The sequence below is a fragment of the Coleofasciculus sp. D1-CHI-01 genome (genome assembly GCF_040218875.1).
Classification (GTDB): domain Bacteria; phylum Cyanobacteriota; class Cyanobacteriia; order Cyanobacteriales; family Coleofasciculaceae; genus Coleofasciculus.
In genome coordinates, this window is the sequence record NZ_JAVJQP010000047.1 from 1 (window position 1) to 48749 (window position 48749).

Here is a 48749-nt window from a genome sequence, read left to right on the forward strand (position 1 = left end):
AGAAACAGCCATTGCTATTACTTTCCTCGTCATGAATCTGTCTGCCCTGCTACGGCAGGTTTTTTGTCTTTTTTTATGTATATTCCATAATCAAGTCTTTTTCGGAGTCAATTTATTATTAAACCTTATCATTGACCGAATTGTTGACAATAAATGCTCATTGTTACTGTCGTCTTATATAACTACTTAATCGATCAGTTGTGTTTCTCCGACTTATTCAGCAGACCCAAATTATTGACAGCGATCGCAGATTCCATGTACCGTCACCTCATAGCTTTCAGCTTGCATACCCGAAGGTAGGCGGTTCAAGTCAACGCTTTCAAAGGCATCCCAAGGAATATCTTTAATCGCACCGCAACAGCGACAACGAAAATGATGGTGGCGATCAACATTCGCATCGTAACGACAGACACCTTCCTCTAATAAAACTTCCCGCACCAGTCCCACTTCCCGCAGGGCTTGTAGCGCACTGTATACAGTCGCTTGAGAAGACGTTGGCGCTTGGTGATTGAGATCGCTGAGGATTTGATCTGCCGTCGGGTGATCAAAACGAGTCAGCAAATTGGCATAGACAGAAAATCGCTGTGGGGTAACCCTCAACCCCTTGGATTTCAAGACTTTAATCAGGTTTTCTGCTTGCTGCTGCATGGTATTCACCGTTTTCATAAGCAGTTCTTTAATTATAACACTCTTTTTTAGGAGTTATACTTGTCTAGCAGTTAAACTGAAAAATAAGTAATTATTACTATTGACTCATTCTTAAATCAGAATTATTCTGAGTTATAGTAAGATATAGCTAAAGCAAACAAAAATCTAGTTGTCTGTAAAACGAGGTAAATAAATATGGCTGTTATTGATCGTGTACCCGACGCTGTGTTCAAGACTCGCGTGCGTGATGAGTCTGTAGGGGGTTCAAATCCCTACCGTTGGCAAGATCGGACAACGCAGGAAATCTTTGGTGGCAAAAAAGTTGTTGTATTTTCCTTACCGGGTGCGTTTACACCCACCTGTTCGTCCAACCACCTGCCTCGCTATGAAGAACTCTATGATGAGTTCAAGGCGCAGGGTATCGATGAAATCATTTGCCTGTCGGTGAATGATGCGTTTGTTATGTTCCAGTGGGGTAAGCAGCAAGGGGCAAAGAATGTGTTCTTGCTCCCCGATGGTAATGGCGAGTTTACCCGCAAGATGGGAATGCTAGTCGATAAGTCCAACCTCGGTTTCGGAATGCGTTCCTGGCGCTATTCGATGCTGGTGAACGACGGCAAGATTGAAAAATTCTTTGCAGAACCGGGTTATAGCGACAACTGCCCAGATGACCCCTTTGAAGTTTCTGATGCGGATACGATGCTAGCTTCCCTGAAGGGACAAGAACCCGCAGGTGTCTCTGAGCCGCGTCTGGCGTTTGTTGGTTAATTTAACGACCATCACTATTCTATTTGTGGGGACACGACATGTCGTGTCCCTACCGTTTGTGTGTGATGGTGTTTGGTGTCTTCTCACTTTGCCAACCGACACCTGATTCGACTACCTGAATAACTCAAAGACTTGTCGGCAGAACTGTTTAAGCTTGTCACTCACCTCCGGCGCAGGCTGATAATTACCGACACATTGCCAGTTTTCAACCGTCGAAAGTCGCCACGCTTCTCCTTGATGATTAAATCCTGCCGCATCTAAACCGATCAAGCGATGAGACTGTTCTAAGGGATCTTGGTAAAACCGAATTTGTAGTAAGATGCTGCGGCTTTGTAACTTTCTACTCCACCCAGGAAAGTGAAAACCGATATCGATTGAGTCAGGATCAACTAGATTGCGAGTATCGGGGTCATTTTGCCAAGGTTTCAAGTCCGCCTTGGCATCGGGAAACTGGGACTTAAACAAGTTGACTATGGCGGCTATCTTGGTGGTTACCTCTAAACCCTTGGCTTGTTCCGCAGCATTCATGATTAAATCTCCTATGGTTAACGCTTATTTACAAGATTGCTTCATTATTTATTACAATTAGCGAGTCTGTTGGCTATCTGTTTAGCAGACAGGGGATATGTTGTGATTTGTTGACAATTCCCGGAGATCGGAAATTACCAGGAAAACTTGCTCAAACGTCTACAGGGCGGTAAGCTCAAAGCACGGTCAAGGTGTAGGAAAAAAAGCGTGTCCATTCAGGAAAACTCAATTCAGGTCGGGTCACTACAGTGGTTTTATCGGGAAGCCACTCCGGTTAATCCCAGCACACAACTCCCTGTTCTGCTACTTCATGGTTTGCCATCCCAGAGTTACTCATGGTCAGCGCTGATGCCCGATTTAGCCGAAAAAGGATTCCGTGCGATCGCGCCGGACTGGATTGGTGCGGGTTTCTCAGCTAAACCAGACCGTCGTAAGTTTGCCTATACGCCAGATGCTTTTATTAAAGCCTTAGCAGAATTTATCCAACATCTGCAAATCGAGCAATTTTATCTGGTTGTCCAAGGGTTTCTGGGTTCAGTGGGACTCCAATACGCTTTGCGTTACCCCGATCAGGTTGAACGGTTAGCCATTCTCAACACCCCTGTCTCATCAGCGAGTCAGTTACCGTGGAAGATCAAGCAATTGGGCTTACCCTTGGTCGGTGATATGTTGACCCAAGATCCCTTGTTGGTCGATCGCACCTTAGAAGGTGGTAGTGGCTATCGCGTGTCTGATAAAGATTTAGACGTATATCGCCGTCCCTTTCTCAGCAGTTCTGATGCAGGGCGAAGTTTACTGATGACGGTTAAAAACCTGCAACTTAAATCATCTATGGCAGAAATCGAAGCCGGGTTTCGCAACTGGAATCAACCCACATTGATTCTTTGGGGGATAAAAGATCCGTGGCTTCCCTTGGTTCAAGTTCAAGAATTTGCCAAAATGATTAAGAATGTCGAATTGGTAGAACTAGAAGAAGCCGGACATTATCCCCAAGATCATTGGTCTGAGAAGGTGAGTAATAATCTGCTGCTGTTTCTACGCCGTCAAGCGTTGTAAAGAGAGGAGTTGGGGTTGTAGAGACGTTCCGGTGGAACGTCTGGAAGCTGGGGGAGAAAAAATTAAATTAGAGTTTTCTACAAGTAGTAAGCTGTTCGGCATTCAAACCTTAATGTCAAACCCAAACGTGCATCAAAACAATAAACGGCATTCATCTGATGTCCTACTGATCCTCATCTGATGTCCTACTGATCCTGGCGACTGCTATATAACCTCCGTAAATCTACTGAAATGAATCAATTGGGGTCAAGTTGATATCCGTAAAATCCCCCTGGAATGGCTAAAAAATAAACAGCTAGGATACAAGAACGAAATAGCTGGGCATCCGCCAGAACCTTATGGCTAAGATTTTAGTAATTGAAGACGAATTATCCGTTCGAGACAATATTCTAGAGTTGCTCGAAGCCAACAATTTTCAGGTCACTGAGTCAGACAATGGATTAGCAGGTATCCAACTCGCGACCCAACAATTACCCGATTTAATTGTTTGTGATGTGATGATGCCAGAATTAGATGGCTACGAGGTGTTAACCGCCTTGCGCTCTAATCCAGCCACACAGACGATTCCCTTCATCTTCCTCACCGCTAAAGCCAGCCGAGATGACTGGCGACAAGGAATGGAACTTGGTTCCGATGACTATCTGACCAAACCATTTACCGCTAAAGAACTTCTTAGCGCGATCGCGTGTCACCAGTATGGTTGAAAAAAATCGACTGGTCTTGGCAATTAGTAATCAAGGGACAGGAATGACGGCAGAACAAATTGTCCAAGTGGGAGGCTATATACAGTTTGAGCGCAAACTCTATGATCAGCAAGGTTCCGGATTGGGGTTAACAATTGCTAAACGCCTTACTCAATTGCATGGGGGTGAATTCGTCATTGAAAGCGTTCAGGATAAGCAAACTATTGTTACTGTTTCATTACCCGTTTCGAGATAATTGATGCTGTAATTGAATGGAACGCAAACAATATAGCATTACCCTCTGCAATAGTGGAATTATTCAGCCAGACATGGAATATTTAGGTTGGTTTACTGGTATAAACCCAACCCAAATATTCACCATTTTAGCAGCGACGTCAAGTTACTCCAAACCTGAATCAATTGTCTCTAAGAATGACTAGCTGTGGGGTTAGCTACATACTTAAAGTCGGGTGCAGAATTCCACGGCTTATCACCTTGTTGAGGGTTGCCGTCTGACTCTGTTGATAAGTTATAGTACAGATCAACAGTGCTATCAGGTGAATATTTAAAGGATAAATACGTTTTTCAAGAACGCGGTTCAATTCATGTTAAAGGTAAGGGAGAAATGACGACATACTTTCTCAAAGAGCGTAAACAGAATGAATCAGATAAATAGGTTTGGTCTAAGAATGAAAACCAACTGTAGGAGCGGGTTTAGCCATTTAATTTGGATACCTACGGATAACCTTTCAACAAAACCCGCCCTTCATCAAGGTTAAAAATGTCTAATAAATAACCAATAACATAAGACATAAGGCGAATGACCAAATTAATCAGCCATCAATAACCAAAACCCGGTATACGTCATTCCCGAATCATCCGGTTGCACGAACAAAAAATGCAATCCCTGACTCTTTTGCTTGCGCTGTTCATACAACCTCGCCGCCGCCGCTACTTCTTCATCTTCAAAGGTTGCCATTACCCAGCGTTCCACTAATCCGGCTTCTAAAATTAACCCATCCGGCGCACCGGGAATATAATTAAGCGCTACAGGTTGCACCTCTTGCAGCCAACGCGCTAATGGCATCGACTGACGCCCCCCATCAATCACGACTCCGGGAACAGCTATTGTTGAGGCTAAACCTAATTGGAGAGGTAAGAGTTCATTTGGCATCTGTAAAATTGGAATCGGGCGTTGGGCAAACCCTTCCTCAATATCCCCTGCGGGAATCCTAGCAAATCGCCAGCGATCGCCCCAGAGATTTTCGGGTAAGGGTACAGGTGGTGGTTTGTCCAAGCTAAGGGGGTTGTACGCTTCCCCGGTGTAATTCTGGAGCTGTGGATACTCTAACGTTCTTTCCTGTAATCGTTGCTTGAGGGCGGGAGTGCGTCGTGTCGCTTCTACCTTTATCCTCAATTGTTGTCCTACCTCCTGGAACAAATTAAACGACTGGGGGCGAAAGATGTGAATCGCATCAGGTAACCCTGTCTTAGCCGCCGCGACTTGCACCTGAGACACCAACCAATCACGGGTTACATCTGGCTGAGGACAGAATGATTGATATATAACATTGCCTGTGGTGTCACAAATTAATAATTCCCATAAGACTTGCCCAGTTTCATCTTGCAGAGGACGCCGATAAAAATCCGCTTGCCAAACATTCATTGATAAATATGATTTAATTTGATGTCTTTATGATAAAAGATGACGCCACAATCAGGGATGGAATTTGGAACCCATACCCTTGTCCTTTTCCCTGTAATTCTGGTCTAATAAAAAAGTCTGAGCTTATCTTCTGATAGCAAGGGCGGGAAGTTGATGGTGTGGGTGAGGAGTTGTTCATGATTCCTGGGATGACGTGACGATAACTAGACGGTCACAGGAGTTAAGGTTATATCTGTCATTGTGGCTTTTTTTCAAATGCGAATAGCACTTGCTCTTTTAAATTTAGAACCTTTGAACCTTTGTACTACAATTAATCTTAATTAATATGATGTGGCAACCGCCTTCTGCCTTCTTATACTAGACTGTCCTATCGTTAATGACAGTGCTTCGAGTTATTTATGGCAAACCCTCGCCAACTTGCATTCCTCGCCCTACGAGATATCCACAGCCACGGTGCGTTTACAAATATTGCTTTAGATCGAGTGCTTCGTCATACGACTCTCAACCGTCCTGATCGCGCTCTGTTAACCGATTTAGTTTATGGTACTACCAGACAAGCCCGCACCCTTGATGCTTTAATTGACCAACTGGGGAAGAAAAAAGCCCACCAGCAGCCCCCAGACTTGCGCTTCATTCTGCATCTGGGCTTATACCAATTGCGCTATCTACAACGGATTCCTCCATCAGCCGCCGTTAATACCAGCGTGGAATTGGCTAAAGCGAATCAATTAAAAGGACTAGCCGGGGTGGTTAATGGGGTACTGCGACAGTATACCCGTCTAAACACCAATCCCCAACTAAACGATCCCTTACAATTACCCTCGCACCCCATTCAGCGCCTGGGTATTCTCTATAGTTTTCCCGACTGGATGATCGAACTGTGGTTCAATCAATTCGGAATCGAGGAAACCGAAGCCCTTTGTCAATGGTTCAACCAACCGCCAACCCTTGACCTGCGGATTAATCCCTTGAACGCTTCCATCGATACAGTAGAGACAGCGATGCAAGCCGCAGGTATTCAGGTTCAGCGCCTTCCCCACCTTCCCCAAGCCTTACGCTTCCAAGGAAGTACAGGTTCAATACAAACGCTTCCTGGATTCAACGAGGGATGGTGGACAATTCAAGATAGTAGCGCTCAACTGGTGAGTCATTTACTTAATCCTCAACCCAATGATGTCATCATTGACGCCTGTGCTGCACCGGGCGGGAAAACCACGCATCTGGCTGAACTCATGCGCGATCGCGGTACAATCTGGGCATGTGATAAAGCCGCTTCTCGCCTAAAAAAAGTCAAAGCTAATACCCAACGACTGCAATTACAATCCATTCAAATCTGCCCAGGGGATAGCCGTGATTTTCCCCAATTTACCCAAACAGCCGATGCTGTCTTACTCGACGCCCCCTGTTCTGGTTTAGGTACGCTGCACCGTCGCCCCGATATCCGCTGGCGTTGTACTCCAGCCAGAGTTCAGGAACTTTCTGTACTGCAAAGTGAACTATTAACTCAGACAACCACCTGGGTAAAACCTGGAGGCGTCTTAGTTTACGCCACCTGTACCTTGCATCCCCAGGAAAATGAAGCCGTGATTCAAGCCTTTCTAGAACGTCATCCCCACTGGCGTATCGATGCACCCCCGCCGACACTTACCGCTTTTTCTACGCCTCAAGGCTGGCTGAAAGTCTTACCCCATCAGCATCAGATGGATGGCTTTTTTATGGTGAGATTGAAGCATCTGGATTAGTCATTGGTCATTGGTCATTGGTCATTGGTCATTTGTGATAATTGAACGGTCAGGTCGGGGCGGGTTTAGTTATATCAGGGTGAAAACGAAACGTTAGTGGTAAAACCCGCCCCTACAAAAAATGCTCCCTCTGCTCCCTCTGCTCCCCCATCTTCCCCATCTCCCCCATCTCCCCCATCTCCCTCATCTTCCCCATCTCCCATCTCCCTCTGCTCCCCCTGCTCCCCCTGCTCCCCCAGCTTCCCTTAACCAAGCCTGCTCATTGGTAAAGATTAGGACGTCTAAGCGCATTTTTGGGAACAGTTCTGATATAGATAGAGCAGAAGTTTTTCAAAAAACGTCATGGTTACAGACTCTCATGTCAAACAGCTAGTCAAGATTCTCATTGGTGCGGCTTGGATCGATGGTCGAATTCAGCCAGAGGAACGGGAATATCTGCGCCGAGTCGCCCAGCAATCTAATGTGGCTGAAGACCCAGAAATTCGACCCCTGCTGAACGAACTCAAATCGGTATCCAGTGACCAGTGTTATAGATGGGTGCAAGAGTATTTGGGTGATCATGCAAGCCAAGAGGATTATCAAGGCTTGATTGAAGCGATTAGTGCCTTAATTTACAGCGATGGCGATGTAGATACTGAGGAAGCTAAACTTCTCACCCGCTTACAGCTTCTCGATCCCGCCCAGACTTCTCCCAAGTCCACTCATAATAACGTGCTTAAAGCCATTCAAAAACTTTACCACCGCTGGATTGACCAGCAATCTTAGTAATGTGGGATTGGGGTTGGTCATTTGAGTTCTCAGTTAATTTTTTCTCCCACAAGGGTAGGTTTAGTCCAGTTATCGATGTGTCACAAAATGTTATCCGGACAGGTTTAGTCAAATTTTACCGACAGGGCTAAAACGTTATGGGTAAAACCCGCCCCTAAAGATCGGCTTTCCCAGCTTCTTCAGCTTTTATCCTTTACTCTAAAAGTCAGTAGAGGATTTTTTATTTTTCGGAAACTAATTGTCCGGACGGATCGTCATTCACGCTGAAAAGGTTCCCATAAAGCAGTGACGCGCAAAACATTTTCTTGCTAAACTTTATCTAATGAATGGGTAGGAAAATTTTAGGAACATCTGGAATTCTAAACGGTCTAGTAACTTAACAAACAGAACGATTCGTGTTGGAGAACGCCTTTAATGTCTAACTTTCATCCCTGGCAATCTGGAACCGCTGCATTTTTAGCCTTTGGATTAACGGCTGGTGCGATCGCTCCCTTCGTTACAGGTGCATCAGCGCTTGCCCAAACCACAAGTTTCTCAGATGTTTCTTCTACCTACTGGGCGGAAGACTTTATTACCGAATTAGCCCAACGGGATATTATTGCTGGGTTTCCGGATGGTACATTCCGACCGGATGCTCCCGTAACTCGCGCCCAGTTTGCGGCGATGATGCGTAAGGCAAATCAGGCTTTTAATAAAGCCGATCAACGGGGTTCAACAAACTTTGTTGATGTCCCTTCAAGATACTGGGCGTATTCTGCAATCCAAGATGCTTATAAAACAGGATTTTTAACGGGTTATCCAGGGAATGTTTTTAGACCTGAACAAAATATTCCCCGTGAACAAGTCTTAGTTTCATTGGCAAATGGCTTGGATTATTCAGCCAGTTCAACCAGTGTTTTAAATTACTACAATGATGACTCTAGCATTTCCAGTTGGGCGCGGACATCAATAGCTGCTGCTACAGAGGAACGCTTGGTGGTGAATTATCCTAACGTTAAATCGTTAAATCCCCAGCGAAATGCTAGTCGTGCTGAAGTCGCTGCATTTATTTACCAAGCTTTGGTGAGTGAAGGAGAAGCACAAGTTGTCAGTTCTCAGTACATTGCTGATCCAACGCCTGTTGCTCAAAATTTCACGATTCCTGCGGGTACAACTATTCCAGTTAAATATATCCGAGAGAAAATTCTGATCGCTGAAGAAGACGAACAATTACCCTTGACATTAACTGTTGATGCGAATATCACCACCTCTGATGGTACAGTATTAATTCCAGCGGGTAGTGAGGTTGTGGGTACGTTGCGTTCGACCAATGGGGGCGCTCAATTTGTCGCTGAAAAACTGGTGATGAATGGTCAGCAGATGACTATTGATGCTTCGTCTGAAGTTATCACCACGACGGAAACAGTCACTCAAGGTAGTAATGTCGGAAATTTGGTCAAGAATGCTGCACTCGGTACAGCGGCGGCGGCGGCGATTTCGGCGGTAACGGGAGATCGGGCGATCGCAACCGAAGAACTGTTGATTGGTACAGGCTCTGGTGTAGCATTGAGCTTAATCCAACGCTTCCTCGGTCGCAACAGTGTGGATCTGATTGTGATTGAACCGGATACCGATTTAGATATGAAACTTGATCAGAATTTAGTTATCAGCACCAACTAGCGTCATTATGTAGAGACGTAGCATGCTACGTCTCTACAATCCAAATTCATGATTCATGAATTGGCAACCAAACGACAAACGTTGTTCCCTGGGTTGACTTCCCCCCAGAACGGCGAATCGCTACGTCTAACTGGCGTTGAGTCCACGGGGACTGCGCCGGACTAAAGACCCCGATTTGACCCTGCATTTGTTCAATCAGTGTTTTGGCGATCGCTAACCCTAAACCACTCCCCGGAATCCCTGTGTTGGCTTGTATTCCCCGATAACGTCGCTCAAATAAATGCTCTAGATCTTGGGGCGGAATTCCAACTCCAGTGTCAGTAATCGCAATTCCCACCATTGTTCTCGTCTCATCTTTAGGTTGACCCACACCTGCTTTCACATCAATTTGCCCCCCAGCGGGCGTGTATTTTAAGGCATTGTCAATTAAATTATTTAAAACCTCTCGTAACGCCCTAGCGTTTGCCCGCACAGGGGGTAAGTCTTGGGGAATCGAGTAACGTAATTCTAAATCCCGTTCCCCCGCGATCGCTTGGGCGGAAATTAACAGGGGTTCTAATACGTCGGCGACGGTGAATGACTCGACAATTAGGGTTTTACCCGGAAGCAACGGAATGGCTGGTGCGTCTGTCTCTGGTTCTGAGTTAACCGAAGAAACAATTGTCCCAGTCTCGTCTGAGTCGGGGAGTGGACAAGTCGCCCTGCTAGCTGATGCGGGTAAGGTTAGGGGTTCATTTGTTGGTGCATCCTGATCTAAGCATTCATCAAAATCTTGTAACAATTCCTTCAAGCGATCGCTCTCCCGCACAATACTAGCGGCAACGTTATGATTTTTATCATCGGGTTGCAGTCGATTGAGTAGCAGTTTGCCAAAGGTTCGCAATGCGGTTAAGGGATTGCGAAATTGATGCAGGATATCATCAAGCCGATCCCGTTGCTGTGCCTGTAGACGGCGTTGCTGAGTCCATTCCTGCTCAAACCAAGCCCGACGCCGATCCATTAAGTAGGCAAGTGTCAATGTTCCAGCGATGCGTTCAATCGCTGTCTGTTCTTTTTCATTCCACGGTCGATCATCGCGACTTGTGACTAATAATCCCATAACTACTTCTTCGTGGATTAGAGGCAAAACCATTCGCCGTCCTTGAGATAAGGTATAGTCATCCCGATAGAGTGAGGTGGAATCGGGGACATGGTGATCGTCAGCAGGTTGAGGTAAAAGGCGAGGTACAGCTTCAGCAAGGCGGGGAATTGTATCCAGTGAACTCATGCGATCGGGCAATGTTAACTCCGTATCCTCCTCTTCCCATATCGCCGCTTCTGGATAGACCACTACCGGAATCAGCTTAGGTTGCGCTGCCTCGTCGAGCTTATCCGTTGTTAAATATACCGCACTCAACGCCGCGCCTAGACTTTGAGTGAGGATTCCAACCTGTGATTGACACAAGGCGACAAATTCTGAACTAGCAGGAATGAACATGAGAATTGCGTGATCACCACCAGAGGGCTTTTACGACAGAACCCAATAGAGGTTCCTTTTCTATAATGTCGAACAATTGACACGACTGACTATTACCCAAAAGGTGTAGGATGACTGTCATTCGTCCTTTGCTCTTTATTATCTCCCCCATCTCCCTCATCTCCCCCATCTCCCCCATCTCCCTCATCTTCCTCATCTTCCCAGCCCCCCAGCCCTCTCCGGCGGCTTTTTGTGAACTTTTTTAACGAAAAATTAATTTTTTTGGTCGTGATTTTTAAAGGCTCATCGCTCAAAGCCTCTTTCAAACTTAGCATTGAGGCATTTTAGGTAGATCTATCAAACCATAAAAAGATATTGATATTTCAGATTCAAGCAGATATACTTACGACGGCTTTTGTAACTAACATTACAACTGTCGGCAAAAAGAGGAGGTAAAGAGGTTGGCAAGAAGACGTAAGCGCAAGAGTCGCCGCCGCCAAGAGGGGCGCAAGATCCTAGAACATGTGCCTCAGTATAATCTAGAAAGCGGTGAAGATAAACCGGTTACAGCAGCACGTAAATATATTCAATCCGCCGGGATTATTCCGCCCGCTTTGCTACTAGTTAAGCGAAATGAGCATACGACAGACCGTTATTTCTGGGCAGAAAAAGGTTTATTTGGCGCTCAATATGTTGAGGAAAATCATTTTCTGTTTCCCAGTCTGCGGGTGCTGGATGCTCCTGTCGAAAAGGCTGTAGTTGCGGTTCAAAGCCGCTGACTACAGCCAAATCTTACGAATTGATCGGTGCTTTGACACTTGTCAAGAGGCAATTCATTTCATTCCTGCTAGGGGGGTGAGATGAATTGCCTAATTTTTTATGAAAGCAAAAGGTACAAGGGAAGGAGAAAGGTTGCAAAGTAGAAGAAAATGATAACTGTTGAGTATGCTTGTCGAGTCATTTTCCTCTGATTCATGAGTTCAGTGCAACCGTCTTGTCCATTTATAGTCGGTGCAGCGATCGCGGATTCCCGATTTTTTGTGGGACGCCACGAGGAGTTGCAACAGATGACTACTCAGATGACAGGTACCCTACCCGGTAGCTTAAATGTGGTCGGGCGCAGACGCATTGGCAAATCCTGGCTGCTTTATCACTTCTGTCAAACGTATCAGGAATACGTTTCTCAACCTGATCGGTTTATTAGCATTTATCTTTCGCTTCAGAATTCCGACTGTCATGGGGACGAGGGATTTTATCATAAGGTTGGGCGACTGTTGTGGAATCATCCCCAAGTGCAGCATCAACCGGGGTTAATGGAGGCGCTGAGAGTTCCACAGTTTAATCGCTTGGCATTTAGTAGCGCCATGGGACATTGGAAACGACAAGGCGTGTTAGCGGTACTCTGTTTGGATGACTTTGAAGTACTAATCCGCCATTATCGGGAATTTGATGATGGATTCTTTGATAACCTGCGATCGCTAGTCGATAGTGGTGCGTTAATGGTAGTGGTAGCGTCTCCCCGGAAATTGGAATTTTATCAGCATCGGTATCGTCTCACCTCGCCGTTTTTTAATTTGAGTCAGGTGTTGGCGTTGGGGGAATTGCGGGAGGAGGAGGCGTGGAAATTAGTGCGTTTATCCGATAGTCAGGGTAAAGAGGGACAAGCAGCATTGAGTCCCCCGGATCAGAAATTGGCAAAACAGTTGGGGGGTACGCATCCCTTTTTATTGCAGTTAGCCGGAAGTTTACTTTGGGAAGCGCGTCAGCAGGGACGAGATATAAACTGGGTTAAGGGGAGGTTTGAAGTAGAAGCAAGGCGTACTCCTGGGTATAGTTTTGAATTGCACCAATTACCGCTTCCGTTGCAGGTATTGGTTCGGTTTCCCTTGAATTTAGGGCGGATGGTTCGGGGTATTCGGGGGACGGTGGACGAGATTGGTAATTTGATGGTGGGGACGGCTATTTTAATTGGAGTTATTTTAGGAGTTGTTGTGTTATTGAGTTTCTTATTTTAGATATCACCAATAATTAAAACTTTTCGTTCTCTACAATTTCAATTAGCTTTTTGTCACTTAACAGAACTTAATTGGCGAGAAATCGGTGAGAAGTATTCGCAATTACTGACGAATTTATGTCGTTTCAGCCTTATGTTAAAATAAACATTGGCTTTTTGTGTCCAATTTGCAGTATTTTAGTTTTTCGCCAAGCTAAACCCCTTGATTTAGCGTCACTTGAGCCGCCTTTTCTCAAGACATGGTGCAGAGGGTATCGCACCTTTGGCGCATGTATTTTTGTAAAAAACAGACTCTTTTTTTGACAAAATAGCGGCTTTGTAGTACTTGAGCTATCTAACGTTTAGGAGAAAATCGGCAAAAGGGTCTATTAAAGATGTATATTAACCAGTAGACCAACATAGCAACGCTAGCCATTGAGCCAGCGATTGCCACTGCCCTAGGGGACAAGGCAATAATTGTTGTGTGGATGGGAGACCGATTAGTCAAGTATTAACAACTGGCTCATCAATAATGTTTCATTAATGTTTCATTTCAGAGAAATCAGGAGCATTTTATGCCATTCAAAGTCACTGGACGAGTTTACGAATCGGAAAGTGGTTTAGGGATTCCTAACCTAATAGTCGAAGCCTTTGATAAAGATATCGTCAAGAGCGATAACTTGGGATATGTGAAGACCAATAGTCAGGGACAATTTGAAATTACCTACACAGAAGCCGATTTTCAAAGCCTGTTTGAACGGTTTGAAGGCAATCCCGACTTATATATTGTTGTCCAAACACCGGATCGTGCCAAAATTGTATACACCAGTGAGAAAAACGTTCGTCCAGAGGCAAGTACGGACGAATATTTTGATGTACCCATTTCCCGCTCTACTTTCCTGGCAAACAAGGAAGAATGGCTCAAAAAGGAGCGGCAGTTGCTCAAACTCCTGATTGGGGTGGCTTGGATTGATGGGGTACTTGAACCGAAAGAACTCGAATTTTTGCAGCGAGTGGCAAATGAAAAAGGATTGGCAGATGATCCAGAAATTAAATCCTTATTATCAAATAACCAGCCCGTACCGCGTGATGAGTGTTATCGCTGGTTAAAAGCTTATTTAGGAAATTATCCCAGCGAGGAAGATTTTCAGGAACTATATGAAGCCTTCAACGCCCTCATGTATTCTGAAGGAGTGTTAGACGAACAAGAACAGGAACTGATACAATCACTAAGCCTCGCCACCACTGCGCCATCTGGGACTCGCCCCAATACGCTTCAGCAGCGCTTCATGAGCGTTTTAATGGATAACGAATTCTTGGCTAACGTTCTACAAATGGAGCGCTCATCAATCGCTAGTGACGTAGCCAAAGGTGCGGGTTACTATGCGCGGGTTCCCTACGGAATCCTGAGTCGCCTCAGCATGACGGCGAATGTTAAAGCCCTCGCTGAGGATATGGCAGATTTTTATTTGACGGACAACTTTGCCCCAGTCAAACAAGAAGTAACTGCCGATAATTTAACCGTCATTGGCGAACTTCCTCAAGACCTTTCGGGGATGTTTCTCCGCAATGGTCCTAACCCTCAATTTCCCCCCATTGGACTCCACCATTGGTTAGACGGGGATGGAATGCTGCACGGCGTCCACATTAGCAATGGTAAAGCTAGCTACCGTAACCGCTACATCCAAACCGAAGGGTTTTTACACGAGAAAGCTGCCGGGAAATCCATTTGGCCCGGACTGCTGAACCTACCTCGGTTTGATTCCCCTCACGGTTTGATGATGAAGAATACCGCCAACACCGCCTGTGTGTGGCACGCCGGGAAACTACTGGCGCTGTGGGAAGCTGGCGCCCCCTATCAAATCCGACTTCCTGACTTAGAAACAGTTGGCGTGTATACCTTTAACGACAAACTCGCTTCCACGTTTACGGCACACCCCAAAGTTGACGCCGTGACGGGTGAAATGATTGTCTTCGGTTTCGCTCCAATTGCTCCCCCTTATCTGGAATACAGCGTCGTTTCCCAAGAAGGCGAACTGTTGCGAACCGTACCGATTGATATTCCCGCCCCGGTGATGATGCATGATTTTGCCATTACCGAAAACTATACGCTGTTTCTGGATATGCCCCTGACATTTCGACCCATGCGAATCATGTTGGGTCAGCTACCGATTAAATTCGAGGCTCAAAACTCCAGCCGTATTGGTATCCTACCCCGCCATGGCGATAACCGGACAATCCGCTGGTTTGAGATTTCTACCTCTATGCTCTACCACGTTGGTAACGCTTGGGAAGAAGGGGACGAAGTGGTATTGCTGTCCACGCGCACACCTGATACCTATCTGTTTATTCCTCAAGAAGATAATGGTGAAGGTGGGGACACTGAATTTGAACATTTCCGGATGTATCGCTACCGGATTAATTTAGTAACGGGTGCAGTGAAAGAAGAACTTCTGAATGACCTCGATATTGCCACAGAATTTCCGCGCATCAATGATGATTATACGGGTCGGAAAACACGGTATATGTACGCTTCCCGACAGGCAACTTATATGAGACCCCGACTCTTGTTAGACGGTTTAATTAAGTATGACTTAGAAACAGGTAGCTCTCAAATTCATGAATTTGGTCGGGGACGGTTTGGCGGTGATAGTGCCTTTGCCCCTCGTCCAGGTGGGACGGCTGAGGATGATGGCTGGTTGCTGACGATGATTTGGGATGCTGTAGAAAAACGGTCTGAATTATGGGTCATTGATGCTCAAAAGTTCACCCATGAACCAGTGGCGCGAATACTCATGCCTCAGCGCGTTCCTTATGGTTTCCACGCCGCCTGGATTTCTGAGGCACAAATGGCAACTCAACAACGTTAACCATCAACCTCTGGAGAGAGAGTAGAGACGTTGCATGCAACGTCTCTACAAGGCGGATGTATCCTAACCGCTATAGCGATTGCTATACATCACAAGTATCGGTTTCAGCGATAACCTATTGTCCAAAGGCTTCGCCCTGATATCAAGTCCGGTTTAATTTCTTACCTTGTGTACTGTTTAAACGGACATGATATTCCTCATTGCCGTCGGCATTATTTTTACCAATGCCAAATTTGATCGTAATTACCAAATAACCCGGGCAAATCCTGACAGGTAACTTGAGTCACACCGTTAATCATTTTCCCTTCAGGAATCCCACGAGATTTGACATCATCTGCCACAATATAAACCGTAATTCCCTTCTCTATGGCCCCCTGCAAATCTTGATCCAGTTTAGGCGGCTGGGTTTGTGGCTTATCCCCAAACACCAGTCCAGAGGCATCCTGTCCACTTACGGCATAATTCACCGCATTCCCTCTCAGCAAAATATCTAAATCCGCACCAGCACCTTTCATCGCTTGAGAAATCCACACTGATGGATCATCTTGTTCTTCAATCGTACAGCGATAAGCAGATTCAATGATTTGTAGCGCTTTCATCTTAATATCTCCAATCCTTCCTATTTCGTTGCAATAATTAACGTTCCATCCGACTCACTCGCCCATTTCCATAAATCACTCGGCGCACCACGACGACAGCCATCAATCGCGTCATTTACCCCTCGCTCATCTACACAAAGCCCGCAATTAATCCAATCTAATTGACATCCCTTAGCTTTTGCTTTTTCCTGTAATGCAGTAATCCAATCTTTAGTTAAGGGATGATCTTCTTCCTCCACACTTCTCCCATGAACCGCATTCGCATGGGGTTTTTGATGAGCAAAGGCTAAAGAAACTGCCCCTTCGTAAGCAAAAACATTCACATTATACCCACGTTCAATTGCCTCATGAATCATCCGAAACGCGGTGGTTGTCCTTGCTTGTTCAAAAGGACTATCCATAATGGAAAAGGTTAAGGTTTTGGTACTCATTTTTTTACTTATCTTCCGTTACAGCCAAATCGTTTTTTGCCCTTCTGCCATGGCATCAACCACAGCCGCAATGCTCGCCACTTGCACACCATTGCCCAGTTCTGTCTCTGAGATACCACGTTCTCTCAGGGAAAAATCATCTGCCAATACATTGACCGCGTTGAGACTTGCTAAACCATTCGCTGCCGCTGCACGAGCCGCTAATACGCCATTTTCCACCAGGAACAGGGTGGTTTCATTTCCGGCATTAGCTAAATCTGATGCCAACTGATAATTTTGAGTCACTTGGGTTGAATCAAAGGAACTCCTTGATTCAATTAAGAAATACTTTGCCATTCTGTTTGGCTCTCCAACCGATTAGTCAAATCAAGCACTAATAATGCCAGGACTCCCAACTATAATACAGGTTTAATGTATTGGCAAGATTGATTTTGGTTCACATTTTTACGCATTTGTCAATATTTTAATTTTAAAAAATGTTTATTTTTTAATCGGTTATGTTCAATTATGTTTATTTTTGTGTAGAAGTGGTTATTCGTCATTAGACAGGGAACAGAGAATAGAAATTTTGTCTGCTATCTCCCTCATCTTCCCCATCTTCCCCTGCTCCCCCAGCTTTCGGGAGCACCTGTGCACCTCAGCACCCCTGCACAATTAGATTAGATGGCGAAGACAGCGCCTACTACGAACCGCGCACGTTCTCTGGAAGGAAAAACGGCAAACCGTCCTGATGACAGCGTTTTGAGCCAGAAAAACAACCACAGAAATCAAAATGACGGGAACATAATCCCTGTCCCCAGGGTTCTAAGGTGTTCAGTGTTCAGGGATAATTCCTGGCAATTGATGGAGTGGTGTAGAGACGTAGTATGCTACGTCCGTGCATTCTCACCTACAGAGCAAACTTATCGTGCCGCAATGAGCCGCATCATGTTATCTTGCTCAATTAGCGATCGCGCTTTGCTCATTCTCTCTCTCACGATGCCCAGATTGTAAAGACTTGCAGACGATGAAACCAATGAATCCTTGGCAGAAGCAATCCCTAGCCATGCTAACCGTCGGTGTGATGGCGATGGGTAATGTCATGACTCCCAGCATCGCCAGGGCGACAACGGCGGCTAATTTAACCAAAAGCGCCGACTCGATTGAAATCTTTGTTCCGCCTCCAGAACGTCGAACAAGTGGCGTTTGTCCCGATTTTTTGGGACTGTATATCGACTCAATCATTAATCGTCCCAATTTAGCGGGGGGCAAATGGGGGATTGTGGTGGAATCGGTATCGAATCCTGCTATTTCCTACAGTCACAACGCCAATCAATTTCTCATCCCAGCCTCCAATAACAAACTCTTTACCACCGCCGCCGCTTTACAACGACTGGATTCACGAGCCTTAATTCAATCGAAATCGTTAGATGAATGGGTGAGAATCACCAACCAAAGAAGCAGTAACAGCTACGCGGATAGCCTCCTGCGTTACATTGGTGGACCTTCTGCCGTGAAGCAGACGTTAGCATCATTAGGCGTTGACCCGAATAGTTTTCGACAGGTTGATGGTTCAGGTTTATCCCGGCAAAATGTAGCCACACCGCAAGCATTAATCGCGACATTAAAAGCGATGATGTATGCCAAAGGCAATGATTTATTTTATCGTTCCTTACCCGTTGCCGGGGTAAATGGGACACTGAGAAATCGCTTACGGTTACCTGAAACTCAAGGCAGAATTCGGGCAAAAACGGGGACATTACGGGGAGTAAGAAGTTTGTCGGGGTATTTGGATCATCCTTATTATGGGAAAATCTTGTTTAGCATTATGGTGAATCAACCGTCTCAATCGGGACAGGTATTAGTGGGGGCGATTGACGAAATTGCCTTGCGCTTGGCTCAGTTAACGCCTTGTCAGTAATCGTTGCTGTAAGTAGTCAGACGAAAATTAAGGTTAACGGTTGAGATTAGGAAACAGAGAACGCAGAGGTTAACGCTTCAGTAGCACAGAGGTTTTAGCCGGGTGTGATATTTTGTGCCAGCAGCTTGTAGGGGCGCAAGGCTTGCCATCCGTATCAACTTAAGGTGAGAACTAATACAGGGGGAGCGTTTCACCCTCATCCCCTAACCCCTTCTCCCATCAAGAGAGAAGGGGAATCGGCACCATTAATGATAAAAGATGTAGCGGGCTATGTCGGGAATGAGGGGGGTTGGGAGAGGGGTTGGGGGTGAGGGCTGGTATGGTGAAAAAGTTAGTTAGGCTAGAAACAGCACAATCTTTCATCCATTAATTTTATGGCAAGGGAACCGGGAATTAAAGTCGAACCGCCTGTTTCAGTCTGGAAAAAAGAGATAAAAGCCAATCCCAAGGGTTTATTCGCCTCATTGGGTAAAGCCGCCATTAACGGCGCGTTTCTGAAATGGGATGACTTGGCGGAGAGTGGCGTTGAGGTTCTCGACAACCTGGGATTAGAAGCAAAACCCGGAGAAATTGCCGGATTGCTGATTGTGCGTTCCCTGATACAAGCGATGCAAGACTTGTTACACGAAAATAGGGGACTCTTAAACCAGAAACCCGATAATCTGACAGAATTGTACAAAAGTCTTAATGCATCGTTAACCAGTAACGAGTTAATCCTTAACCTCGACTTTTTCCAGCATCCCCAAAACTTGCCAATTGTGCAAGAAGCGAAGACGGGGTTTGCTGAGTGGTTAGAGGGGTATGTGGAGAAAAAGGTTGAAGCGGAAATGATCAGTAGTCGCCTCCCCGCTTACTTTGTTTTTGCCTTAAATGACCAATGGGTTGAGCATTCCCAAGATTATATTGCCTTAAAACAAGTTCTGGATACACCCTTTACTCAAGCCACGAGACGAGAACAGGGATGGTTACGGTATCGCGCACGGCTGCAAAAGCGGGTAGATGAACCGATATTTTGGGAAGCATTCAGCCTCAAACAAGTTTATGTACCATTACGCGCCTACTATGAGCGAGAGGTGGCGGGACAATCGGAGCGAAAATTTGAACGAGGAATTAGTGAGAATAAAAACTATGAGCGAGTTATTGTAGATCTCAATAGTGAATTGGAAACCTGGTTACAGAATGCTGAAGCAGATGATGCGATTCGCTTAATCAGTGGAGGACCCGGAAGTGGTAAGTCATCCTTTGCTAAAATGTTTGCCGCACAACAAGCAGAAAAGGGAGAAATTCCAGTTCTATTTATTCCCCTCCACTTATTTAAATTATCAGATGACTTGGTAAAAGCGGTAGGGGAATTTGTCCAGGTTGAAGGATTCTTGTCTCACAATCCCTTAGACAGAGAAAATGGAGAATTGCGATTACTGATTATCTTTGATGGCTTAGATGAGCTATCGATGCAGGGGAAAATTGCCGAACAAGCGGCTAAAGAGTTTGTTGAAGAAGTCCGGCGCGAAGTTGACCGATTTAATTATCAGCATCTTCGCGTACAGGTTTTGATTACGGGACGAGAAGTCGTGGTACAGGCGAACCGCAGCAAGTTTCGCAAACCGCGTCAACTGCTGTATATTCTGCCCTATTTTGTCACAAAAAAAGAAAGAGATCGCCAAAAATATATTGATGAGCAAAATTTGCTTGAGGAAGATCAACGCCAGGTTTGGTGGCAGTTTTATGGTCAGGCAAAAGGTAAGCATTATGATGGTTTACCGCCAGAATTAGATAAAGATAATTTGGTTGAAATTACAGCACAGCCATTATTAAATTATTTAGTAGCATTAAGCTTTGAACGAGATAAGCTGCAATTTTCAAAAGATACGAATCTGAATGAAATCTATGCTGATTTGCTGGATGCTGTTTATGAGCGAGGGTATGAAAAGCATGGCTATCGTTTGACTGAGGGAATTGAAAAATATGAATTTATCGCGATTCTTGAGGAAATTGCCCTCGCTTGCTGGCATGGAGATGGTAGGACAACCAGTGTCAAAGAAATTGAGGATCATTGCGATAATAGTGGACTAAGACAGATTTTAGATCGCTTTCAAGCCACCTTACAAGAAGATTCAAGAGCCAGTATTACTCGTTTGCTGACTGCTTTTTACTTTCGGGAAAGTGGAGAGATCCGGAATAGAGAGAAAACCTTTGAGTTTACCCACAAAAGCTTTGGAGAATATCTGACAGCAAAACGAATTGTTGAGGGAGTTCGGCTTATCCATGAAGATTTAGAAGAACGCAAGCGTAATTTTCGCAAGGGTTGTGATGAACGAGAGGCATTAATAACTTGGGCGACTCTCTGCGGTTTATCAGCGATGGATGAATACTTGTTTCAATTCGTCTGTGATGAAATGCGTTTACAGGATTTATCAAAGGTTCGCGATTGGCAGAAAACATTATGTCGCTTGATTGAGTTTATGTTGCGTCATGGGATGCCAATGGAGGGTTTAAATCCTAGACCAAATTTTCAGGAAGAAACGCGACAGGCGCGAAATGCAGAGGAAGCGTTATTGGCTTTGTTAAATGCCTGTGCGAGTGTGACGAAGGAAATTTCAGACATTCATTGGCATTCTCCAGGTTCTTTTGCAATATGGATATCAAGGCTACAACTCAATAGGTTATCTTTGGAAAAGGTACTGGCGATGAAATGCATTGATTTTTTGAACTTGAACAAATGTTTTCTTTTTTATACACAGCTTTTTGAGGCAGAATTTAAAAAAACAAGCTTTAATACAGCCCTACTTTGGGGTGCTAATTTTTACAAATTAAATCTCGAAAAAGCAACTTTTGAAAAGGCATATCTTGAGGAAGCTAATCTTCAGCAAGTAAATCTTATTGGAGCCAATCTTAAAGGCGCATGTCTGAGCAGAGCCAATCTTCAACAGGTCAATCTTAGCGGAGCAAATCTTAGCAGCGTTAATTTTGAAAAGGCGACATTGCGAGAAGTAAATCTTAGCGGAGCGAATCTACAAAATGCAATTTTGGATGGTGTGATTTTTTCAGAAGTAAATTTTAATGGAGCCAATCTTAAAGGAACAATTCTTGAGGGTAAGGATATAAAAAGCTTAACCTTAAATAAAAATGAAGACAGCGATAAATCTTAGCCCTGAATAACTCACCAATCTGATACTATAGCCACTCCGCCAAACTAATGCGTTTACTCAATAATACCTTGGCAAAGGGCGGGTTTACTAACATCCGGGTAAAAAAAATACGATAACAGTAAAACCCGCCCCTACATTGATATCAGAAACTTTCCTCACCGCCAACCCCTCTGCGAACCTCTGCGCTTTCCCTCTGCGAACCTCTGCGTTAAAAAATCCCACCCTCCCACCTCTCAACCCTCAACCCGAAATCACCCCTGATCACCATAACCCCACCTTAGCCAAAACAACCCTAAAAACAAAGCGCGATCGCAAGCCAATTGTATAATTAATCTAAACAGCACTAACCTAGCTTTTGACTCAATAAAACCTTGGCAAAGGGCGGGTTTACTAACATCCGGGTAAAAAAAATACGATAACAGTAAAACCCGCCCCTACATTGATATCAGAAACTTTCTTCACCGCCAACTCCTCTGCGAACCTCTGCGCTTCCCTCTGCGAACCTCTGCGTTAAAAAATCCCACCCTCCCACCTCTCAACCCTCAACCCAAAATCACCCCTAATCACCACAACCCCACCTTAGCCAAAACAACCCTAAAAACAAAGCGCGATCGCAAGTAAGGGTAAAGGGACAGAAAAATTGGTGCGATCGCGAGAACTTCTCACCCCAATATTTACCCCATAACTTATGTTTTGAAACTTAACAGGCGGGTTTTATATAATCAATCTAAATAGCACTAACCGAGCTTGAATGGGGAGCCGATCACCTTTGTCGGTTGAACTCTTGGAAGGTAGGCGTGACGCGCAGCGATAGCGACAGCCTTCTTGGAGAGTAATCCAACATCAGAGGGTTAGGATGTTGGGTTTCGTTCCTCAACCCAACCTACAATAAAATTTTGTGTTCTGACATCTTCCCGCTTGAATGACACTGATATCGTCAACTTGGACGCCAGCAAATAAACTTACAGCAGTTTGCTCTGCTATGCGCTACATTGTCGATCCCCCTAAATCCCCCATGGAACCAAAAGCTCCCGCATCCTTTGGCTTCCCCCTTTTGAAGGGGGACGGGAGGGGGATCTGAAGGGGGACTTTGATCTACTGTACTTTATTACAGCGCAAAGATCTGTATCATCTTCAAGCTAAACTAATAATCGAGCTAACTAGATAAATCTGTGAACCCGTTTTAACGGGTTTAAGCTTTAAGCCAGAACTTTAGTTCTAGGCTTATATCTCCCACTCTCAACTATGAAACTATTTCCCCTTCCCCGAAATCACCGCCTAATTATCGCCACCCTAATTAGCCTCTGTCTAATCCTACTTAGCTGGCTCAACTCCCCCCTCCATTCCACACCAACCAACCCCCAAACGGAACTCTTTAACCAAGTCTGGCAAACCGTCAATGATAACTTTTACGATCCCAACTTTAACGGCGTCAACTGGCAAACCATCAAAGACGACTATGAACCCCAAATCCGCCAAACCCAATCCAGGGAAGCCGCCGCCACCCTAATCAATCAAATGCTGTCTGAACTCAACACCTCTCACACCCACCTCTACATCCCCAACCAACCCGCCTATTACCAAGTCTTAGGAATCTTTGCACCTAGAAACCGCGACTTACGCCAACAACTCAAACCCTTCTTTCCCAATGGCAAACTAGAATATACTGGCATTGGTATCGTCACCAAAACGATCGACAACCAAACCTTTATCAGCGCCATTCTCGAAGGAAATCCAGCCGCTGAAGCCGGATTAAAAGTAGGCGATCGCATTCTGAGTGTAGATAATCGCCCCTTCCAACCCATTGAATCCTTTGCCGATCAAGCCGGTACTCCTGTCAAAATGGTAATTCAGCGATCGCCAAATCCCAACAGTCAGCAAGAAATCACCGTCACCCCTAAATTGCTGGATACAACCACCATGTATCTCGACGCCATGGACGCCAGCACTGAGATAATTGAACAACAAGGTAAAAAAATCGGTTATATTCATATCTGGTCTTATGCCAGTGATGACTATCAAGAACAGCTTGAAGAAGAACTCATCTATGGTCGTCTCAAACAAGCCGATACTTTAGTCGTAGACTTAAGAGAAGGATGGGGAGGTGCACCGCTCACCGCCCTGAACATCTACACCGCTCCAAACTTAAGCTTAACCACGATTTTCCGGGATGGTACCCAATATACTCACTACACAGGCTGGAATAAACCCGTCGTCATGCTGGTGAATGAAGGAAGCCGCAGTGCTAAAGAAATTCTGGCGTATGGTTTCCAGCAATTCGATATTGGACCCGTTGTCGGTACGCCCACCCCTGGCGCTGTAGTGGCGGGGCGTCCATTTCTCATGTCCGATGGTAGCTTGCTTTACGTCGCCATCGCTGATGTCTACGTGAATGGAGACGAACGACTAGAAGGAAAAGGCGTAACACCCGATATCCTGGTTCCCTTCTCTCCAGAATACGCCCAAGGCGCTGATCCGCAAAAAGAACGGGCGCTAGAGGTGGCGCTGGAAGCCATTCAAGAGTGAAATTATGTTATCTTTATACACAATTTATACCAACTGACATCTATCTTTGGATATACTTGGCGAAACAGTAACGTTCTGGTGGAGACTCCAGACCCGTAAATCCTAGGCAGAAAACGCAAAAGCCAAGCATGAACTCTTTGGAATTCGACCGAGAAACTGACCGGATGGCGAGAGCAATCATGACTCGCAACAGCCAAATTGGGTCAGCCCTAATTGCCGATTTAACGACTAAACTGACCCTTGAATATATTGCAGCGGTGTTGGTTGTCAGTATTGAACGTGTGATGTGGTTTGAGCCAGACTCCATTATTTGGGCGGTTGAAAATCTGATTCCTGTTGATATAATGCAGGAAATTCACAGAATTACTTCATTTACCCTTTATAAACAGTGGGTGAAGAAAGGATACGTGCCAGGAAAAGACCTGAGTGTTGATGTTAGCGGTAATGTACTGCTCAATAATTCGCTCAAAAAAGCGGCTTAAACCCAGAAACCTGACGGGGCGGGTAAGACAACCCTTCACCTCCCTTGTCACCCCTTCAGCCCAGAAACAGTAGGGGCGCAAAGCTTTGCGCCCTATCCAATGGTAAAATCTAATCCACAACTTTAGCTGTGTCACGCCAGTAGGTTGGGTTGGCGCATGTTACTAGGGCAGCATCTAGGGCTAAAGTTCCCTTACTACAAGCCTACTATTCCAGATGAGACGTTGCCTATCCTATACTTTCGCTGTATCCCACTTCAGATAAGGCAACTTCGCCGCTGTCTCCCGAACCTGGTCAACTTGCTTCACCAATTGTCCGCAACTATCCCACGTTCCTGTAATCAAAGTTTGCCGTACTCCTTCAGGCATTGAAACAGAGGCTTGGAAGTCACCACAGCGAACGTCCATGGCTTCTAAATCGACTGTTATTGGTGATTGCGGGTTCTCTTCCAGGATTCTCTGTAACTGCTTCACGGTTTCCGGTTCAGCCGTAACACAGGGAACTCCCATTGCCAAACAGTTGCCAAAGAAGATTTCCGCAAAACTTTCACCGACAATAGCTTGTATGCCCCATTTTTGCAGGGCTTGGGGCGCATGTTCCCGCGAAGAACCACAGCCGAAGTTGCCGTTAACCACTAAGATATTTGCCCCTTGATATTGAGGACGGTCAAATGGATGTTGCCCTTTCGCCTGGGCGCGGTCATCGGCAAAAGCTTTGTCTCCTAATCCTTCAAAAGTAACACAGCGCAAATAGCGAGCGGGGATAATTCTGTCGGTATCAATATCGTTACCCACAACGGGAACGCCTTGTCCTGACACTGTTTTAACTTGACTCATGGATTCACTCCTTTTTTTCTATAAAAAATATATCTCTATTTTGGGTATTTAGGGGTTGCTGAATAAGGGTTGGGGTGAAAATTCAGATTACTCATCGAGGAGTCGTCGCAACTCATCACAGGCATGATGTAAGGAAGACAGGGCATTACTATCAAGTCCTTGAGGACAGATTTCCCTTGATAATTTTGTTGCCGAGGATTTAGCTAAATCGATGCTATCCCATTTTCTAATTTCTGGAGAATTCTTATAATCCGTTATTTCATCGCAATTGCGATCAATACTAATGTAATAAAACCAGGTTTCAATATTTCGGGCTGGCACAAAAATGGCAATTTTCTCGTTAGGTAACCTTGGGTCTCGATTTAACTTGCCTTCCTGCTCATCCAATGCTATGTGTAAAGAGCGCAATATGTCATTTATGCTATTAGTGTCGGCATCAATCATCACGACTATGGCACGGTTTTGAAAAATTTTGCTTCTGTAGCTTTTAACCAGAGGTGCATAATGCTTGATAACGAAGTCATTATTATTTTTGACTTTCCTTCCTTTGACATTAGGAAAATTTTTGATTTTGCGATCCTCGAATCCACAACAGACAAAATACTGTCTGATGAATCGTTCGTGAGCAATATCTTCGCATAAAATAACGACTTCTGGTTTATGGTCTTTACTCGTCATAAATCCATCCCAGTTCGATTAGTTTAGCCAGTGATAATCCTGTATCTTGTTGGTCGGTAATAGACTGTAGACGTATAATTCCTTCATTGGCTCTCTCAAACCAATACCCAGAACTACTAGCCAAATAGTTAATGAGTGCAGGGTGATGGGAGATTAAAATGGCTTGTCCGTGACTATCTGCACCTGAACATTGATCAAAAAGTGTACTCAGCCAAGGCTGTATTTCCGGTAAGGCGAGATAATTTTCTGGTTCATCAATACACAAGGTATAATCTTCATCAGGTGCACAATATATCAATGTATATAGGGCAATCAAAACTCGTTGACCATCTGATATTTCGTTAAGTTTGTAAGGCTTTTTACTGAGACTTGGGAAATATAATGATAAAACTTTTGCCTCTCCAATCGGCTCATTTTTAAACGAATCAAATCCATCTATTGCCTGTCTTAATTTCATTGTGAGTTCAATTATTTTACCCTGATCCCCGGACAGATAGCTATACCAAGCCGCATAGTTTGACATATCCCATACTGGATACATCTCTTCTTGGCGACTCTCTGCCGTCATAAAAAAAGGATTAATGTGTACAATTAAAAAACGAGATATCCGCTTTTTAAACCAAGTCAGTTTTTGAGTATTCCATCTCTCAGATACCAAACCGACAACAGAACGGGAGGAGTCTACAAATGAAATAACTTCTCCTCCTTGGTCAGGAGAATCATAGTATATCATTGCTTTCACAACAGGTTTATCCTGCTCTATTTCAATTCTGAAATCCAATAGTGGTTGTTCATCAAAACTCAATCTCTCACGATGCATTACAGGAGGGGCATAATCGCCTTGATGTGCAATTTCCAAAGAATATCTGTAAATTCCTCCATTTCCTTCAATGTCTAATTCAAATTTTTGGATCGAGCGAGTTTCCCATCGAGTTAAATCTGTTCCTGGAAAAATTTGATTAACTTGAAACCTGTCTACAATGAAATATCGCAGTCTCTGTAACGCTGTGAAGACTGTGGTTTTACCAGAACCGTTAACTCCAAGAAATAGACTAATATTATCTTCAAACTTGATTTCAAAATTAACAAGACATCTAAAGTTATCTATATAAATTCTTTTTAACATAAATTGACTCCTTAAAGTTTGGGCAAAAAAAGCTTGGGCATGAATATATAATCAACAGCAGAAGTAGATTAAGTTAAGGCATTATTACCCAACCTACCTGATATTATAAGCTACTGCTGTTCATCCCTAATTTTCATAGAGAAGGCGATTGAGAATTTCTTGTCCTGCGGGATTGAATACCTGAAGACGAATGATTCCTGGATTGTTTGGTCGCCATGCGACTTGATACAGATAATCGCCGTTTTGCCAAATATAAATGCGGCGTTGAGGATTTCCCCGTACTTTCGCACCTCGGAGAACCAGGTTATCGCCGGTTCGTTGATTAGTACCGTAGTACGTCAGGGCGTTGTTGCTATAGTTAATGGTGACCGACCATTCACCCCCTTGGAATGTCCCCAAAGGAACCCTAGCTTGGGCGACGACAGGTGTTTTAATGATCAACTCGGTAATTGTAGGTGCAGATAGACCGAGAATGGTAGCAAGCGCGATCGCTCTTACATTCATGATTTTCCCTCCGTTGCTGTAACATAAGCCTGGAACGCAATTTCCGGCTAAAACGGTTCACTACAATTGAATTTCAACCCGTTTTAACTGAGATCTGGCAAAATTGGTAATACACCCCAAATGACTCGCTTGGTGGGCAGGATTCACTAATAAAATTGTGGAATAGATTTTACCATTGAATCGGGCGCACGCCATGCGCCCCTACGGTTTCCAGGCTAATGGTTAATTCCTCCAATTATGTGTGCCACGCCACTACATAAAATTGGCTCAAGCTTACTCCATTAAAGGCTTTGAACCCGTTTTAACGGGTTTTAGCTTTCAGCCAGAACTTTAGTTCTTGGCTGACTGGCTGGCTGGCTGGCTGGTTCACAATAACTGTCTAACATCAGAAACTTTCCCACTAACCGCCGCCGCTACCACCATCACTGGACTCATTAACAGGGTGCGTCCCGTGGCTGAACCTTGACGCCCTTTAAAATTACGGTTAGAAGACGATGCACTAATTTGATCCCCTTGTAACTTATCCGGATTCATCGCCAAACACATCGAACATCCCGGTTCGCGCCACTCAAACCCCGCTTCGACAAAGATTTTGTCCAATCCTTCGGCTTCGGCGTCTTTTTTGACTCGTTCTGAACCCGGGACAACAAACGCCTTCACCCCTTGTGCGACTCGCTTTCCTTGGGCAAATTGGGCGGCTTCTCGTAAATCTGTCAATCGTCCATTGGTGCAACTTCCAATAAAACAGACATCCACTTTTGTTCCCTGAATCGGCGCACCAGGGATAAGCTGCATATAACGATAGGCTTCTTGGGCGATCGCACGTTCCGATTCGGGTAAACTATCGGGTATGGGAATCGCTTCATTTACGGCAATTCCCTGTCCGGGTGTGATTCCCCACGTCACCGTTGGCGCAATCTCAGCCGCATCATAAGTGACGATATCATCATAAACGGCATCGGTATCGGAACGCATACTGGTCCACCATTCCACCGCTTTATCCCAGTCTTCCCCTTTCGGCGCAAAATCTCGCCCTTTGAGATACTCATACGTGACCTGATCGGGATTAATATAACCACATCGGGCACCGCCTTCAATGGACATATTGCACACTGTCATCCGTTCTTCCATCGTCATCTGCTCAAAGGTTGTGCCAGCATATTCATAAGCGTAGCCAACGCCACCTTTAACCCCTAGAGTACGGATAATGTGCAGAATCACATCCTTGGCGTAAACACCGGGAGGGAGTTTCCCGTTCACTTCAATTTTGCGAACCTTAAGTTTAGACAGGGCGAGGGTTTGCGAGGCGAGGACATCCCGGACTTGAGACGTACCAATCCCAAACGCGATCGCACCAAACGCGCCATGAGTCGAAGTATGGGAATCCCCGCAAGCGATCGTCATTCCGGGTTGGGTTAATCCCTGTTCTGGAGCAATCACATGGACAATCCCCTGATTCCCCGATCCAATATTATAGAAGCGAATCCCATAATTCTTACAGCTTTGTTCCAACACCTGCATCATCTCTTCGGCTAACACATCCGCAAAAGGACGCGCCTGGTTTTCGGTGGGAACGATATGATCCACAGTCGCCACCGTGCGATCGGGATACAGCACCTGCAATCCCCTTTCCCGCAACATACCAAAGGCTTGGGGACTGGTGACTTCGTGGATTAAGTGTAAACCAATAAAGAGTTGAGTTTGACCCGAAGGCAAAGTACCGACGGTGTGGGAGTCCCAAACTTTATCGAATAGTGTTCTCTCGCTCATCTGCAAAAGGTCGTTATAGGATTTAAGGATAATCACCAGTCATCTATGGGGATAGATGCTGGAGCCTTCTATTTTATCGCGAGGTGGCATTCATCTGACCATTAAAAGAGCGATCGCATGGTTCCTGGAGGATGTGCGATCGCTCTTACGTCAGTCTACGCCCCATCAATGGCAGCGTAACGCACCAGCGAGGACTAAGATAGTGAATTGTGGCTTTGCCGAACACATAGTGAGAGACACAGCTAAAATTGTGGGATAGGTTTGATCATTGAATTGGGCGCAGGTCCTTGCGCCCCTACAGTTTCCGGGCGTAATTCTCATTCATCTTGCTTAGGTGTACCACGCCACTACTAACAAATATAATAAATTTAATGTTTAGCTATTTAAGCCTAGAGAATTTTAGTTGTTTTGCTAAATTTGAACTCCACAGCATTACTAAAATTAATATTTTTATCGGAGCAAATGATACAGGCAAAACTCATCTAATTAAACTGCTATATACCATTACTAAATCAATTGAAGAATTTACCAAACGGACTGAATCTGATCAACCTGATTGGCGAGAGGTTTTAGCTGAAAAACTATTTTGGGTCTATCAACCAGAGAGTAATAAACTGGGTCAACTTGTTAAAAAAGGTGAAAGCCGTTTAAAAGTCGAAACGAGGCTATTAGACGAAAGTTATTATTTTGCTTTCGGTAAAGATACAGCCCGACAAATTACAGATTGTACAGAGTTAGCACCAACACAACCTGGATTAAACGCCCTCTTTATTCCTCCCAAGGAAGTTCTGACTGCCTTGGATGCTATAGCTACCATTAATGAACAACTGCAAATTTTTGGCTTTGACCATACCTACTATGATTTAATCAAAGCGCTGAGAGTTCCCCCAACCAAGGGCAATATCCAGGAAAATCTTAAAGCAGTTCTCACGTCCTTAGAGCATCTGCTTACCGGAGAAATTGTCAAAGAACAGGATCAGTTTATCTTCAAACGGGGGCGGGAAAAATATGGGATGTCTCAAATAGCTGAAGGATTTAAGAAGCTGGGTATTTTAACGACCCTAATTCGTAATAGAAGTTTAAATCAGAGTACGATTTTATTTATCGATGAGCCAGAAGCCAATCTCCATCCCCAGGCAATTCATAGTCTGGTTGATATGCTATTTTTGTTAAGCCAAGCCGGAATTACAATTTATGCATCGACTCATAGTTATTCTGTGATCAAAAAATTAGAAATTCTAGCTCGTAAACATCAAGAAAGTATACAACTCTGCTCTCTCACAAAAAGCAACGGAGATATTACTGCTCAATTTAGTGATTTAAGCGAAGGAATGCCAGACAACCCAATTATTGACGCAGCCATAGAACTTTATGAAGAAGACGTAAGGCTGGAATTAGAACCATAGAAATGCCAATTTATCAAGAGAGTGGATTACAGATTACGCTACCTGATGGAGAGAGCTTTCGCTTTCAAGATTGTTCTGGCTACAAAACTCTGAGTGGTAAAAACCTATCAGAAATGGATTTTGGCTGGTGGGACTCGATAAAGAATAGTCTTTGGCTTTTAGATGTGAAAGATTACTCTCATTTACCTCCTACAGAAAGGTTGCCTGACCATCTTTTGGATAATCTAATCAAGAAAGCAACAGATAGCTTATTGATTTTATCAGCCGTATGGTTTGGCTCTGTAAAAGGTCAAGAGATTTGTTCAGAGTTACCTCTATCTTGCCGAACTTTCCCCAGCAAGCCTAAGAAGTTGAAGATAGTATTTGTGTTAAAAATAACGAATTCCCTCCTTAAAGCTGAATTAAGTCCACTGAAAACTCGATTACTAGCGCGTTTGCGGGGGCGAATAGCACTTTTTGATATAAATAATGTAACGTTAGCTGACCATGAAACAGGAATTAGAATGGGACTTCCCATCGCAACATTGCCAAGCGAAACAAACAGTGTTTGAGTTGGTACATCAGGTTATAATAGGGTGTAATCGTTGGCGAGATTTCTCTGATCTCAATTATCCGCGATCGCTATAGTAGTATGGAACTTGGAGATGTTTTACACTTCTTCTTCGCCAAGTCCAAACTCAGTCAAGTAAATCGTCTATACTTCGAGGCGGAAACGTCCGCGCTTTGGCACGTTGTATCGCCACTAGCAGACGCGCTGCATTATCTGGTGACTGAAATAAATAAGCTGTTTCTATAATGCGGTTCAGTTCGTTGATAGGAATAATCGCGACACTCTCAGAACCATCACGAGTGAAAATGACGGCTTCGCGGCTGGCAATAGCCTCTTCGTAAATTTTGTCAAAATTATTACACGCTTGGGTGTAGGTTATCTGGCTTTGCATTGTCTTATATTTGGTCTATTGGTATAATAGTTTCTAATTGTTGCAGCAAGCCCTACCTAGAATCAGATAGAGATCTTGGTTTAAACGTCCGACATATTGGGGTAGGCACTTGAGCATCAATAAACGCTTTGTGCAAATCGATTTTAGTATAAGTTGTTCTTCCACCATTTATATTAACTGAGACAGTTCCTCCACAACAACTGTTTTTTAACAATCCTTTAGCCGGAAGACGACTTAAATGGATAGGTTCAGAACTGGGCAGATTTTCAGCACATTGTTTGGATAGTTGAGTACACAAAATATGAGCCTCTGGAACCGATACACTTATCCCCTCTATGATTTCTTCACGAGGATTATTGAAACGATTGCGATCAATTGAAAAGATTATCAACTTAGGCTTTGTAAAATCACATAACTCTTGAGCAAATGCTTTGCCATCGGCACCACCCGGTTTTCCGCCATGATGAGGAAAGACAAGTATATCAGTGCTGATATCAGGTTCGTCCTGTAGCAGATTTTCCAATCCTATTTTGTCAATATCTGCCGCTAATATGGCGACTCGGTGAGAATTATGGATTATGCCAATCACAACGGATATGGAGTTGGAAGTCAATCGCCTCCCTTGTAAATCTCTTCCCCCAGCACCACCGAGTATTAACTCAGGTGTTGGAGCCAGAACTTGTATATCTACTTGACCAATGTTTAACGTTCGTGACTTGGTTGTAGTTAATTCCGTTGAAACTACCGTTCCAAAACGTTTTCTGGCATCTTTTAAGGCAATTCGTAAATCCTGCCAAATTTCACTCTTTTTAATAGCATCAGGATTTAAGTGAATATTATGTATCCTGATATTCTCATCTAATAGCAGATTGACAATACCTGCAATATGGTCTGCATCTGCATGAGAAATCAAAATATGGGAAATTTCTTGAATTGCTCTATACTCAATAATTTCTCTTAATGTATTGCCATAGGGACAGTCAATAACAATTACACCCTCTGTATCTCGGAGAACAGCACAATTTCCGTGACCAACGTCTAAAATAATAAGTTCAGGCAAGTCCATCATCGTCATCTGGCTCAGGTGCTAACTCAAATTTATCGAAGTATAAATCATCGGCATTATCCGCTCCAATATTAACGTGAGCAAATAGACGGACACCTTTCCTTAAGGCATCAGCTCGAATAGTATCAGGAATCAGGGAAGCTGGAAAACGGACGGCTTTATGGGGATTCCAACCAATAACAAAGGCATCAACCACAGGTTCATTAGATGCTTGGTCAACGTTGGCAATTCTTACTAATGTTCTAGAAGGTTTTCTGGTAATTGGCAGATGACCACCAAGTTCTTGTTGACAAGCTTCAATTCCTTTGGTGATACTTGACGCATTTGCTTTGTCACGACTTAACAATACAGGAATTTTTTGTCTCCATTTTCTAATGGAAAAAGAAGTGTCAATTTCCACAAACTGAGATATCAGTAATGATGGAAACTTCCGATCATACAACGTAGCGACTAATTCGGCACCCGAAAAGTTAGCCAGTCCAGAATTAGTCAAGCGATTATCACAAATAGCACCTTGAGTATTTTCTAAAATAACTGATGCTAAATCATTGACGTTTGTAAAATGTCCCTTGACGACTAAAAATGGTTCATACCCAGCGTCCTCTACTTCCCAGCCAGTTGCTTCTGCTAATTCTGCTTCATCATCAACTATCGCTATTTTCTGATTAGATTGAATAACTGTCATAACAGCTAACCTCCAACAAGTGGTAGTTTTATGATAAATTCTGCCCCACCTAATTCTCCCTGAGCAATTGCCTGCACTTTTCCTCCCAAGTCAGTAACTGAATCTTTGACTATAGTTAGTCCCAATCCTGTACCCTCTGGTTTAGTTGTTTGACCTGGTAACCAAATGTTATTTAAGTTGATATCTCTAATTCCTAGACCATTATCTAAAATTTTGATCTGTAAGTAAGTTTCGATAATTTCAGTAACGATCATTACCTGGCGTCCTTCTGTACGTGTTCCTTCTACATTAAAAGCATTGATGGTATTGGTCAAAAGATTCGTAATAATCGCTTCTAAGAGAGCCGTACTTCCGAGAATAAAATACTGATTATTAATACTACTTTTTACAACCTCTATTTTGCTGTCTTGAAGAAAAGGAGCAAATAGTTCAAGTATATCATCAATGACACGATAAACTTCCACACGACCCGTTTTACGCTTTTCTCGCTTTAATAAATGCAAAGGAAACCTGGAAAAACTCAGTAACGACTTGCTGACTTTATAAAGTATCTCTACTGGTTTTGCAAAAGATTTGAAATATATCTCTCCTGGTAATTCTTGACCTTTTTTTTCTATTCGTTTAGCGACTTTCTCGATTAACGTGACGGGTTTACCAGACTCATGAGCAAAAACGGCTGCTGTTGTTCCGGCTGTCGCCAGACTTCGATAGAGTTGAAGATCTTCCCGTAGTGCTTTTGTTTCACGCTCTTTTACCTCTTCGTACTGTTGAATTACCTTGCTTACTGTGTCACGAGATTGCTGTGGCACCGCTTTTTCAATAACACTTTCAATATTTCTTTTAGCAGAAATAACATCACGACTCGATTCTTGCTTAACTATTTGTCGTCTATTTTCAGTTTGTTTCAGCCTCTCTTTAGCCATCCAGTTCAATACATCAATGGCAAACCGCTTTAGCTCCAGAAAAGCTTCATTTTCTATAAACCCTAGTCGATCAGTCTTTTGATTTAGCAGATCATTGGGATCATTGACAATTATCCGACCAATAACGGTACTGGTTGAGGGACGTACCTCTGGATTTCTGGCTCGTGCATAATTTAAATTCAGCCAATCATCTCCTTGGTCGCCATAGGGTTTCACCCGCAAACCCCTGTGGTATAAATGAATATTACCCACTTCTGATAGCCATTTTCTAACCTGTCCGAAAGACGCTGTTTTTGTAGAGAAACTTTGAGGGTTTAGCAAAAATACCCATAATTCAAATTCTGCTGGTGCTGTTTTGTAAGGTTCTTGAGAAATATCACTATGTTTTGCTTGAAATAGCAATTCACCCTTCCAGTCTAAGACGGAAGCTTCTACGATTCCATCTCCATTAACTGACGACTTCAAATGATATTCAGCATCATCAAAATAAGATTCATTAACTTGTTTTTCAAGATCAGCAAATTCTGGAGCAATCAGCCTAGGGCGGAAAGCAATATCACTATCAAATGGATCTGCTAAAAATAAAAGTTCTCTGGCTAATCGTTTAACCTCTCGCCGCCCCAACTTGATTCCTAAATCTTCAATTAAAATTTCCGTCCCTTGTGGCAAGTTAGTCATATCTTCTTGGACATTGAAGGAAATGTCTTCCACAACAGATGCTTGCTCAAAATCTTGCCAATTAATAGTCAGAGAATACTCAACTTCAGGTTCATTTTTAGGTCGGGTTTTTAAGTGTACTTTCGAGCCTTGTCTCAACGCAGCTAACCGACCTAATCCTTTATCACCAACAGGTATACGTCCCAAATCAGTAGGTTCACGGGCTGCTTTTTTCGACTGACCTAATACAAACCATCCCTCACTAATAGCAGCGAGATCCATACCAATACCGTTATCTGAAATCAGGATTGAACCACCTGTGGTGTCAGTATTGATAAGCTCTACTGTACATTGGGTCGCATCAGCATCATAAGAATTCTTGACCAATTCGATAATTCCTTGGTCAGGATTAGGAATCAGTTCTTCACCTAACCTATTCAGGATATTGGGTGAAAACTTAAAATGCATGATTTTATCGCTGTAACTTGACAGCCAATCGCTCTGTTTAAGATTATACCTGAGTTCCATCGATGGGGTCGAGCCACGAACAAGTACACCCATAGAAGAGACGAATGTAGGGGCGCAAGGCTTGCGCCCTCACCCCCTCTCATCTTATGAGAAAGGCTATAAACCTTCTATAAAAGAGCGATCGCACCTCCCACCGGAAATGCGATCGCTCTTTCTCAAGTCTACGCCCCATCAGGGACGCAGACGCTAAACACTCAAGACTTAGCCTTGTTGTTCTTCAACTTCAGCCACCATCAACAGTGTCTTCATCACCGAGTCAGGGTTCAAACTCATTGAGTCAATTCCCAACTCAACCAAGAACTTGGCAAACTCAGGATAGTCACTAGGCGCTTGACCGCAGATACCAATCTTACGACCATTCTTCTTCGCCTTCTCAATCACCATCCGTACCATTTCCTTAACCCCGTCGTTGCGCTCATCAAAGATGTGAGCCACCAAACCGGAGTCACGGTCTAAACCCAAGGTTAACTGAGTTAAGTCATTGGAACCAATGGAGAACCCATCAAACACTTCACTGAACTGATCAGCCAAGATCACGTTACTGGGAATCTCACACATCACATAGACTTGCAGTCCATTTTCGCCGCGCTTCAAGCCGTATTTCTCCATTTCTGCCAGCACCTTGCGCCCTTCATCAGGGGTACGGCAGAAGGGAACCATGGGGATCACATTCGTTAAACCCATGTCATCGCGAACTCGCTTGATCGCTTGACACTCTAACCCATAGGCTTCGGCATAGTTTTCATCATAGTAACGAGACGCACCACGCCAGCCAATCATCGGGTTTTCTTCCTTCGGCTCAAACTGTTGACCGCCGAGGAGGTTGGCATATTCGTTACTCTTGAAGTCGGACATCCGTAACACAACTGGGTTGGGATAGAATGCCGCTGCAATCATTGCCACACCCCGCGCCAACTTGTCTACGAAGAAGTCCGCCTTACGTTCGTAGAGGTAGGTCATTTTGTAGACTTCCCGCTTGACGGTGGCATCTTCGAGCTTGTCGAAGTTTAGCAGTGCCAAGGGGTGCGCCTTAATATGATTAGCGATGATGAACTCTAAGCGGGCTAATCCCACGCCATCACAGGGGATCGCCGCCAAACCAAAGGCTTCTTCTGGGTTACCCACGTTCATCAAAATCTTGGTGCGGGTTGTGGGTAGGTTTTCCAGTTGGGTTTCTTGGACTTCAAAGGGTACAAGCCCTTCGTAAACCCGTCCTTCTTCCCCTTCGGAACAGGAAACGGTGACCTCTTGTCCACTCTTAAGCACACCTGTAGCATCACCACAACCAACAATCGCTGGGATTCCCATCTCACGAGCAATAATTGCCGCGTGGCAGGTACGTCCACCTTGGTTGGTGACAATGGCTGATGCCCGTTTCATGATCGGTTCCCAGTCAGGGTCAGTCTTGTTGGTGACTAAGACTTCACCGGGTTCAAACTCATCAATCCGGTGGACATCCAGAATCACTTTGGCTTTGCCCTGACCAATCATTTCGCCAACGGCGCGACCGGTGACCGCCACCTCGGAGGTTCCTTTTAGCTGATAGCTCTTGAGGACGCTCTTGGACTTCTGGGATTGGACGGTTTCTGGACGAGCTTGGACGATGTACAACTCACCCGTTTCCCCGTCTTTTGCCCACTCAATGTCCATGGGGGTGTAGACACCCCGGACTTCGGAGTAGTGGTCTTCAATAATACAACCCCAGCGAGCCAGTTGCAGAATTTCTTCGTCGTTGATCGCGTATTTGACTTGCTCAGGCTCTGACACGGGTACGTTCTTGGTCAGTTTTGAACCACCGATGTCATAGATCATCTTGATTTCTTTGCTGCCCAAGCGCTTTTCGAGAATCGGGCGATACCCGTCCTTGAGCGTGGGTTTGAAGACAAAGTATTCGTCGGGGTTGACAGCACCTTGAACAACGTTTTCGCCCAAACCGTAGGCGGCGGTGACTAGGGCGGCATTCTTGAAGCCTGTTTCTGTGTCAATGGAGAACATGACACCAGAGGAGGCTAAGTCAGAGCGCACCATTTTCTGCACCCCAACGGACAGGGCGACATCAAAGTGATCAAACCCTTTGAGGGTGCGATAGGAGATGGCTCGGTCAGTGAAGATGGAGGCAAAGCAGCGATGACAAGAGTCTAAGACGTCCAGGACACCGTAGACGTTCAGGTAAGTTTCTTGCTGACCTGCAAAGCTGGCATCGGGCAAGTCTTCAGCCGTAGCGGATGAACGGACGGCTACGTCAACAGCTTGGCTTTTCTCCTTGCACTCTTCTTGATATTCCGGCTCGAACCGATCGCAAAACTCAGCGGTGACACCATACCGTTCGCACAGCTTCAGGTAAGATTCTGCGATCGCGGTTCTGAGGTCTTCTGGGAACGGTGTATTGAGAATCAAAGACCGCGCTTGCTTACCCCTGACGCGCAAGTTGTTCATATCCTCGACATCGAGGTCTGAAAACAGTTCGCGTAGCCTTTCTTCTAAACCTGCTTCCTTAATGAAGTAACGGTATGCATAAGCCGTCGTCGCGAATCCGGTGGGAACCCTGACCCCCTTAGCGGTCAGTTGTCGGATCATTTCACCCAGGGAGGCGTTTTTACCACCCACCAAGGGAACATCGACAATTCCTACCTCTTCAAACCACAGAATGAGAGCTTGTTCTTTGGATGATTGAGATGTTGTTGTTTCAGTAGCTGCAACCATTAAGCATTTCCTCCTACTTTTGGTTTCAGTATGTCAGTTTACCGATACTCAGCCGAAAAAATTCCTTTAGGTAATATTTTCTTTAGGATTCGGCTGTTTTTTATAGAACCATACCTCACAATTAAATTCGTAGCGATTTACACATTTATTTGTTTTTTGGCAACTCTGGCTACAATTATAGTCATCGCCAATCTAACACTCTACTCAAGTTTAGAGTTAAAGCCATCAGAATCTACTATCATTTCCCATCCTTATAGTCAGGATATATTTAATTGATGTTTATCAATCCTTTGGGTTTTGACTTAAGGCCTTGAATTCGGGAATAAATAGCTCAATCCACACTTGCTCAATCCACACTTTGTCGCGCTTTGGCGGGTTTGTAGCCTTGCAAACTTCTTCTAGCGTTCTCCTTGAATAATTACTTAGAATAATTACTTACTTATTAGGAGAGCGAGTAATTTAGTCACAGTCCTTTATTTCAGAACAGTTCTACCATAGCAGACTATTGAGAAATAAACAAGCCGTAATCCCTAATTTAAATCAGCACTAAATCCACCCAACTCTAGGGCTATTAACAACCTAGATATTGTTTATTCGAGGGGTAACCCAAATGATAGCTCTGCTGGTTATACATTTTTCCTTGAGATGTCTTCCATTTTTCAATGATCCCCAGATAGAAGGATCAAATATTGTCTATCTATCCGTAATATCTTTGTGTTTATCGAAACCAAGTCACTATAATTAAACTAGGGAATTTATAGGCTTAGTCTAGCGGATTGTCTTCATCCAAACGTCCCTAAAAATTTTGAATAGTTAAAACAATGCGATTATTGCCTTGCTAGACATGATAGCGCAATCCCAGATTCTGACAAGATCTAAATTTGGATTGTAAACTTATGTAAAACAAACACGCTGTATCGATCATGATTTCTCGTCGCACGCTTGTGAGCATTCTCTTGGCAAGTTGTCTGGCTTGCTTGACTTGGTTAAACGTCACTCCCGCTGCTTCTGCTCTCGGCGGTAAACAACCACCCTTAAACGAGCCAGCACCAGAGTTTACCTTACCCACCAATAGTGGAGATGGCAAGGTATCGCTCTCCGATTACCGGGGGAAATGGGTAGTTTTGTACTTTTATCCCAAGGATTTCACCTCAGGTTGCACCTTAGAGGCTCGTCGCTTTCAGCAAGATTTACCCAAATATATAGAGAGAAATGCCCAAATTGTGGGAGTGAGTGCGGATGATGTGGACTCCCATGCCGATTTTTGTGACTCAGAGGGGTTGAAATTCCCGCTTTTGGCAGATACAGATGGGTCAGTGAGTCGGGCGTATGGGTCTTGGATGGGCTTTGTCTCCCTACGTCATACTTATTTGATTGATCCCGATGGTATCTTGCGGGAGATATTTCTCGGTGTTCGACCAGCGATTCACAGTACAGAGGTACTAGCACATTTAGATGAGTTGCGATCGGTGACTTAAATCTCATCTATTACCCCGTTCCACCCTCATCCCCTAACCCCTTCTCCCATCGAGGGAGAAGGGGAACTATCACAAAAAACTTAATATGATCCGCCCACCCCTATATCTACCCTTTGCCGAGGGAAAGTGGCAAATGAGCATGAGTCTCAAAGCCCTTGATCCCCAGGATTGGATTGAAATTGATGACCAGTTTGTCCAGTATTTGTTACAAAAAGATACGCTACTCAGGACTCGACATACAGAGGTATTTGCCAGTCTTCCTGGAACCGAAGCCAGTCAGCAGGAGGTGCTAGAGTTACTGCTGGATCATCTGCTGAAACAGTTTCCCCAGCATTATCGCCGCCAGGGTCAAACGATTGAAGCGATCGCAACAAATCAAGTTTGGCATATCCCGGACTTCGAGTCAGCACCTTTGGATTTAGCTGGGCGTCTGGTACAGGAGGATTTATTATTGATGGAGCGATCGCGTCAAGGATATCGTTTAGTCGCCGCCTCCCTCTGTTTTCCCTTGCGTTGGCGACTGCGAGAAAAGTTGGGGTGTCCCCTGACTCAAATCCACGCCCCGGTTCCGGGATATTCTGAAAAGCTGGCGCATCCTGTGGATAGTGTGTTCAATCGCCTCAAATCTAGTCATCCGGTTTGGCGATTAAACTGGAGTATTGTGGAGTCCCCCGAACTTTTCTTTCCCCCAGACAAAGCAAAGCCCGGTTGGGAGAAAATGATAAATTGCCAAAACGCTGGGGATCAGTTGTTTTTGAGAATAGAACGCCAGACATTAAGACGGTTAACCCAGAGTGGTGACATTTTATTTACCGTGCGTACCTACGTGTATCCTTTGCGAGTGCTTGAAGATCATCCCCAGATGGCGGAGAGTCTAGCAGAGATCATTCAACACATGCCAGTTGAGATGCAGGAGTACAAAAACATTTTACCGATCCGCCAAGTGCTTCTGGGATATCTGGGCAGTATAGTTAAAACTGGAGCGATCGCGAATAATTTAGATAACCCCACCATTGTTATGAAAAGGGAACCAACTAGCCACAGCCAATAATTTGCTGAGATTGTGGCATAGTCAGGTAAAAAATGATTGACATTTAGTCTGGGATAGGTTATGGTTTCATTAGACAGCATTAATATCTCGCCAGCTAATGTGCAAGATGTTGGTTGCGGTCTCAGCTTTAGGATACAAGGTTTACAACTTTAGAGTGGCTGTAAGGCTTGTATCCTGAATCTGAGACTTTAATCTAACAACTTCACCATGAGTTAGGGTAGTTGCAGATAAGTATATGGAGATTTTATGGAAATCTCTTGCATTATCTCTGTTACCTCTAGATGTGTGATCTACTAATGCTGTCCAGTTAACCATTATTAATTGGACAAAAACCATGACGTTAGTTTCTGTTTATTGGGATCTTCAGAACGTCTACTCAATGCAAAAGTCAGCTCATTTATTGCTGTCTTTTGCTCAAACACAAGGACTTATGCTTGACCAAAATGTCTACTATAATTCACAATGTCCAAACCAAGCTCAAGCCAAAGAACCTCTATCCAATCTTGGATTTGACTGTCGTGATGTTCCTTGTCCTCTCAAGAACAGCGCCGATAACCAATTGAAAGCGGATTGTCTGGATGATATAGAAAGTAATCGTTCTCCGGACATAATTATTCTTGTGTCTGGAGATGGAGATTTTTGCTCATTGGTTCGTATTTTGCAAGAGTTGGGCAAAAAGGTGATAATCTTTGCCCAACGAGGAAATGTGAAACAAAGGCTAGTTGAGCTTGTTCAAGATGATTTCTATTTTGTAGACAAATTGCCTGAGTTAGTTCAAGTTAAAACTAACCCTCAGACTACTTCTGTTAAAGCCCAGCTTATTTACGAGGAGGCAATTGATTGTTTGAGAAACGCCATCCAAACAGCATTAAACCAGGGTCAACGTACATCCCTTTCCAAGATTGGCAAACTGATGCGTCATAATCCGCATTTCCCTAAGTGTAGTAAATTCCCATTAGTTTGTAAATCTGATGGCACAACGTTCTCGAAATTGAGTAAGTTGGTTAATGCGGCGATTGCCGAGGGTATAGTCTACGCCAAAACGACAGGTAAAGAGCGAGAATTATTTTTGAGTAAGAGAAATCAATTACTTGCCTAAATATTCTTTGCCTAGATGTAAATAAACTTAAATCATCTCGGTTACTTAGTATAACTGAGGTGATTTAAATTCGCGCTAATCGCGTTTATTTATATCAAACCATTTCAAATAACTTTTCACGGGAAGTCTAGACACTATTGTAGAGACGCGCCATGGCGCGTCTGGGCGGGTTTAGTCACATCTGGGTGCAACCAGAAAAGATAGTAGTGAAACCCGCCCCTACAGAGGCACCACATACCGTGAAAAGTGCAACCCTTTCACTTCATTACTTTTGAACATTAAATTTCTATGCTAGTAACCTTTCCCACAAGTAGTAAGTTAGAAATGCGTCAACTTCCGACTATCAAAAATGAAACGCTCCGACTCAATGCCCTAACACACCGTTCTTACGTCAACGAACATCCAGACGCAGGTGAACATAACGAACGCTTGGAATTCCTGGGTGATGCCATATTAGGTTTTGTCGTCGGTGAACTCCTCTACAATCGTTACCCAGATTTAAGCGAAGCTCATCTGACCCGTCTACGTTCTAATTTAGTGGACGAGAAACAACTGGCTAAATTTGCCAGTCAACTCGGTATCGGTGACTTGATGCGATTGGGTAAAGGTGCAGATAAAGAAGGGGGTCGGCAAAATCCTGCTTTACTCAGTGATACCTTTGAAGCTTATATGGGGGCGTATTATCTAGAATCAGGGATTGACGCCGTTCGCCAATTGTTTGCACCACTTTTCCGAGATGTAGCTGATAGTATAGCTTTTCCTACATCCGATACTGAACCCAACAACTTAGTAGATGCCAAAGGTCGATTTCAGCAATGGGCGTTAGCTAACTTTGTTGAGAACCCGGAATATTTTATTATCGATGAGTCTGGACTCGATCATGCCAAGGAATTCACGGCTGAAGTGCGCGTAAAAGGTAAAGTTTACGGTGTTGGAAAAGGTCGCCGTAAACAAGATGCTGAAAAACGTGCGGCGAAAGCAGCGCTTAAAAAGGTTGAAGTTGAATAAACCTGCGTGATCCCCCTAATGGAGTCCCATTAAATAATTTAGAATTGTATAAGCTGTTCGGCATTTAAACCTTAATGTCAATAACGGCGAAATATTTGTAGGTAGTGCGTTTAGCGAAGCCATGCCGCAGGCTTTGCATCTTGCTCACTACTAATACCCGATTTAAATGCATGACAAAATTGATGCATTAAATTGGGTTCGTAATCAGGGCTTTCGCCTAAAACCTGGTTGGATTTCCAGCGTCAAGCCAACCGACACCCCATTCCACTATGTTAGCTGTACCGCTCGATAATTGGGCTTACCCCTGAGTAGCTTCTAACACGCCAGATTCGTTACAGTATCTCTAAGACAATCACAGCAATTGAATCCGTAAACTAAAATGGCAACGGCAACGACTTCTCCAGTATCCCAAGCACTACCTCCCTTAATTCCCCGCGAAACCCTATTCGGAAACCCCGATCGCACTCGCCCGCAGCTATCCCCCGATGGGAAGTATTTGGCTTATATCGCCCCAGATGAGAAGAATGTGTTGCAAGTCTGGTTACGAACCGTGGGAGAAGATGATGATCAGCAGCTAACGGCGGATCAAAAGCGGGGGATTCGCCTTTATGTCTGGACATACAATCCGAACCAGCTTATTTATCTGCAAGACTCAGACGGCGACGAAAACTTTCACCTCTACTTGGTGAATGTCCAATCCAAGTTAGTGCGCGATTTAACCCCCTTCCAAGGCGTGAAAGCCCAACCAATTGACCTTGATCCAGAGTTTCCTGATCAAATCTTGGTGGGAATGAATCTCAACGATCGCCAAAAATTTGATGTGTATCGGGTTAATCTGAATAATGGGGCAGTCGAGTTTGAGACTGATAACCCGGGTAATATTGTTAGTTGGGTGGCTGATGCTCAATTCCAGATTCGGGGCGCGATCGCAGCGACGCCAGATGGCGGTTCTGATCTGTTATTTCGCCAGACTCCCGATAAATCCTTTGAATTATTACGCCATTGGGGACCCGATGATGAAGGATCAGCCGTCACCTTTTCTCAGGATGGCAAAACCCTGTATATTAGTGGATCGCACGATGCCAATGCCCAACGGTTAATTGCTTTAGATTTAGCCTCCCGCCAAGAAACCGTTATGGCGGCTGATGAGCAGTATGATATCGGTGGTGTGGTCATTCATCCAACTCAGCGCCGGATTCAGGCGGTGTCCTTTTATAAGGATAAAGTGGAATGGCAAATTCTGGATGAAAGCATTGCTGATGACTTTAACGCGATCGCGCAAATCCGAGAGGGTGAATTTGCCATTACCAATCGCACGTTAGCCGATGATACTTGGTTGGTTGGTTACGCGACGGATGATGGTCCGGTTTATTACTATGTGTATAACCGTGAGGCTAAAACCCACTCCTTACTGTTTAGCAATCAGCCGGAATTAGAAACCTTGCAACTCGCATCAATGCAACCCATTTCCTACCCAGCGCGGGATGGTTTAACGATTCACGGCTATCTCACCACACCTGTTGGAATTGAGGCGAAAAATTTACCCACGGTGCTGTTGGTTCACGGTGGACCCTGGGCGCGAGATACTTGGGGCTATAGTCCAACCGTGCAATGGTTGGCAAACCGGGGTTATGCGGTGCTGCAAGTCAATTTCCGAGGATCTACAGGTTACGGGAAAGCATTCCTAAATGCCGGGAATCGTGAATGGGCGGCAAAGATGCATGATGATTTAATTGATGCCGTCAATTGGATTGTAGACCAAGGGATTGCGGATCGGAACAAGGTGGCAATTATGGGCGGGTCCTATGGCGGATATGCCACATTAGTGGGATTAGCTTTTACCCCAGAGGTATTTGCCGCTGGGGTGGATATTGTTGGTCCGAGTAACTTGGTGACGTTAATGCAAAGTATCCCACCCTACTGGGCACCGATGAAAGCTTTGTTTGCCCATCGCTTGGGTGATTTGGAGACTGAGGAGGAGTTTCTCAAAGCGCGATCGCCTTTATTTTTTATTGACCGGATTCAGAAACCGTTACTGATTGGTCAAGGGGCGAATGATCCACGAGTCAAACAAGCGGAAAGTGAACAAATTGTTGAGGCGATGCGAAAGGCAGATAAACCAATTGAATACGCCCTTTATACGGACGAAGGACATGGATTTGCTCGTCCAGAGAATCGGCTGCACTTTTTCGCGATCGCGGAAGAGTTTCTGAGTAAGTATTTAGAGGGGCGCTTTGAACCGATTGGTGAAATTAAGGGTCATTCGGGAGTGGTTAGTTAAACCCAAAGGTAGGGGCGCAAGGCTTGCGCCCTTTTCTTCAGTCAAATTGGTTACGGAATTATGTTGTTTTAACGCAGAGGGGCGCAGAGGTTTACGCAGAGGGCGCAGAGGAAGTTAGCGGATTTGAATGAATATTTTATAGAATTGGATAAATAACCGGAAACGATATCAGTAGTAAAGTTATCGATTAAATACGCCATTTTATGACAGACGTGCCATGGTACGTCTCTACAAAATCAGATGCAGGATTCTCATAATTACTATCAAATTCTGGAGATTTCTCCTGGCGCAACCCAACAGGAGATCAAACAGGCTTATCGTCGCCTTGTGCGTCAATACCATCCAGATTTGCATCCTGATAATCCAGACGCCACGGAGCGATTTAAGGTGATTTGTGAGGCGTATCAGGTGCTGTCGGATGAGGAAAAGCGGCGTCAGTATGACCAAGAGGTTCAACCTCAGTCTAATCCGCCTAAAACTGAGTCAATGACGGCTCAAGATTTCTATGTGCGTGCAGTTAGTAAGGCGTTGGCTAAAAAGTATCAGGGGGTGGTTAAGGATTGTAATCAAGCGATTTTCCTAAATCCTCAGTTTGTAGACGCTTATGTGGAACGGGGTGCCGCGCATTATAAACTAGGAAATGCGAGGAAAACACTACAAGATTGTAATCAGGCATTAAGGATTAATTCTCAGTTTGCCCCAGCTTATTATTACCAAGGGAGAGCGCGTTATCGACTGGGATATAGTCAGGCGGCGATTGATGCCTATACTCAAGCGATCGCGTATGATTCTACTCACGCTCAGGCTTATTATCAGCGAGGTTTAGCCCATAAAGATTTGAAGGAATTTGAAAGCGCGATCGCGGATTTTCACCAAGCGGCACAATTGTTACGTGAACAAGGAGATAAAACAGGCTATCGGTTAGTTCAGGAAACGTTGCGAACTCTGCAACAGACACCCGGAAAAGGGGGAGTTTCCCGGAAACGAAATCCTATCCGTTATCTCAAAGGGTTACTAGGGGACACGCTATTTACAATTAAGTCTTTTTTACTCAATCCCATGGGGGGGCTATTACCCAGTTTTGCCCGTCTCGATGCTCAACGCGCCATGGTGGTAGGATTCCTATTGGCGGCGATTTTTGATGCTTGTTTTGTCTGGGGTATTTATACAGGGTGGCGGGATATGGTTTCTATTTCCCTGGTTCCGTTAATTGGGGTGGGTATGATGCCGTTTATCATTCTAGTCGCGATGAGTGCGATCGCGCGATTGATTCGGCGTTATCCGGGTAGTTTGGCGGGGGATAGTTTCCTGGCTGGCGCGACATTGATGCCATTAACTATTTTAGCGATCGCTAATGGTATTTCGTCCAATTTGCCGAGTCAACTCATGGTGATGATCACCGTATTCACTAGCTGCTACACGATTCTGACGCTGTATAGTGGTTGCACGCAAATCGCCAATTTCTCAGAAAAGACAGCCGCGTTATTGGTTCCGGTGATGGTTTTAGTCAGTGGATGGATTTCCTATTGGGCGTTTATGACGATGCTGGGAATGGCATCTTTTTGAGGAGGCAATCGAGACACTGTACCCAGCCGACATTTCATTAAGTTTGTGTAAACTTACACACTCCCTAAATAAAATAGGAAATCCTGGAAACGATTCTAGATATTATCGCCAAACTAACTCAATCCGGACATTTGGGGCATAATTTAAAGTAATACTTTCCTTATAGTTTAGTTGAGGTTATATGAAAAACTGATGAAGTTAAGTTAATCCCCTTGCTTTGCCAAACGTAATCACTCTACGCTAGATAACAGTACACTTATCAGTATACAGTTATCAGTATGCTTAAAAAGCTATGAAAAAAACCTTATTGGCAAGTTTAAGTGTAGTCTTAGGTTTAATCTTTGTTTCTGAGAATGCACAAGCCCTTACCTTGTATGCGGAAGACTTCTCTGGTCAAAACGGCAAAGGAGCAACAGGCGGAGCGGCTACAGACGTAGTTGGCGTAGATTGGTCGATTGAGTTGCATGATGCGGCTCTCTTTGACTCCAACGATTACTTCAGAGTCGAGGCTGAAGCCTTCACCGCTCGTGATACAAACGCGGGTTGTCCGAATGTAAGATGCACCTCTGGGGGCAATCCTGATCCCTTATTTCCAGCGTGGCTGAGTCCAAAACTCGATATTTCTGGATTTACGAACCTGGCGTTATCCTTGGATACTTTCGCCAGTGATGTCAGTTTTGAACATGAGGACAACAGCCCGATTGGTCAAAAAGATTACTTTATCGTGTCCTATTTACTGGATGATGTTGAGTTTCTGGCGGCTGACTTAATTACCCAGTCTGGACTTTTCACGAATCAAACGGTGAATCAAGCGATCGGTGATGGTAGTACATTACAAGTGAAAGTGCAGCTTAACACGACGGCATCCACAGAGTTATTGTCGTTTGATAATATTTTAGTCACAGGAGATCAAATCAATCCCTCTCAGTCTGTCCCTGAACCTGCGTCTATTATGGGTTTAATCGCACTGGCGGGTGTTGGTATAGCTTCCCGTAAACGCCATCTGTAGGGGCGGGTTTAGGAACTAACATATCAAAACATAACCGATAACTTTCGTACAAAACCCGCCCTCCCCCAGCCCTGGCTCAATCGGGTTATATCTTAAGGTAAACACCAATGATAGTAAGCTTTTAGGCTATGTACTCACACGCATCGAACCATTTCACCCTCATCCCCTAACCCCTTCTCCCATCGAGGGAGAAGGGGAACTATAACTGCCTTCCCACAGCCGATGGTGAGAATTGACATGTAACAGATGAAAACATGCGATCGCGTTATCGTAAACCCAATCTGTAGGGGCGGGTTGAGGAACTAACCTATCAAAACATAACCGATAACTTTCCTACAAAACCCGCCCTCCCCCAGCCCTGGCGATTAGACAGCCCTGGCGATTGGAAATCGCAGCTACACAAACAAAGTCCGCCTGCGCCGACTAAATTAATTGCGTTATCGTAAACCCAATCTGTAGGGGCGGGTTTAGGGACTAACCTATCAAAACATAACCGATAACTTTCCTACAAA

The 48749-nt window shown here is 44.5% G+C and carries 43 protein-coding genes and 1 pseudogene; 25 read left to right on the top strand and 19 right to left on the bottom strand.

Annotated elements, in window-relative coordinates:
- Positions 1–231 precede the first annotated feature (231 nt).
- The gene (locus RIB93_RS08510) at positions 232–648 is read right to left on the bottom strand and encodes a Fur family transcriptional regulator (protein WP_446372266.1); all 417 of its coding nucleotides are present in this window, start codon (positions 646–648) and stop codon (positions 232–234) included.
- Positions 649–843: 195 nt separating this feature from the next.
- On the opposite strand from RIB93_RS08510, the gene RIB93_RS08515 reads away from it, so the two are divergent.
- On the top strand, positions 844–1416 hold the full coding sequence (locus RIB93_RS08515) for a redoxin family protein (protein ID WP_446372187.1): 573 nt from the start codon (positions 844–846) through the stop codon (positions 1414–1416).
- A gap of 111 nt (positions 1417–1527) precedes the next feature.
- Here RIB93_RS08515 and RIB93_RS08520 read toward each other — a convergent pair whose 3' ends face one another.
- Entirely contained in the window at positions 1528–1944 is a 417-nt protein-coding gene (locus tag RIB93_RS08520; protein WP_006103786.1) for a hypothetical protein, read from the bottom strand.
- Between the two features lie 207 nt (positions 1945–2151).
- On the opposite strand from RIB93_RS08520, the gene RIB93_RS08525 reads away from it, so the two are divergent.
- The 4 genes and pseudogenes from RIB93_RS08525 (at position 2152) to RIB93_RS08540 (ending at position 4359) form a co-directional block, all read left to right on the top strand.
- Positions 2152–3000 carry an alpha/beta fold hydrolase gene (locus RIB93_RS08525; protein WP_446372189.1) on the top strand — a complete coding sequence of 283 codons (849 nt, stop codon included), beginning with the start codon at positions 2152–2154 and terminating at the stop codon, positions 2998–3000.
- A gap of 338 nt (positions 3001–3338) precedes the next feature.
- A pseudogene (locus RIB93_RS08530) lies at positions 3339–3683 on the top strand (response regulator transcription factor); the annotation flags it as partial.
- 13 nt (positions 3684–3696) lie between these two features.
- Positions 3697–3939 (top strand): ATP-binding protein, encoded by a 243-nt coding sequence (locus RIB93_RS08535; protein ID WP_446372191.1) that lies wholly within the window; start codon positions 3697–3699, stop codon positions 3937–3939.
- A gap of 291 nt (positions 3940–4230) precedes the next feature.
- Entirely contained in the window at positions 4231–4359 is a 129-nt protein-coding gene (locus RIB93_RS08540; protein WP_446372193.1) for an adenylate/guanylate cyclase domain-containing protein, read from the top strand.
- A gap of 153 nt (positions 4360–4512) precedes the next feature.
- On the opposite strand, the gene RIB93_RS08545 is transcribed toward RIB93_RS08540, so the two are convergent.
- Positions 4513–5349: a Tab2 family RNA-binding protein gene (locus RIB93_RS08545; protein WP_446372195.1), complete on the bottom strand. Its 837-nt coding sequence runs from the start codon at positions 5347–5349 to the stop codon at positions 4513–4515.
- 398 nt (positions 5350–5747) lie between these two features.
- Between RIB93_RS08545 and RIB93_RS08550 the strand changes: the two genes are divergently transcribed.
- A complete protein-coding gene (locus RIB93_RS08550; RefSeq protein ID WP_446372197.1) occupies positions 5748–7091 on the top strand; it encodes a 16S rRNA (cytosine(967)-C(5))-methyltransferase in 1344 nt (447 codons plus the stop codon).
- Between the two features lie 74 nt (positions 7092–7165).
- Here RIB93_RS08550 and RIB93_RS08555 read toward each other — a convergent pair whose 3' ends face one another.
- Entirely contained in the window at positions 7166–7294 is a 129-nt protein-coding gene (locus RIB93_RS08555; protein WP_446372199.1) for a hypothetical protein, read from the bottom strand.
- Positions 7295–7433: 139 nt separating this feature from the next.
- On the opposite strand from RIB93_RS08555, the gene RIB93_RS08560 reads away from it, so the two are divergent.
- Together RIB93_RS08560 and RIB93_RS08565 are read left to right on the top strand one after the other, a co-directional pair.
- The gene (locus RIB93_RS08560; protein ID WP_446372201.1) at positions 7434–7856 is read left to right on the top strand and encodes a tellurite resistance TerB family protein; all 423 of its coding nucleotides are present in this window, start codon (positions 7434–7436) and stop codon (positions 7854–7856) included.
- Between the two features lie 417 nt (positions 7857–8273).
- Positions 8274–9518 (top strand): S-layer homology domain-containing protein, encoded by a 1245-nt coding sequence (locus tag RIB93_RS08565; protein WP_446372203.1) that lies wholly within the window; start codon positions 8274–8276, stop codon positions 9516–9518.
- A gap of 46 nt (positions 9519–9564) precedes the next feature.
- On the opposite strand, the gene RIB93_RS08570 is transcribed toward RIB93_RS08565, so the two are convergent.
- Positions 9565–10995 carry a sensor histidine kinase gene (locus tag RIB93_RS08570; RefSeq protein ID WP_446372205.1) on the bottom strand — a complete coding sequence of 477 codons (1431 nt, stop codon included), beginning with the start codon at positions 10993–10995 and terminating at the stop codon, positions 9565–9567.
- Positions 10996–11087: 92 nt separating this feature from the next.
- A complete protein-coding gene (locus RIB93_RS08575; protein ID WP_446372207.1) occupies positions 11088–11309 on the bottom strand; it encodes a hypothetical protein in 222 nt (73 codons plus the stop codon).
- 126 nt (positions 11310–11435) lie between these two features.
- On the opposite strand from RIB93_RS08575, the gene RIB93_RS08580 reads away from it, so the two are divergent.
- The 3 genes from RIB93_RS08580 to RIB93_RS08590 all read left to right on the top strand — a co-directional run bounded on the left by RIB93_RS08580 (position 11436) and on the right by RIB93_RS08590 (position 15837).
- Positions 11436–11753: a DUF3155 domain-containing protein gene (locus tag RIB93_RS08580; RefSeq protein WP_044209540.1), complete on the top strand. Its 318-nt coding sequence runs from the start codon at positions 11436–11438 to the stop codon at positions 11751–11753.
- Positions 11754–11948: 195 nt separating this feature from the next.
- Positions 11949–12989 carry an ATP-binding protein gene (locus RIB93_RS08585; protein WP_446372209.1) on the top strand — a complete coding sequence of 347 codons (1041 nt, stop codon included), beginning with the start codon at positions 11949–11951 and terminating at the stop codon, positions 12987–12989.
- Between the two features lie 553 nt (positions 12990–13542).
- Positions 13543–15837 (top strand): carotenoid oxygenase family protein, encoded by a 2295-nt coding sequence (locus tag RIB93_RS08590; RefSeq protein ID WP_446372211.1) that lies wholly within the window; start codon positions 13543–13545, stop codon positions 15835–15837.
- 218 nt (positions 15838–16055) lie between these two features.
- Here the strand turns inward: RIB93_RS08590 and RIB93_RS08595 are convergent, their stop codons facing one another.
- From RIB93_RS08595 to RIB93_RS08605, 3 genes are read right to left on the bottom strand one after another with little or no spacing between them, the layout of a single operon-like run.
- Positions 16056–16436 carry a hypothetical protein gene (locus RIB93_RS08595; protein ID WP_446372213.1) on the bottom strand — a complete coding sequence of 127 codons (381 nt, stop codon included), beginning with the start codon at positions 16434–16436 and terminating at the stop codon, positions 16056–16058.
- A 20-nt stretch (positions 16437–16456) separates the two neighbouring features.
- Entirely contained in the window at positions 16457–16867 is a 411-nt protein-coding gene (locus RIB93_RS08600; RefSeq protein ID WP_446372215.1) for a DsrE/DsrF/TusD sulfur relay family protein, read from the bottom strand.
- Between the two features lie 18 nt (positions 16868–16885).
- Complete coding sequence (locus RIB93_RS08605) at positions 16886–17203, bottom strand: DsrE family protein (protein WP_446372217.1); 318 nt, start codon at positions 17201–17203, stop codon at positions 16886–16888.
- A 670-nt stretch (positions 17204–17873) separates the two neighbouring features.
- Here RIB93_RS08605 and RIB93_RS08610 point away from each other — a divergent pair.
- From RIB93_RS08610 to RIB93_RS08625, 4 genes are all read left to right on the top strand, one after another.
- Positions 17874–18767 (top strand): D-alanyl-D-alanine carboxypeptidase, encoded by an 894-nt coding sequence (locus RIB93_RS08610; RefSeq protein ID WP_446372219.1) that lies wholly within the window; start codon positions 17874–17876, stop codon positions 18765–18767.
- Between the two features lie 374 nt (positions 18768–19141).
- Complete coding sequence (locus RIB93_RS08615; RefSeq protein WP_446372221.1) at positions 19142–21916, top strand: pentapeptide repeat-containing protein; 2775 nt, start codon at positions 19142–19144, stop codon at positions 21914–21916.
- A gap of 1245 nt (positions 21917–23161) precedes the next feature.
- Complete coding sequence (locus RIB93_RS08620; protein ID WP_446372223.1) at positions 23162–24442, top strand: S41 family peptidase; 1281 nt, start codon at positions 23162–23164, stop codon at positions 24440–24442.
- A gap of 128 nt (positions 24443–24570) precedes the next feature.
- The gene (locus RIB93_RS08625; RefSeq protein WP_446372225.1) at positions 24571–24924 is read left to right on the top strand and encodes a hypothetical protein; all 354 of its coding nucleotides are present in this window, start codon (positions 24571–24573) and stop codon (positions 24922–24924) included.
- A gap of 231 nt (positions 24925–25155) precedes the next feature.
- On the opposite strand, the gene leuD is transcribed toward RIB93_RS08625, so the two are convergent.
- The 5 genes from leuD to leuC all read right to left on the bottom strand — a co-directional run bounded on the left by leuD (position 25156) and on the right by leuC (position 29836).
- Positions 25156–25758: a 3-isopropylmalate dehydratase small subunit gene (gene leuD, locus RIB93_RS08630; RefSeq protein ID WP_446372227.1), complete on the bottom strand. Its 603-nt coding sequence runs from the start codon at positions 25756–25758 to the stop codon at positions 25156–25158.
- A gap of 87 nt (positions 25759–25845) precedes the next feature.
- Positions 25846–26436: a hypothetical protein gene (locus RIB93_RS08635; RefSeq protein WP_446372229.1), complete on the bottom strand. Its 591-nt coding sequence runs from the start codon at positions 26434–26436 to the stop codon at positions 25846–25848.
- Entirely contained in the window at positions 26426–27562 is a 1137-nt protein-coding gene (locus RIB93_RS08640; RefSeq protein WP_446372231.1) for an AAA family ATPase, read from the bottom strand. The genes RIB93_RS08635 and RIB93_RS08640 overlap by 11 nt, the downstream gene beginning before the upstream one ends.
- Before the next feature lie 126 nt (positions 27563–27688).
- A complete protein-coding gene (locus tag RIB93_RS08645) occupies positions 27689–28066 on the bottom strand; it encodes a hypothetical protein (RefSeq protein WP_446372233.1) in 378 nt (125 codons plus the stop codon).
- A gap of 366 nt (positions 28067–28432) precedes the next feature.
- Positions 28433–29836 carry a 3-isopropylmalate dehydratase large subunit gene (gene leuC / locus RIB93_RS08650; protein ID WP_446372235.1) on the bottom strand — a complete coding sequence of 468 codons (1404 nt, stop codon included), beginning with the start codon at positions 29834–29836 and terminating at the stop codon, positions 28433–28435.
- A gap of 55 nt (positions 29837–29891) precedes the next feature.
- Here leuC and RIB93_RS08655 point away from each other — a divergent pair, with 55 nt between their 5' ends.
- The 3 genes from RIB93_RS08655 to RIB93_RS08665 all read left to right on the top strand — a co-directional run bounded on the left by RIB93_RS08655 (position 29892) and on the right by RIB93_RS08665 (position 31793).
- The gene (locus tag RIB93_RS08655; RefSeq protein WP_446372237.1) at positions 29892–30095 is read left to right on the top strand and encodes a hypothetical protein; all 204 of its coding nucleotides are present in this window, start codon (positions 29892–29894) and stop codon (positions 30093–30095) included.
- Between the two features lie 112 nt (positions 30096–30207).
- A complete protein-coding gene (locus RIB93_RS08660) occupies positions 30208–31242 on the top strand; it encodes an AAA family ATPase (RefSeq protein ID WP_446372239.1) in 1035 nt (344 codons plus the stop codon).
- A gap of 2 nt (positions 31243–31244) precedes the next feature.
- A complete protein-coding gene (locus tag RIB93_RS08665) occupies positions 31245–31793 on the top strand; it encodes a hypothetical protein (protein WP_446372241.1) in 549 nt (182 codons plus the stop codon).
- A 126-nt stretch (positions 31794–31919) separates the two neighbouring features.
- Here the strand turns inward: RIB93_RS08665 and RIB93_RS08670 are convergent, their stop codons facing one another.
- From RIB93_RS08670 to ppsA, 5 genes are all read right to left on the bottom strand, one after another.
- Positions 31920–32183 carry a type II toxin-antitoxin system Phd/YefM family antitoxin gene (locus RIB93_RS08670; protein WP_446372243.1) on the bottom strand — a complete coding sequence of 88 codons (264 nt, stop codon included), beginning with the start codon at positions 32181–32183 and terminating at the stop codon, positions 31920–31922.
- Positions 32184–32235: 52 nt separating this feature from the next.
- The gene (locus RIB93_RS08675; protein ID WP_446372245.1) at positions 32236–33258 is read right to left on the bottom strand and encodes a ComEC/Rec2 family competence protein; all 1023 of its coding nucleotides are present in this window, start codon (positions 33256–33258) and stop codon (positions 32236–32238) included.
- Entirely contained in the window at positions 33236–33934 is a 699-nt protein-coding gene (locus RIB93_RS08680; RefSeq protein ID WP_446372247.1) for a hypothetical protein, read from the bottom strand. The genes RIB93_RS08675 and RIB93_RS08680 overlap by 23 nt, the downstream gene beginning before the upstream one ends.
- 5 nt (positions 33935–33939) lie before the next feature.
- A complete protein-coding gene (locus tag RIB93_RS08685; protein WP_446372250.1) occupies positions 33940–35982 on the bottom strand; it encodes a sensor histidine kinase in 2043 nt (680 codons plus the stop codon).
- 261 nt (positions 35983–36243) lie between these two features.
- Positions 36244–38745 (bottom strand): phosphoenolpyruvate synthase, encoded by a 2502-nt coding sequence (ppsA, locus tag RIB93_RS08690; protein ID WP_446372252.1) that lies wholly within the window; start codon positions 38743–38745, stop codon positions 36244–36246.
- 923 nt (positions 38746–39668) lie between these two features.
- Between ppsA and RIB93_RS08695 the strand changes: the two genes are divergently transcribed.
- The 7 genes from RIB93_RS08695 to RIB93_RS08725 all read left to right on the top strand — a co-directional run bounded on the left by RIB93_RS08695 (position 39669) and on the right by RIB93_RS08725 (position 48237).
- Complete coding sequence (locus RIB93_RS08695) at positions 39669–40223, top strand: peroxiredoxin (RefSeq protein ID WP_446372254.1); 555 nt, start codon at positions 39669–39671, stop codon at positions 40221–40223.
- 85 nt (positions 40224–40308) lie between these two features.
- Positions 40309–41274: a heme-dependent oxidative N-demethylase family protein gene (locus RIB93_RS08700; RefSeq protein WP_446372256.1), complete on the top strand. Its 966-nt coding sequence runs from the start codon at positions 40309–40311 to the stop codon at positions 41272–41274.
- Between the two features lie 334 nt (positions 41275–41608).
- Positions 41609–42373: an NYN domain-containing protein gene (locus RIB93_RS08705; RefSeq protein WP_446372258.1), complete on the top strand. Its 765-nt coding sequence runs from the start codon at positions 41609–41611 to the stop codon at positions 42371–42373.
- A 324-nt stretch (positions 42374–42697) separates the two neighbouring features.
- A complete protein-coding gene (rnc, locus tag RIB93_RS08710; RefSeq protein WP_446372268.1) occupies positions 42698–43381 on the top strand; it encodes a ribonuclease III in 684 nt (227 codons plus the stop codon).
- A 379-nt stretch (positions 43382–43760) separates the two neighbouring features.
- Complete coding sequence (locus RIB93_RS08715) at positions 43761–45662, top strand: S9 family peptidase (protein ID WP_446372260.1); 1902 nt, start codon at positions 43761–43763, stop codon at positions 45660–45662.
- 240 nt (positions 45663–45902) lie between these two features.
- On the top strand, positions 45903–47228 hold the full coding sequence (locus tag RIB93_RS08720; protein ID WP_446372262.1) for a DnaJ domain-containing protein: 1326 nt from the start codon (positions 45903–45905) through the stop codon (positions 47226–47228).
- A gap of 292 nt (positions 47229–47520) precedes the next feature.
- Positions 47521–48237 carry a PEP-CTERM sorting domain-containing protein gene (locus tag RIB93_RS08725; protein WP_446372264.1) on the top strand — a complete coding sequence of 239 codons (717 nt, stop codon included), beginning with the start codon at positions 47521–47523 and terminating at the stop codon, positions 48235–48237.
- Positions 48238–48749 lie beyond the last annotated feature (512 nt).

Bases quoted from the DNA above. Each gene is read 5' to 3' on its own strand.
- RIB93_RS08510 (WP_446372266.1), bottom strand. From the start codon at position 648: ATGCAGCAGCAAGCAGAAAACCTGATTAAAGTCTTGAAATCCAAGGGG.
- RIB93_RS08515 (WP_446372187.1), top strand. From the start codon at position 844: ATGGCTGTTATTGATCGTGTACCCGACGCTGTGTTCAAGACTCGCGTG.
- RIB93_RS08520 (WP_006103786.1), bottom strand. From the start codon at position 1,944: ATGAATGCTGCGGAACAAGCCAAGGGTTTAGAGGTAACCACCAAGATA.
- RIB93_RS08535 (WP_446372191.1), top strand. From the start codon at position 3,697: ATGGTTGAAAAAAATCGACTGGTCTTGGCAATTAGTAATCAAGGGACA.
- RIB93_RS08545 (WP_446372195.1), bottom strand. From the start codon at position 5,349: ATGAATGTTTGGCAAGCGGATTTTTATCGGCGTCCTCTGCAAGATGAA.
- RIB93_RS08550 (WP_446372197.1), top strand. From the start codon at position 5,748: ATGGCAAACCCTCGCCAACTTGCATTCCTCGCCCTACGAGATATCCAC.
- RIB93_RS08555 (WP_446372199.1), bottom strand. From the start codon at position 7,294: ATGGGAGATGGGGAAGATGAGGGAGATGGGGGAGATGGGGGAGATGGG.
- RIB93_RS08560 (WP_446372201.1), top strand. From the start codon at position 7,434: ATGGTTACAGACTCTCATGTCAAACAGCTAGTCAAGATTCTCATTGGT.
- RIB93_RS08565 (WP_446372203.1), top strand. From the start codon at position 8,274: ATGTCTAACTTTCATCCCTGGCAATCTGGAACCGCTGCATTTTTAGCC.
- RIB93_RS08570 (WP_446372205.1), bottom strand. From the start codon at position 10,995: ATGTTCATTCCTGCTAGTTCAGAATTTGTCGCCTTGTGTCAATCACAG.
- RIB93_RS08575 (WP_446372207.1), bottom strand. From the start codon at position 11,309: ATGCTAAGTTTGAAAGAGGCTTTGAGCGATGAGCCTTTAAAAATCACG.
- RIB93_RS08585 (WP_446372209.1), top strand. From the start codon at position 11,949: ATGAGTTCAGTGCAACCGTCTTGTCCATTTATAGTCGGTGCAGCGATC.
- RIB93_RS08590 (WP_446372211.1), top strand. From the start codon at position 13,543: ATGCCATTCAAAGTCACTGGACGAGTTTACGAATCGGAAAGTGGTTTA.
- RIB93_RS08595 (WP_446372213.1), bottom strand. From the start codon at position 16,436: ATGAAAGCGCTACAAATCATTGAATCTGCTTATCGCTGTACGATTGAA.
- RIB93_RS08600 (WP_446372215.1), bottom strand. From the start codon at position 16,867: ATGAGTACCAAAACCTTAACCTTTTCCATTATGGATAGTCCTTTTGAA.
- RIB93_RS08605 (WP_446372217.1), bottom strand. From the start codon at position 17,203: ATGGCAAAGTATTTCTTAATTGAATCAAGGAGTTCCTTTGATTCAACC.
- RIB93_RS08610 (WP_446372219.1), top strand. From the start codon at position 17,874: ATGAAACCAATGAATCCTTGGCAGAAGCAATCCCTAGCCATGCTAACC.
- RIB93_RS08615 (WP_446372221.1), top strand. From the start codon at position 19,142: ATGGCAAGGGAACCGGGAATTAAAGTCGAACCGCCTGTTTCAGTCTGG.
- RIB93_RS08620 (WP_446372223.1), top strand. From the start codon at position 23,162: ATGAAACTATTTCCCCTTCCCCGAAATCACCGCCTAATTATCGCCACC.
- RIB93_RS08625 (WP_446372225.1), top strand. From the start codon at position 24,571: ATGAACTCTTTGGAATTCGACCGAGAAACTGACCGGATGGCGAGAGCA.
- leuD (WP_446372227.1), bottom strand. From the start codon at position 25,758: ATGAGTCAAGTTAAAACAGTGTCAGGACAAGGCGTTCCCGTTGTGGGT.
- RIB93_RS08635 (WP_446372229.1), bottom strand. From the start codon at position 26,436: ATGACGAGTAAAGACCATAAACCAGAAGTCGTTATTTTATGCGAAGAT.
- RIB93_RS08640 (WP_446372231.1), bottom strand. From the start codon at position 27,562: ATGTTAAAAAGAATTTATATAGATAACTTTAGATGTCTTGTTAATTTT.
- RIB93_RS08645 (WP_446372233.1), bottom strand. From the start codon at position 28,066: ATGAATGTAAGAGCGATCGCGCTTGCTACCATTCTCGGTCTATCTGCA.
- leuC (WP_446372235.1), bottom strand. From the start codon at position 29,836: ATGAGCGAGAGAACACTATTCGATAAAGTTTGGGACTCCCACACCGTC.
- RIB93_RS08655 (WP_446372237.1), top strand. From the start codon at position 29,892: ATGCTGGAGCCTTCTATTTTATCGCGAGGTGGCATTCATCTGACCATT.
- RIB93_RS08660 (WP_446372239.1), top strand. From the start codon at position 30,208: ATGTTTAGCTATTTAAGCCTAGAGAATTTTAGTTGTTTTGCTAAATTT.
- RIB93_RS08665 (WP_446372241.1), top strand. From the start codon at position 31,245: ATGCCAATTTATCAAGAGAGTGGATTACAGATTACGCTACCTGATGGA.
- RIB93_RS08670 (WP_446372243.1), bottom strand. From the start codon at position 32,183: ATGCAAAGCCAGATAACCTACACCCAAGCGTGTAATAATTTTGACAAA.
- RIB93_RS08675 (WP_446372245.1), bottom strand. From the start codon at position 33,258: ATGACGATGATGGACTTGCCTGAACTTATTATTTTAGACGTTGGTCAC.
- RIB93_RS08680 (WP_446372247.1), bottom strand. From the start codon at position 33,934: ATGACAGTTATTCAATCTAATCAGAAAATAGCGATAGTTGATGATGAA.
- RIB93_RS08685 (WP_446372250.1), bottom strand. From the start codon at position 35,982: ATGCATTTTAAGTTTTCACCCAATATCCTGAATAGGTTAGGTGAAGAA.
- ppsA (WP_446372252.1), bottom strand. From the start codon at position 38,745: ATGGTTGCAGCTACTGAAACAACAACATCTCAATCATCCAAAGAACAA.
- RIB93_RS08695 (WP_446372254.1), top strand. From the start codon at position 39,669: ATGATTTCTCGTCGCACGCTTGTGAGCATTCTCTTGGCAAGTTGTCTG.
- RIB93_RS08700 (WP_446372256.1), top strand. From the start codon at position 40,309: ATGATCCGCCCACCCCTATATCTACCCTTTGCCGAGGGAAAGTGGCAA.
- RIB93_RS08705 (WP_446372258.1), top strand. From the start codon at position 41,609: ATGACGTTAGTTTCTGTTTATTGGGATCTTCAGAACGTCTACTCAATG.
- rnc (WP_446372268.1), top strand. From the start codon at position 42,698: ATGCGTCAACTTCCGACTATCAAAAATGAAACGCTCCGACTCAATGCC.
- RIB93_RS08715 (WP_446372260.1), top strand. From the start codon at position 43,761: ATGGCAACGGCAACGACTTCTCCAGTATCCCAAGCACTACCTCCCTTA.
- RIB93_RS08720 (WP_446372262.1), top strand. From the start codon at position 45,903: ATGCAGGATTCTCATAATTACTATCAAATTCTGGAGATTTCTCCTGGC.
- RIB93_RS08725 (WP_446372264.1), top strand. From the start codon at position 47,521: ATGAAAAAAACCTTATTGGCAAGTTTAAGTGTAGTCTTAGGTTTAATC.